The organism is Lysinibacillus sp. FSL P4-0201 (genome assembly GCF_038593425.1).
GTDB lineage: Bacteria > Bacillota > Bacilli > Bacillales_A > Planococcaceae > Lysinibacillus > Lysinibacillus capsici.
Window position 1 is genome coordinate 2,418,298 of sequence record NZ_CP151995.1, and the last position, 57,671, is coordinate 2,475,968.

Annotated in this window: 59 protein-coding genes, 3 pseudogenes and 1 riboswitch (2 of these 63 only partly in view); of the genes and pseudogenes, 19 read left to right on the forward strand and 43 right to left on the reverse strand. The window is 35.8% G+C overall.

Translation table 11 applies throughout. The annotated features are described in order from the left end of the window. The 5 genes and pseudogenes from MKY76_RS12065 to MKY76_RS12085 form a co-directional block, all read right to left on the reverse strand. Positions 1–258, reverse strand: a pseudogene (locus MKY76_RS12065) (alpha/beta hydrolase); it reaches 499 nt to the left of the window's first position. A gap of 133 nt (positions 259–391) precedes the next feature. Then, positions 392–865, reverse strand: a complete 474-nt coding sequence (locus tag MKY76_RS12070; protein ID WP_342556589.1) for an EVE domain-containing protein — start codon at positions 863–865, stop codon at positions 392–394. An 11-nt stretch (positions 866–876) separates the two neighbouring features. Continuing rightward, the gene (locus tag MKY76_RS12075) at positions 877–1,413 is read right to left on the reverse strand and encodes a DinB family protein (protein ID WP_312752970.1); all 537 of its coding nucleotides are present in this window, start codon (positions 1,411–1,413) and stop codon (positions 877–879) included. A 67-nt stretch (positions 1,414–1,480) separates the two neighbouring features. Then, complete coding sequence (locus MKY76_RS12080) at positions 1,481–2,428, reverse strand: YafY family protein (protein ID WP_315058483.1); 948 nt, start codon at positions 2,426–2,428, stop codon at positions 1,481–1,483. A gap of 211 nt (positions 2,429–2,639) precedes the next feature. Then, a pseudogene (locus MKY76_RS12085) lies at positions 2,640–2,932 on the reverse strand (hypothetical protein). 656 nt (positions 2,933–3,588) lie between these two features. Here MKY76_RS12085 and MKY76_RS12090 point away from each other — a divergent pair. Continuing rightward, positions 3,589–3,735, forward strand: coding sequence for a YrzI family small protein (locus tag MKY76_RS12090; RefSeq protein ID WP_081011020.1), 147 nt, complete (start codon positions 3,589–3,591; stop codon positions 3,733–3,735). Between the two features lie 617 nt (positions 3,736–4,352). Here MKY76_RS12090 and MKY76_RS12095 read toward each other — a convergent pair. Next, a complete protein-coding gene (locus MKY76_RS12095) occupies positions 4,353–4,847 on the reverse strand; it encodes an NUDIX domain-containing protein (RefSeq protein ID WP_342556590.1) in 495 nt (164 codons plus the stop codon). A 534-nt stretch (positions 4,848–5,381) separates the two neighbouring features. On the opposite strand from MKY76_RS12095, the gene MKY76_RS12100 reads away from it, so the two are divergent. The 3 genes from MKY76_RS12100 (at position 5,382) to MKY76_RS12110 (ending at position 9,247) form a co-directional block, all read left to right on the forward strand. Continuing rightward, positions 5,382–6,809 carry a serine hydrolase domain-containing protein gene (locus MKY76_RS12100; protein WP_342556591.1) on the forward strand — a complete coding sequence of 476 codons (1,428 nt, stop codon included), beginning with the start codon at positions 5,382–5,384 and terminating at the stop codon, positions 6,807–6,809. A 1,160-nt stretch (positions 6,810–7,969) separates the two neighbouring features. After that, the gene (locus MKY76_RS12105; protein ID WP_257960927.1) at positions 7,970–8,701 is read left to right on the forward strand and encodes an EndoU domain-containing protein; all 732 of its coding nucleotides are present in this window, start codon (positions 7,970–7,972) and stop codon (positions 8,699–8,701) included. 9 nt (positions 8,702–8,710) lie between these two features. Then, positions 8,711–9,247 (forward strand): hypothetical protein, encoded by a 537-nt coding sequence (locus MKY76_RS12110; protein ID WP_257960926.1) that lies wholly within the window; start codon positions 8,711–8,713, stop codon positions 9,245–9,247. Positions 9,248–9,477: 230 nt separating this feature from the next. Here MKY76_RS12110 and MKY76_RS12115 read toward each other — a convergent pair whose 3' ends face one another. The 6 genes and pseudogenes from MKY76_RS12115 to MKY76_RS12140 form a co-directional block, all read right to left on the reverse strand. Beyond that, positions 9,478–11,013, reverse strand: coding sequence for a multicopper oxidase domain-containing protein (locus MKY76_RS12115; protein ID WP_342556592.1), 1,536 nt, complete (start codon positions 11,011–11,013; stop codon positions 9,478–9,480). Between the two features lie 125 nt (positions 11,014–11,138). After that, entirely contained in the window at positions 11,139–11,678 is a 540-nt protein-coding gene (locus MKY76_RS12120) for a VTT domain-containing protein (protein WP_103118175.1), read from the reverse strand. Positions 11,679–11,728: 50 nt separating this feature from the next. Continuing rightward, a complete protein-coding gene (locus MKY76_RS12125; RefSeq protein WP_328011368.1) occupies positions 11,729–12,607 on the reverse strand; it encodes a C39 family peptidase in 879 nt (292 codons plus the stop codon). Positions 12,608–12,849: 242 nt separating this feature from the next. Further along, a pseudogene (locus MKY76_RS12130) lies at positions 12,850–12,969 on the reverse strand (DUF1541 domain-containing protein); the annotation flags it as partial. 94 nt (positions 12,970–13,063) lie between these two features. After that, entirely contained in the window at positions 13,064–13,597 is a 534-nt protein-coding gene (gene resA / locus MKY76_RS12135; RefSeq protein ID WP_313869667.1) for a thiol-disulfide oxidoreductase ResA, read from the reverse strand. A 38-nt stretch (positions 13,598–13,635) separates the two neighbouring features. Then, positions 13,636–14,346 (reverse strand): cytochrome c biogenesis protein CcdA, encoded by a 711-nt coding sequence (locus MKY76_RS12140; RefSeq protein ID WP_048395830.1) that lies wholly within the window; start codon positions 14,344–14,346, stop codon positions 13,636–13,638. Between the two features lie 372 nt (positions 14,347–14,718). On the opposite strand from MKY76_RS12140, the gene MKY76_RS12145 reads away from it, so the two are divergent. Continuing rightward, on the forward strand, positions 14,719–14,994 hold the full coding sequence (locus MKY76_RS12145; RefSeq protein WP_048395961.1) for a YqhV family protein: 276 nt from the start codon (positions 14,719–14,721) through the stop codon (positions 14,992–14,994). A 556-nt stretch (positions 14,995–15,550) separates the two neighbouring features. Here the strand turns inward: MKY76_RS12145 and MKY76_RS12150 are convergent. Continuing rightward, a complete protein-coding gene (locus MKY76_RS12150) occupies positions 15,551–15,871 on the reverse strand; it encodes a metalloregulator ArsR/SmtB family transcription factor (protein ID WP_342556593.1) in 321 nt (106 codons plus the stop codon). A gap of 500 nt (positions 15,872–16,371) precedes the next feature. On the opposite strand from MKY76_RS12150, the gene MKY76_RS12155 reads away from it, so the two are divergent. Beyond that, positions 16,372–16,992, forward strand: a complete 621-nt coding sequence (locus tag MKY76_RS12155; RefSeq protein ID WP_054550206.1) for a class I SAM-dependent methyltransferase — start codon at positions 16,372–16,374, stop codon at positions 16,990–16,992. Positions 16,993–17,188: 196 nt separating this feature from the next. On the opposite strand, the gene MKY76_RS12160 is transcribed toward MKY76_RS12155, so the two are convergent. Continuing rightward, positions 17,189–18,082, reverse strand: coding sequence for a DMT family transporter (locus MKY76_RS12160; protein ID WP_342556594.1), 894 nt, complete (start codon positions 18,080–18,082; stop codon positions 17,189–17,191). Between the two features lie 182 nt (positions 18,083–18,264). On the opposite strand from MKY76_RS12160, the gene MKY76_RS12165 reads away from it, so the two are divergent. Then, entirely contained in the window at positions 18,265–19,134 is an 870-nt protein-coding gene (locus MKY76_RS12165) for a LysR family transcriptional regulator (protein ID WP_342556595.1), read from the forward strand. Between the two features lie 65 nt (positions 19,135–19,199). Here the strand turns inward: MKY76_RS12165 and MKY76_RS12170 are convergent, their stop codons facing one another. Both MKY76_RS12170 and MKY76_RS12175 read right to left on the reverse strand, forming a co-directional pair. Further along, positions 19,200–21,356, reverse strand: coding sequence for an ATP-dependent helicase (locus MKY76_RS12170; RefSeq protein WP_342556596.1), 2,157 nt, complete (start codon positions 21,354–21,356; stop codon positions 19,200–19,202). Positions 21,357–21,580: 224 nt separating this feature from the next. Next, entirely contained in the window at positions 21,581–22,030 is a 450-nt protein-coding gene (locus MKY76_RS12175) for a GNAT family N-acetyltransferase (RefSeq protein ID WP_066036702.1), read from the reverse strand. 455 nt (positions 22,031–22,485) lie between these two features. Between MKY76_RS12175 and MKY76_RS12180 the strand changes: the two genes are divergently transcribed. Then, positions 22,486–22,635 carry a hypothetical protein gene (locus MKY76_RS12180; RefSeq protein ID WP_016992948.1) on the forward strand — a complete coding sequence of 50 codons (150 nt, stop codon included), beginning with the start codon at positions 22,486–22,488 and terminating at the stop codon, positions 22,633–22,635. A gap of 87 nt (positions 22,636–22,722) precedes the next feature. Here MKY76_RS12180 and MKY76_RS12185 read toward each other — a convergent pair whose 3' ends face one another. The 4 genes from MKY76_RS12185 to MKY76_RS12200 all read right to left on the reverse strand — a co-directional run bounded on the left by MKY76_RS12185 (position 22,723) and on the right by MKY76_RS12200 (position 25,508). Next, a complete protein-coding gene (locus tag MKY76_RS12185) occupies positions 22,723–23,541 on the reverse strand; it encodes a radical SAM protein (protein ID WP_066036701.1) in 819 nt (272 codons plus the stop codon). A gap of 30 nt (positions 23,542–23,571) precedes the next feature. After that, the gene (adaB, locus tag MKY76_RS12190) at positions 23,572–24,105 is read right to left on the reverse strand and encodes a methylated-DNA--[protein]-cysteine S-methyltransferase (RefSeq protein ID WP_054550483.1); all 534 of its coding nucleotides are present in this window, start codon (positions 24,103–24,105) and stop codon (positions 23,572–23,574) included. Continuing rightward, entirely contained in the window at positions 24,089–24,709 is a 621-nt protein-coding gene (locus MKY76_RS12195; RefSeq protein WP_342556597.1) for a bifunctional transcriptional activator/DNA repair enzyme AdaA, read from the reverse strand. The genes adaB and MKY76_RS12195 overlap by 17 nt, the downstream gene beginning before the upstream one ends. 85 nt (positions 24,710–24,794) lie before the next feature. Further along, positions 24,795–25,508 carry a 2OG-Fe(II) oxygenase gene (locus tag MKY76_RS12200; RefSeq protein ID WP_259419464.1) on the reverse strand — a complete coding sequence of 238 codons (714 nt, stop codon included), beginning with the start codon at positions 25,506–25,508 and terminating at the stop codon, positions 24,795–24,797. Positions 25,509–25,670: 162 nt separating this feature from the next. Between MKY76_RS12200 and MKY76_RS12205 the strand changes: the two genes are divergently transcribed. After that, positions 25,671–26,582 (forward strand): DNA-3-methyladenine glycosylase, encoded by a 912-nt coding sequence (locus MKY76_RS12205; protein ID WP_342556598.1) that lies wholly within the window; start codon positions 25,671–25,673, stop codon positions 26,580–26,582. Between the two features lie 123 nt (positions 26,583–26,705). Here the strand turns inward: MKY76_RS12205 and MKY76_RS12210 are convergent, their stop codons facing one another. Beyond that, positions 26,706–27,587: a LysR family transcriptional regulator gene (locus MKY76_RS12210; protein WP_342556599.1), complete on the reverse strand. Its 882-nt coding sequence runs from the start codon at positions 27,585–27,587 to the stop codon at positions 26,706–26,708. A gap of 124 nt (positions 27,588–27,711) precedes the next feature. On the opposite strand from MKY76_RS12210, the gene MKY76_RS12215 reads away from it, so the two are divergent. Further along, positions 27,712–28,611: a PhzF family phenazine biosynthesis protein gene (locus tag MKY76_RS12215; protein ID WP_342556600.1), complete on the forward strand. Its 900-nt coding sequence runs from the start codon at positions 27,712–27,714 to the stop codon at positions 28,609–28,611. A gap of 99 nt (positions 28,612–28,710) precedes the next feature. On the opposite strand, the gene MKY76_RS12220 is transcribed toward MKY76_RS12215, so the two are convergent. Continuing rightward, entirely contained in the window at positions 28,711–29,595 is an 885-nt protein-coding gene (locus MKY76_RS12220; protein WP_342556601.1) for a LysR family transcriptional regulator, read from the reverse strand. 104 nt (positions 29,596–29,699) lie between these two features. On the opposite strand from MKY76_RS12220, the gene MKY76_RS12225 reads away from it, so the two are divergent. After that, positions 29,700–30,467: a sulfite exporter TauE/SafE family protein gene (locus MKY76_RS12225; RefSeq protein WP_269898423.1), complete on the forward strand. Its 768-nt coding sequence runs from the start codon at positions 29,700–29,702 to the stop codon at positions 30,465–30,467. Between the two features lie 126 nt (positions 30,468–30,593). Here the strand turns inward: MKY76_RS12225 and MKY76_RS12230 are convergent, their stop codons facing one another. From MKY76_RS12230 to MKY76_RS12270, 9 genes are all read right to left on the reverse strand, one after another. Then, the gene (locus tag MKY76_RS12230; RefSeq protein ID WP_342556602.1) at positions 30,594–31,346 is read right to left on the reverse strand and encodes a 3-oxoacyl-ACP reductase family protein; all 753 of its coding nucleotides are present in this window, start codon (positions 31,344–31,346) and stop codon (positions 30,594–30,596) included. Positions 31,347–31,417: 71 nt separating this feature from the next. Next, positions 31,418–31,714: a hypothetical protein gene (locus MKY76_RS12235; protein WP_048393027.1), complete on the reverse strand. Its 297-nt coding sequence runs from the start codon at positions 31,712–31,714 to the stop codon at positions 31,418–31,420. A gap of 58 nt (positions 31,715–31,772) precedes the next feature. Beyond that, entirely contained in the window at positions 31,773–32,288 is a 516-nt protein-coding gene (locus MKY76_RS12240; RefSeq protein ID WP_342556603.1) for a hypothetical protein, read from the reverse strand. 278 nt (positions 32,289–32,566) lie between these two features. Beyond that, a complete protein-coding gene (locus MKY76_RS12245; protein ID WP_048393031.1) occupies positions 32,567–33,823 on the reverse strand; it encodes a DUF4179 domain-containing protein in 1,257 nt (418 codons plus the stop codon). Next, a complete protein-coding gene (locus MKY76_RS12250) occupies positions 33,820–34,320 on the reverse strand; it encodes a sigma-70 family RNA polymerase sigma factor (protein WP_016993456.1) in 501 nt (166 codons plus the stop codon). Before MKY76_RS12250 ends, MKY76_RS12245 begins: the two co-directional genes overlap by 4 nt. 163 nt (positions 34,321–34,483) lie before the next feature. Then, the gene (locus tag MKY76_RS12255) at positions 34,484–34,846 is read right to left on the reverse strand and encodes a hypothetical protein (protein ID WP_036079224.1); all 363 of its coding nucleotides are present in this window, start codon (positions 34,844–34,846) and stop codon (positions 34,484–34,486) included. Positions 34,847–34,886: 40 nt separating this feature from the next. Next, positions 34,887–36,326 carry a PLP-dependent aminotransferase family protein gene (locus MKY76_RS12260; RefSeq protein WP_048393035.1) on the reverse strand — a complete coding sequence of 480 codons (1,440 nt, stop codon included), beginning with the start codon at positions 36,324–36,326 and terminating at the stop codon, positions 34,887–34,889. 133 nt (positions 36,327–36,459) lie between these two features. Next, entirely contained in the window at positions 36,460–37,749 is a 1,290-nt protein-coding gene (gene hemL / locus MKY76_RS12265; protein WP_342557906.1) for a glutamate-1-semialdehyde 2,1-aminomutase, read from the reverse strand. Positions 37,750–37,775: 26 nt separating this feature from the next. Further along, positions 37,776–39,002, reverse strand: coding sequence for a benzoate/H(+) symporter BenE family transporter (locus MKY76_RS12270; RefSeq protein WP_342556604.1), 1,227 nt, complete (start codon positions 39,000–39,002; stop codon positions 37,776–37,778). A 661-nt stretch (positions 39,003–39,663) separates the two neighbouring features. Here MKY76_RS12270 and MKY76_RS12275 point away from each other — a divergent pair. Next, positions 39,664–39,891 carry a hypothetical protein gene (locus MKY76_RS12275; RefSeq protein WP_342556605.1) on the forward strand — a complete coding sequence of 76 codons (228 nt, stop codon included), beginning with the start codon at positions 39,664–39,666 and terminating at the stop codon, positions 39,889–39,891. Positions 39,892–40,197: 306 nt separating this feature from the next. Next, the gene (locus tag MKY76_RS12280) at positions 40,198–41,157 is read left to right on the forward strand and encodes a DUF2268 domain-containing putative Zn-dependent protease (protein WP_036079239.1); all 960 of its coding nucleotides are present in this window, start codon (positions 40,198–40,200) and stop codon (positions 41,155–41,157) included. A gap of 1,165 nt (positions 41,158–42,322) precedes the next feature. On the opposite strand, the gene MKY76_RS12285 is transcribed toward MKY76_RS12280, so the two are convergent. Next, positions 42,323–43,300: an RNA polymerase sigma factor gene (locus MKY76_RS12285; protein ID WP_342556606.1), complete on the reverse strand. Its 978-nt coding sequence runs from the start codon at positions 43,298–43,300 to the stop codon at positions 42,323–42,325. 395 nt (positions 43,301–43,695) lie between these two features. On the opposite strand from MKY76_RS12285, the gene MKY76_RS12290 reads away from it, so the two are divergent. Continuing rightward, positions 43,696–44,163: a GNAT family N-acetyltransferase gene (locus tag MKY76_RS12290; protein ID WP_016995423.1), complete on the forward strand. Its 468-nt coding sequence runs from the start codon at positions 43,696–43,698 to the stop codon at positions 44,161–44,163. A 292-nt stretch (positions 44,164–44,455) separates the two neighbouring features. Here MKY76_RS12290 and catA read toward each other — a convergent pair whose 3' ends face one another. From catA to MKY76_RS12315, 5 genes are all read right to left on the reverse strand, one after another. After that, a complete protein-coding gene (gene catA / locus MKY76_RS12295) occupies positions 44,456–45,106 on the reverse strand; it encodes a type A chloramphenicol O-acetyltransferase (protein WP_342556607.1) in 651 nt (216 codons plus the stop codon). Positions 45,107–45,555: 449 nt separating this feature from the next. Continuing rightward, positions 45,556–46,098: a pyridoxamine 5'-phosphate oxidase family protein gene (locus MKY76_RS12300; RefSeq protein ID WP_342556608.1), complete on the reverse strand. Its 543-nt coding sequence runs from the start codon at positions 46,096–46,098 to the stop codon at positions 45,556–45,558. A gap of 354 nt (positions 46,099–46,452) precedes the next feature. Then, positions 46,453–47,451, reverse strand: a complete 999-nt coding sequence (locus MKY76_RS12305; RefSeq protein ID WP_342556609.1) for an NADP-dependent oxidoreductase — start codon at positions 47,449–47,451, stop codon at positions 46,453–46,455. Between the two features lie 31 nt (positions 47,452–47,482). Then, complete coding sequence (locus tag MKY76_RS12310) at positions 47,483–47,818, reverse strand: metalloregulator ArsR/SmtB family transcription factor (RefSeq protein ID WP_274769043.1); 336 nt, start codon at positions 47,816–47,818, stop codon at positions 47,483–47,485. 189 nt (positions 47,819–48,007) lie between these two features. After that, entirely contained in the window at positions 48,008–48,604 is a 597-nt protein-coding gene (locus tag MKY76_RS12315) for an SCO family protein (RefSeq protein ID WP_342556610.1), read from the reverse strand. 586 nt (positions 48,605–49,190) lie between these two features. Between MKY76_RS12315 and MKY76_RS12320 the strand changes: the two genes are divergently transcribed. From MKY76_RS12320 to MKY76_RS12340, 5 genes are all read left to right on the forward strand, one after another. Beyond that, entirely contained in the window at positions 49,191–49,526 is a 336-nt protein-coding gene (locus tag MKY76_RS12320; protein ID WP_004227946.1) for a DUF485 domain-containing protein, read from the forward strand. Beyond that, on the forward strand, positions 49,527–51,080 hold the full coding sequence (locus MKY76_RS12325; protein ID WP_016993894.1) for a cation acetate symporter: 1,554 nt from the start codon (positions 49,527–49,529) through the stop codon (positions 51,078–51,080). A 481-nt stretch (positions 51,081–51,561) separates the two neighbouring features. Next, on the forward strand, positions 51,562–51,900 hold the full coding sequence (locus tag MKY76_RS12330; protein ID WP_048393058.1) for a DUF485 domain-containing protein: 339 nt from the start codon (positions 51,562–51,564) through the stop codon (positions 51,898–51,900). Positions 51,901–51,908: 8 nt separating this feature from the next. Beyond that, positions 51,909–53,453: a sodium/solute symporter gene (locus MKY76_RS12335; RefSeq protein ID WP_048393165.1), complete on the forward strand. Its 1,545-nt coding sequence runs from the start codon at positions 51,909–51,911 to the stop codon at positions 53,451–53,453. A 97-nt stretch (positions 53,454–53,550) separates the two neighbouring features. Further along, positions 53,551–53,727, forward strand: coding sequence for a hypothetical protein (locus tag MKY76_RS12340; protein WP_004227938.1), 177 nt, complete (start codon positions 53,551–53,553; stop codon positions 53,725–53,727). A 26-nt stretch (positions 53,728–53,753) separates the two neighbouring features. On the opposite strand, the gene MKY76_RS12345 is transcribed toward MKY76_RS12340, so the two are convergent. The 6 genes from MKY76_RS12345 to parC all read right to left on the reverse strand — a co-directional run. Next, positions 53,754–54,503, reverse strand: a complete 750-nt coding sequence (locus MKY76_RS12345; RefSeq protein WP_066036683.1) for a TatD family hydrolase — start codon at positions 54,501–54,503, stop codon at positions 53,754–53,756. Then, complete coding sequence (locus tag MKY76_RS12350) at positions 54,493–55,242, reverse strand: ABC transporter ATP-binding protein (protein ID WP_054550230.1); 750 nt, start codon at positions 55,240–55,242, stop codon at positions 54,493–54,495. Before MKY76_RS12350 ends, MKY76_RS12345 begins: the two co-directional genes overlap by 11 nt. Beyond that, positions 55,217–55,990: an ABC transporter permease gene (locus MKY76_RS12355; RefSeq protein ID WP_342556611.1), complete on the reverse strand. Its 774-nt coding sequence runs from the start codon at positions 55,988–55,990 to the stop codon at positions 55,217–55,219. Before MKY76_RS12355 ends, MKY76_RS12350 begins: the two co-directional genes overlap by 26 nt. After that, positions 55,990–56,280, reverse strand: coding sequence for a thiamine-binding protein (locus tag MKY76_RS12360; protein WP_004227928.1), 291 nt, complete (start codon positions 56,278–56,280; stop codon positions 55,990–55,992). The genes MKY76_RS12355 and MKY76_RS12360 overlap by 1 nt, the downstream gene beginning before the upstream one ends. Position 56,281: 1 nt before the next feature. Next, positions 56,282–57,277 (reverse strand): ABC transporter substrate-binding protein, encoded by a 996-nt coding sequence (locus MKY76_RS12365; RefSeq protein ID WP_103118202.1) that lies wholly within the window; start codon positions 57,275–57,277, stop codon positions 56,282–56,284. Positions 57,278–57,430: 153 nt separating this feature from the next. Then, a riboswitch (TPP riboswitch) is annotated at positions 57,431–57,541 on the reverse strand. Between the two features lie 108 nt (positions 57,542–57,649). Then, on the reverse strand, positions 57,650–57,671 hold the end of the coding sequence (gene parC, locus MKY76_RS12370) for a DNA topoisomerase IV subunit A (RefSeq protein WP_342556612.1). The gene runs 2,417 nt beyond the window's last position; only the last 22 of its 2,439 coding nucleotides appear in the window; its start codon lies beyond the right edge, outside the window; the stop codon is at positions 57,650–57,652.

Below are 57,671 nucleotides of genomic sequence, written 5' to 3' on the forward strand. Positions count from 1 at the left end.
TTGCACCAATTCGGAGAGCTCCTCAACAAGATCACAGCAAGTTCGCGAGACAGCTACGTCCTGACTCCTGCCAATACTTGCCCTGTCATAGGACAAGGTAGATGTTTCATCCGATATTCGGTCTTGTACTTTTTTCCATGTTTCATGGCTATCGCCTAACCTTGCAATAAAGATTACGCTGGGTGTATTTTTACGATATTTATTGAACAGTATACGCCTATCATAAACATTGATTAACTTTTTATGTTGTATCGTCACTTTTAATCACCTAATTAAATTATAAGCTTTACATTATTCTTTCTACAATATAAATAAAGGACTTTTTATGTAACGCAGTAATAATTTGCTAAAGTCCTCCGTTAGTTTAAGTGAAACTGTTCACAACTTGTAATCAGTGTTTTAGGAACTCGGATAACGCCTGTTCCTCACCATCTAACATCGAAGTAACGATTGTCATAAAATCTTCATCTCCAATTTCAAAATGACCTCGACGGAATGGTAACCCCCAATTGCGATTTCCACGCGTAAAAGTGAGCTGGTTTAACAACAATGCAATCTTAACTTCTCGACAAGGAATATAACGCATATCTCTGCGAAATGGCACAAACGACTCCGACACTTGATGTTTGTAAGCACCGTTATCCGTAACCTGACCAATAGCAGTAAATGCTTGAACGGGCTTCCCTTTGGACATGTCTGTGCGAGGGGAATAGTATATCAGCCAATCACCTGGAGACATTTTACGCAAAGGTACTGCCTTACCGTGACATAACTGTGCAAAACCACCTTCTATGGCTAAATTCACATGAGAAGCGGATACAACGCCAATCCAATATCTGCTTTTCTGACTTGTTATATTCGACATGATGCATCCCCCTACTCTTCAAATACTAAACTTTTCAACCGATCCAGTTGTAAAAAATGATGTCTGTAATGCATTTCAATCAACATAAACCATTCCTGCGCGTTTAAAGCACCGAACGCCGGATGAAGTATCTTGTTACTTACAGGCACTTGAAGTAGAACTGATTCCGTATTCCTCATCCGTTCCACTACACTGTGAAGTCCTTCTACCAAATGCTCCATGCTCTCTGGTGGTTGCGGAGTATAGTTTGGCGAAGCAGGGACCTTAATACGAACAGCAGGAAATTGTTCTAGTTTAAAAACAATCTTACCCTGCTCAGTTTTTTCCTTCGTTGGGTTGAATGTCGATTCGCTACCAGCTAAACATTGCTCGACATTATGTAGATGCATGAAAGCTGATTGAATTAAATGTACATACATCTGTCCTATGGACCAATCTTCTTCATTCAGCTTTCTATGTATTTTATCCATATTGAGTTTTGTCAGTTCTGCCAAATATCTTTCTACTGTAAGTTCAAATGACTTCAATACTTCCTTTGTACTTTTCATCCTTCAAGCAGCTCCTCTTCATCTTGGTATAGTCACAGTATAAAAGAACACTACTGACAGGTGTATGTCAGTAGTGTTCTAGAATTTTTTTCGCTACTTCCCGAATCTTGAAGCGTAAAGACTTCGGCTCAATCACCTCGATATCTCCGCCCCAGCCAAGTAAATGCTGTAATAGTTCCTCTGGATACCGAACACGAAATTGAAAGATTACCTCCTCATTCCGCTCCTCAATGGATTCAATATAAAAATTAACTGCCTCAATGATTTTGTCGGCAATTTCGGGGTTTGCCCTCATTATTATTCTTTCATCTCGATTGTCAGGTGGCCGATAGCTACTTAGGTCAAAATCATTTGGTAGAAGAAATTGATCTTCCAACACAGAAAGGTCGGACATCCGGGACAAACGGAAATGTCGCATTTCTTGCCTCATATCACAGTATGCTAGTAAAACCCAATTTTCATGGACAAGTGTTAATCCATATGGAGAGACCACACGTTTATTTTTCCGATTCCCATCTGTTCCTGGCATTTTTTTAATATACATAAAACTGATTTTGCACTGTTTCAAAATTGCATCGCGAACTTGATTAAGATACGTTTTTACCCGCTCTTCAGTTGACTGCTCACCTATATGAAGCAGTCGCATTGTTTCCCGAACAAGCCTTGACTCATTACGAACTGACTCCGACAAAGTAGCCTCGATTTTGCGTTTAGCGGACCTTGCATTAATACCATAATCTGTATCCAACCTTTGCTCGATAAAATCAGCTCCCATGAGCAGGGAGACGGCCTCTTCTGCTGTGAACCTAACCGGGGGTAGAAAATATCCTTCCATTAAGGAATAACCCTGACCAGGGGCGCCTAAAATGGGAACCCCAGCCTCACTTAGTGCTTGAATATCCCTATATATCGTACGTACACTTGTCTCAAATTGAGAAGCTAAATCTTCTGCTCTCAATGTTTTGCTTCGCTGTAATTCAAGCGTGATCGCAAGCTGCCTCTCCGTTTTATTCATTTTTTTCCTCCACAATTTCAGCATTCTATTACAATACTTGCCCAATAATTGAATAACAGCAAGCAATATTGAAGCTGTATTCCTAAAAATGAGCTGCCTATGCAACTCCGTGTTCTTCAAGCAAAGCACCCGTTTTAGCTTAAATATTTTCTTTCATATGTTTGGGGTTAATCAGATTTAATAACCTCCCATAACGCCGTTTTTTTCTATCCTATTTCAAAAGTGTTACTGCCTCTTCAAAACATGCTCTTTGGATAATGATATATCTTTTGTAGGAACTTTAACACCAAATGAAAATTCTTTTAATACATAAACGACTTGTCCCCAAAGGAAATTCCCAACTCCATCTTCTACTGGTAGTGAAGAACTAGAATCTAATGCAATATATGGATAATCTCTTGTAAAGCCAGCCTCTTCAAATGCTTCTCGTTTAGTAGGAGTCTCACCCTCTTCTCCACCACCAGCTAATCCCTACCAATATCCATAATCACTTCTCTTAAAAATTGCATATTCAACCCGTGAATGTAAACACCGAGTGCGCTATGTGCTGGCCAAAGCATCTTTTTCTTCGACCTATAGGCTTTTTCTACAGACTTTTTACGCATTCCACACTAGCTTTGTTGCAGAATTCTCTACTTGTAATTCCGCAAGTGCTAGCAATAACCGAATGGCCACCACCCAAAACTGTAATTTTCTTTCGTATTCGTATTTATAGTTGGGATACCATACTCTATGATCTGCTAATGCTTATTCATTTTGTAATTATAACCCTGTAGAAATTGCTGGATTTGGATTCCCCCCATGTCTCGTAGCATCATAACAGCTCACACTTCAATAATTAGGAAAGCTTTGTAAAAGATGTTTACAAACAACTTAAATTTAGATATACTTACAAAGTAAACAAAAAATTCTTAAGGAGGTCGAATAAAATGATCGTTATCGTTAAATTGATGTCATTGGTAGCTACAACTTCATTAGAAATGAAAATCACACATTCGACCGCATCGGAATGGATCGCTTAAGGTTTTTTTTGTAAATAAGCATACCCATACCGCAGGGAGAAGTGTGCCCCTGCGGTATTTTTGTGCCTTTTTTCGCCGTAGAGGAGTCTCTCTACGGTTTTTTTCATTTTTCATGACAATATAAGGAGGTGATAATAAATGATATTAAACTTTTTTGCGCTCACGATAACTATTACAAAACGTAAGGTCTCTCTTGAGAAAGCACTTCATGATGAATATGTGAAAAAAATCTTTGAAGAGAACCGAAAAAAAATTGACGATTATATTCGTATTCGTCAATATTAATCTTGTTAATTAAAAAACATGAAAGGTGGTAATTGAAATGTTTTATATGATCAAAAGACGTCATGCAGTTTTATGGCTGGAGAAAGACACAACCACCAGATGAAGTAATATAAAGTGATAATATAGCTAATTTTATAATCTCAGTTGAGCTAACCCGTTCTAATCTAGGACGGGTTGCTGCTTCAGGAGATATTTCGCACTTTTATTAAGCGATATGTTATGCAACTTGATGTAGTTTAAGAAAATGCGCAATTTACAAACTTGAAAGTAACTTTTTGTTTAGTCTTTTTCAATTAAATTTCCCGATTGTGGGACTACTTTAACTGCTCAAAAACTCCAATCGCAATGTTAATTAAGTTAAAAAGAAACTTATAAACTAACTATTCCAGACTACACAGTGATAATCCTTCTTGCTTAGAAAATCATTAAATCCTTATTACATTAACCTTCCCAGTTAGTTAAATACATTACTTTTCCAACTAACCTAATTTTCACATAATTCCTTTAAAAGCGATATTCAATTAAATAGCCCTTAAACTGAAAAATGAGCTTTCCTTTTTCCAGGAAAGAGTCCGATTGTTGAAGATCGTTGTTATTAAATTAAAGCACACGTTAGTTTAAGAAGAACAAAAGGTTAACGCATCGTCTAAGATTAATTTTGAAAGTTTATGGTCATTAATTACAAATGGTATTTCAGAGGGCTCTACCCAAATTCGAGCAGATGATTCATGTTCTCGGAGAAAAGGTAAGCATTCGGTAACATCCATTCTAAAAAATGCCTGATAAGCAATCAATGGATATTTTCCACTTGAATCAAAGGATAGATTTTCTTTATGGCTTACTTCAATTGAACCTATGTATTTAATTGTTCCCTTTACATACCCCTCTTCATATGTTTCGCGTAGTATAGCTTCTTCTACTTTCTCCCCAATCTCTACGTGTCCACCTGGATAATTAAACCCTCGATTTTTTATTTGTGATAATAACACTTTCCCATCTCTAAAGCACACTGCATGAACACTCGTCACTATTAAAGATTCTGTTAATTTCATTCGAGGCATCCAAGTTAGCTTCACATTATTTCCACCCCAGTCTACAAAAATCGTCTGCATATATCTATCCCATCTCCTGTTAAATGCAATTTATCACCTAATATTAACTTTCTACACTGTTTCAAAAATCCCTCTTATTCAACAAACCGGAAATAGATTTTAAAAGTGGCAAATATACGATTTTTATGTTGCATCAATTGTAGAATATATTACGAGTAACCATTCTTATGCCAATAGAATATATTTGGAATTTGCATATTGGTCCGTTTAAAAGAATGAGGCTTCTGACTCTTATTCGAGTTCTCGTCATCTAGTAAATTTAAAAGTCTTATCAGCAAAGCCTCCCTGATGATAGTAGATTTCTTGATTATTTTACAACTTTTAAAACAAGCGCTGATCCTTATTACAGAATGCACACTTTTGTTGAAGATCGTTTTTCTTATTGAACTAACGTATCTGTTCGTTAAAGGTAACTCTTCACATTTTACTTAATATTATAAAGGTGTATAGAAAGATAAGTTATAATTTAGTTTAGTAGTTGTAAAAGTAGGTTATTTATATTATTCTCTTATAATTTTTCAAAAAGGAGAGTTTATGAAAAAGATTATTGTTGTTGTATTAATGATATTTATATTATTCTTAGGATCCACAACACAAGGTTATGCACTGTCAGATTCGAAATCTGCGGCAATACAAGCGTTGCTAGATGATGCCTCTCGTATATCAGGTGTACCGGGAATTTCAATCTCAATAATTGTCGATGATGAAGTGTTCTACTTTTCTTCAGGGTATGCTGACCGTGAAAAGGGGTTGACTGCAAGTGAAAATACACTCTATGAGTTAGCTTCTGTCAGTAAAGCTTTTACTGGTATGGGTATTATGCTGTTGGAAGAGCAAGGGCTGCTCTCAATGACTGACCCTGTGCAAAAATATTTACCTTGGTTTACGTTAAAGTATCAAGGAAAACCTGTTGATACGCAAAGCCTTACACTAAATAACTTTCTTCACCATACCAGTGGTCTAACAAATATTAGGCATACTCAAAATATTCCTCAAGGCAATACACCGGATATGTTGCAAAAGACTGTGGAAATGCTCGTAGATGCTGAATTGGCGTTCCCTCCTGGTGAACAGTATAACTATGGAACCGTTAATTATGACGTATTGGGTTTGGTTATTGAGATTGTGTCGCAACAAAGCTATGAAGACTTTATGAAGGAACAAGTATTTCAGCCGTTAGGTCTTTACCAGACGTATGTTTATAAAGAAGATGCCCAAGCCACTGGACAGTTGGCACAAGGCTACCGTTCTTCCTTTTTTATGACAACTCCATTTAAAGCTCCGGATTATGCTGGGAACAAACCCGCAGGCTACATCATTTCTAATACAAAAGATATGGCACGTTGGATGGGCATACAGATGGGTATTGTGCAGGACATACCAGAAATATTTCACACGGTTATCGAAAAATCACATAGGGGTGATATGTCTGTCTCGGCTGTCAACGATATGTATTATGCGGCAGGCTGGTCGGTAAACGCCGACCAAACAATTATCGAACATACTGGGGGCAATCCAAATTTCCGAACCGAAGTAGCCATACTGCTAAATGACAGAACAGCCATCTGCTTGCTGAGCAACGGCGCAAATACCAATATAAACTTGGTACTAAAAGTTAAAGATATATTAGACGGCAATCTAACTCAGTCATATGAAATAAGTGGCACACAGCTTTTGGATATCATTTTGTCGTCTATCACTATTATTCTTTGCCTATTGGCTGTTCTGCTATTTCTCTTAGGATTACGAAAAAAGAAAATGAATAAGAGACAGCCAATGACAAAAAAGAGAATAATCATAACAGTTATTTTCCTGATGGCTACAATTGTCCTTGGTATACTGTGCTATGCTATCGATTGGTCAACAATACTTATTTGGCAAACATATAGTATTCTTACAGCGTTGATTTCGTCAGCATTATTAACAGCCAGCATTACATGGTTTGTATACACTCACCGATAAAATACCTCGCTCCCAAGATAATCATAATGTTAAGTAATAAAATATAAAATTATCGGTATGCTTAATTTGAAAAACATAAGACACTTAGGTGTCTTTTTTAATATCATCGGCAATTTTCCCAGTCAAACCTAATTACTATTGCTCCCACTAACCTGCTCTGTTCGTGGAATAAAAACAACTATATTATTTTTACAAAAGCGTCATTAGGTAACATTTCTTAAAAGACTGTTATTCAACAAGCTGGCCCGTTTGTTGAACAAAAAAATTTTGCATATCAACACCAGGTCGTAGTGGGCTAACGGCTATTCTTAAATATAAAAACAAATTATCTTCTCTTTACTCAAAAAGAACTCTGTGAAATAGCTTAGTACTGCTTTTAACGGGCGTTTTCATTAATAATTGGAGAGTCCCTTTTTTAGTTCGCTAAAGAGAAATAATAGAAATACTATAGATTAGAGCAAAATGTGTAGACCATCCATTTAATTGCTAAAATAACATATTAAAAGTAAGCCATAAGTATCTAATAAGCACCCTTCGCTAGAATAAAAACAAGAATTTTCCAAAAATGATAATAGAAGCCTCTTTTTTATAGGGTGGTTAATGATGTTTTTGTTCATTTTAAAAAAGTCTTTTGAGATCTTGATGTTATGAAACGTAGCACGACTATTGGTAGTACCACCTATTTCTATGGGCGTTAGTTCCCCTACAGGAGTTAGTGGCCTGTCTTCCCTACTTGGGATAAGTATATCTCTTAGAGTTGTAATAGCATCTAGAGAAGAATATTTGTATGCAAAGTCCATCGCGGATGCTTACTTGTGTACCCTATTCCTCTCTTAAAGCTAGTCTGTTATATTTAATAACTAAACTCTCAATCATATGGGATAGTCGAGATCATTTAACATTAATTTTTGAGCAACATTTGATTCAAGAAGTGCGAGTTCGAAACCTCCCCCTGATAAAACGTGACAGGCAATTCATATAAATTAATAACAATAATTTTGTATACTAAAAAAAGTAATAGACTTTTTTAACCAGCTATATGTATATCTATTGAAAAACAATACTTATTTGTGATATTTTGTAATTGCTCGAGTGTAATTTAATTTGTTATAACAAATTATAAACAGGAAGATACTTAGTTTATTAGGAGGAAATTAACAATGAAAAAAATCACTTATTTATTAATTTCTTACTTATGTTTTTCACTAGTACTTACCCCCATGAGCGGTAGTATAGCTTTGGCATACAGTTCAACAAATGATGAAGATAAAATAAACAACGCTACTCATAACGAAGAATTTGATTGGAATTCTGTTAAATGGGAAGAAACTAATTTTGAAAATACAAATGATGATTTCCCTATTTATTTTGAAGAAGAAGACGAAAACTCTGAAATTGTAGACCTTGAACCTGGAGAAGTCTATGATGGTCAGTACAATATTATTAATGAAGAAGACTTACCAGAAGTACAACCATATTTATGGAATTTAATAGCAAGAGTTGTTTTATCAGGTGGTCAATATGTAGTTAAATTTGGTACAAAAATCTTTAAAAAACAACCTGCTACTGCAGCAGAAATTGAAACTGCAACGTTTAAGTCTGCTACTGTAAGCATTGGGAATGGAAATACGGTCCTTTTACAAAGAAGTAGTATGGTACATGTTTTACAAAATCACCACCCACTTTATTGGACAGGATCAACTGGAAAAACTCTTTTTAATCCTAATATCAGCACTCCACAACTAAGATCACAAATAATCCAAATAATTAACCAAAATAGAGATAAAATTAGTGCAAACGGCTATGGAACGATAAATGTAACGATTGAGGGACAAGCTTATAGATTAGTAGTATCTAATAATCGAGTTACTACATTCTATCCTGTCGAATAGGTTAAATAGATGATTAAAATAGATACCTTTATTGCTATAGACTTAAAAAACCACTTTTCAGAAAACATAAATCAGCTTCAAAATGAATTTATTAACATTAAAAATAAGGACTCTCTACAGATTATCGAAAAAAATCTAAATCAAAGTAAAGGTCATTTTTTAAATGGAGCTGTGATTGTAGAAATAGATTACGTTCAAATTACTTCGTTGTTTGACTGGGACGATTTAAATTTATTATGGACAGGTTTTTTAACGATGATTATTGATTACTTAAATGATGGATTTGGAAAAACTAATTTATCTAAGAATAACATTGAATGGACCTTAGAAAAAATTATAAATAAACGAAATAATTTAGTGGTTTTTTCTTCAAAAAATAGTATGAAAAGTCGGTTAAAAGGAGTTTGTGAAGAAAATGAATTCATTAATGAAGTAGTTGTAAGTGCACATGATTATCTTACTCTAAGAGAAAAGGATACTCGAACTCAGAATCTAAATGAAATGGTTGAAAAATACAATCAGCTTAAGCAATTGATTAAAGAATAAAAATATGACAGATGCTTGAAGTTGTACAATTAGCTACTATTAGTTTTCAGACTAATGGTAGCTTATTTAATTGTTAAGTTACAAAAAGGTCGTATCCTAGAAGTCTTTAAAGCAACAGAAAGCATTTAAATGGCTCGAAATGGCTTTATCTGGTGTTTTAAGTAGTTTAAAATCCACTCTTGAATGACATCTAAAAAACCTCCAAATATATGGAGGTTTTTAAACTATTTTTATTTTACTTCAACTTGACCCATCATCCCATTTTCTTCATGTTCAAGGACATGGCAATGGAACATGTAAATGCCCTTATTATTGAACTTCACTGCTAATTTAACTGTTTGACCAGCTTCAACTGAAACAGTATCCTTCCACCCTTTTAAATTTAAAGGAGGTTCTTTCCCATCAATCGACACGATTTTAAATTGAGTGCCATGTATGTGGAAAGGATGTGTCATGCCACCCATCATATCAGGTTTATTATAAATTTCCCAAATTTCAGTATCTCCCTGTTTTTGAGTGAAATCAATGCGATTCATATCAAACTGTGAACCATTGATTGAAACCATTGTGCCCATACCAAAAAGTTCAAGTTTCTTTGTAACTGGTAAGGTTTTTTCCTCTTCCGTAACACCAAAATCATTTAATTTTTGTGCAATGTTACTTGTACTTGCAGCTTTTTGGTCAATTTTAAATGGTAAAAGAGTAATTCCTTCTTCATTTATTAATGCTATATCAGTTTTGTCATCCATCTTTGAAAAATCCACTATTACCTCTGCTCGCTCACCTGGTGTTAAGGTAATTTCTTTCATATCAGTTGGTTGATTTAAGAAACCTCCATCAGTAGCAATTTGTTGGAATGTAGCTCCATTATTCAATTTAAACGTATAATTACGGGCATTAGAACCGTTTAATAATCGAAGTCTTATTTTTTCTTTACCGACAGTAAGTTTAGGATTCAAAGTACCATTAATTAATAAAGTATCTCCTATTGTACCATCCTCATTAAGGACTGCTTGATAATTTAATTGCTTTTCTTCAGTAAATTGTCTATCTTGGAATACTAACGGAAAATCATTCACACCATACTCATTCGGTAAATTGATTTTTTGCGAATTTTCATCATCAATATAAATTAAGCCAGCTAAACCTTTATATACTTGCTCTGCTGTAGCACCTTCTGGATGTGGATGGAACCACAGCGTAGATGCTCCTTGATTAACTGTAAAATTTACATCTTCTGTTACACCTGGCTCTAAGACTTGGTGTGGACCTCCATCACCATTTCCGGGGATTTCTAATCCATGCCAGTGAAATGTTGTTGGTTCAGATAAGTCATTTTTAGTTCTAAACGTTACCGTTTGATCTTTATGAATACGAATGACTGGCCCTAAAAAGGAACCATTATATCCATATGTCTCTGTTTTAGTTCCCTTAAAGATTTCTGTCGTTCCTTGTTGGGCAGTAATATCAACAATTCCATTTTTAGGTTCAATAATAGGTGGAAGCGCAAGCTCATTTTCCCCAGTTGAATTATTTAATGCTAATGGATTGTTATGACTCGCATGACCATTTTCCGTGCTACTATCTTTATTATCCATACCCTCCATGTTTTTCATTTCTTCATCACTCATATTGGAATGGTCCATACCAGACATAGTAGAATGGTCCATATTTGAATTATTATTAGATTCCGAATTACCCGCACTACATCCCCCAATTATAATAGCGCCTACCAATAATGAAGCAATCAAAAGTTTAGATTTCATTATGTTTCCTCCTTTTATTCTTTACATAGGCACTATAACAAAGAAGTATGGAGAAATTATGGATTTGTAATTAAATGAGACAAGTATTAACCACTCTATCTAAGAAAACTTTGATATGACTTTTTTTACTTCTTAACTTTCCAAATCAAAATGATAATTGACATTAATAAGATACTTATTACAATTTTCCCTATTAAATTTACTTGCATAAAACCATATACGGCTCCTGCTTCAAAGATTAAGGCTGGTATTTTTCCAATAGTACTAGCAAGCGCAAATGTGCCTAAAGATACCTTAGAAAATGCACTAGTAAAAGTCACAAGACCTGATGACATAAAAGGCAAAATCCTTAAACTGACAATTATCCAAAATGCATCAGACCCTTCCAACTCCTTTAATTTTAAAAGTTTAGGATGTAATACGAACGGTCTTTTCCATTTATTGATTCCTTTTCTATATAAAATAAAGCTAATAACTGCACCAAGTGATTCACCGATAATAGAAATCAACAAACCGTTGAATACGCCAAAAAACACAAGGTTAGTAGCTGTAACAAAAACACTTGGTAGTACACCTATAATACTAACCAAAGTATTTATCATTAAACTAACCAAAATTGCAAATAATCCAGATTGTTCAAGTAATTGAAGTAATTTTTCTTCCATGATCAAACGCTATCTTTTTTAACCTATTACTTGCATATAATGAACTATTGTTAATAAACAACAACTGCCTGTTCGCCTAATGCTTCATAGCTATTAAAAAATGCTCCCTTATCCAATGTTATCAATCCCTTACGTGGATCCATTACTTCCACAGTCGTATTTCCCACAGATAATAGTACCATTGTATGTAAATTTTGATACATTTGATGGTACTCACCTGTTTCTTCCATAATCCATCCCCCTTTAACCTTTGGTGGTGAGAGGTCCAATGTTACCCATATAATAACTGGTATTCCCTGTCTAATATAATTTGTTATTTCTTTTATTGTACTTCCACTACTATTTTTTGCATGTAAATCTAACTTTCTCTCGGTGATAAAATTATTAGCTGCTTTGACAATTGGTTCTGCAAAAACATATGTACCCGTTTCTAGATTGCTTGGCTCGCCGCCATATGCTTGATTAGGATTTGGCCCATACTTTTTTTTCATTTTGTATTCAAACGATTGTTTAGGTAAATAATTTTGATCCATTTCTAATTTAGATGTTTCTGCACCATAGTAATTAAGTACTGCTGTAAGAGTAGTTATTTCACACCCATTTGGTAATTCAGGATTTTGTAGAATTACAGGAACTCCAAATCCTTTATTATGATTTACTGCATATGTTTGCACTAATATGGATTGTGTAGATGACGTATACGTAAATTTTTTCTCTGTTAAATACATTCCTGTTGTAAAATTGTTTGGATTCCCTACTTTTACTGTATAGGTTTCATTCGGTTGCAAATTATTAAATTGAGCCTCACCTTTATTCAAACTAATTGTTGAATCTATTTCTTTCCCTTCTTCATTAAGTAAGACCACATATAGATCATTAAGTGGATCTCCACTAAAAAATTCAACGGTTAACACTGTTATGGTATTCAAGTTTGTATTTTCTTTTGTACAACCCTCTAAAATAACTGCTAATAATCCTAAAGTGAAAATAATTCCCCACTTTCTAATGCCCCATACCTCCTCCCGTTATTATTACATGATTCAAAATGAATATAACGAATAATTATGGAGAAATTATGGATTAAAATTAAAATGGATTTTTAGAATTTCTACATAAAAAAAGATGTTCCATTTGTCAAAATTGATTTGACTCGTCGAACATCTCTGAGTATTTAATTTTTACGGAGTAGATCATCACTTTCCGTTAGCCATTTATGAATTGATACTTTTAAACCAGGAGTAGAAGTGTAGTCAACCATATACACAGTTGTTTCTTCTGTGGAATTGATTCTTCTTTCATCTCCTTCATTTTGTCTTCGCTGCACATGCAATGTAACAATTTTTGAATTACCCAAAATTGACTTTAGTGATATTAAGAATCATTATTTAGTCTGGTAGAATTAGTTCCATATAATTCTTTATATCTTGTTCTTTCATTTCTCCAGTGATTATTTTTTCTATTTTCCCCTCAGAATTAATAAGAATAGTCGTTGGTAATGGATTGATATTATATGCTTCCATTACACTTTTATTTTTATCTATTAAAACCGGAAAAGTTAGACCTTTTCGGTCAATATAATTTTGAACCACGAAGTCGGATTCTGCTATATTTATAGCTAATACCTGTATACCCTTTTCTTTATAATCATTATAATATCTATCTATAATTGGAAATTCTCTTTCGCAAGGTTTGCACCAAGTACCCCAAAAGTTTAAAAAGACGCCTTGTCCTTTGTATTCCTCCAAATTATGTTTCTCACCATGCATATCAACTAGAGTAAAATTTGGAGCATCGTCCCCTATTTTTAATACTTCATTTTTATCTTGCGTTAAAGTTGAATAGACTGTGAAGAATATTGCCCCAAATAATATAATTAATATAATTGAACGCATAAGAAATCTTCTCTTTTTTTTATCCATAATGAAGTTAGGCTCCTTCCTTTCTTATATATGTAAAACTAGAAACCAGTAAATCCTCCAAAAATCGGTGTTAAAAACGCAATAATTTTAGTCATCATATCAAAGTATAATAAAACCCCCATCACAATCATTATTGCACCACCTATTTTCATAAACAGTCCATTTTTTCTTTGAAGAAACTTCATTTTTCCGATAAATAAAGACATTATTAGGAAAGGTATAGAGAAACCTAGCACATAAAATAGCATGTACAACATGCCCTTCCCAGGATCAGACACGCCTAAAGCTATTACTCCTGCAAGAATTGGTCCAGTACAAGGTGTCCATCCAGCTGCAAAACCCATACCAATAAGTACCGAACCAAAATATCCTTTGGGCCTTTTTTTAAAATGAATCTTTTTTTCAGATTGTAAAATATCGATTTTAAAAAAACCTAGAATAACTAATCCAAAAAAGACCATGATAATTGCTCCAATTTGTCTTAGGAACTCTTTATACTGAATAAAAATCTGTCCGATAAAAGAAGTTGAAAAACCTAGTGCCATAAAAATAATAGAAAAACCAAGTAAAAAAAGCAGGGTATGTATCAGAGATTTTCGCCTCAAAATCCCTTTTTCTTCTTTCAGTTCATTAAAGGATATTCCTGTTACATAAGATAGAAAAGCTGGATACAATGGTAATGAACAAGGTGATAAAAATGATAATAATCCAGCACCAAATGCAAGAAGTAAATTTAATTGCTCTAACAAATACGCTCACTCAACCTTTCTATAGTCCATTTGAAAATAAAGTATAGACTATAAATATGGAGAATATATGCATATGCAGCGTGATATAAGAATTAGAATTTTATTGATAGCTTTCAAATTGAACATTAATCTAAATAGGGATTAAAAATAAAAAATGAGCCGTGTTTCAACTATAGAAACACAGCTCATTTTTTATGCTAATTCCAAACATTGAAAAAATCTTTAATTATATTCCTAGTCTAAGGATTAAAGCATAATCTAACAAGAATATTAGACACGAATCATACATATATTGATTTTAGTATTTCATTAAAACAAAAATCTATTATTCTATTCATGATGGAATTATATTAAATTTTCTATAAAGATAGGATGATGACAATTATTGAAAAGTCGGTTCTTGCTATGGTTATTTTACGTGTATTGTCTGGGAGTATTGAAGTAAGTGCTGGATTGTTGATGCTAAAGTTAAATAATCTAGAAAAAGCATTTTATATTAATACAATGCTTGCTTTGGTTGGTCCAACAGTTTTAATCGTAACGACAGCAATTGCATTATTTGGACTAGCAGATAAAATACCTGTGACAAGAATTGTTTGCTTATTTACGGGTATAACACTTATTATTATTAGCTCACATATTAAGTAAAAATAAAACATTACTAAAATTTACCAAAATCACACAAGTGTCAGAATATGAGTTTGACGAAAAAATAATCTTCACAACCTTTTGGATCCAAGTTATCTTCTGTATCGAACTTATTTTATAGCATGGTTCCATTCATAATCTTTGTTAAACTCTTTTATGAATCACCTAACATGTTCATTAAATTACTGTAGCGTGTGACGACGCTGCTTTTTTTTATGTATAATTAGCCTTTATTTGCACAAATTTATATTGAGTGTATCGCACGCACTTATACGGTGGTGGCGTTGGTTGACCGTCACGACCTCCCTCAATAAGGGTTACATTATCTCAGTAACCCTTTTATAAATTCTATTCAGATCAGGTAGTTTTCTACTTTGGACTAACCTTAATTAAACCTTTACGACCACTAACCCTATTGGTAAAGATGTTCCTCTATCTTTGATTTTTTCTGTACCAGCTCATTCATATAGTTAAGGAACACCTATTTCCTCATAATTTCAAATCTCCTGCATCCTTCCCTATATATTATGGAATCTGCTTTTATTTATATATATCTTTAATCTACATGGTTTGCACAGCACGCAACATCAGAATGAACATCTTCTAAAACCGTATCAAACATTTCAAGAAGTTCGCGAATACGCTCATTTCTCAAACTATAGTAGCAATATTTTCCTTCATTACGACCAACAATAATGCCACACCCTTTTAAACAGGCTAAGTGTTGAGAGATATTAGACTGATTCCCCTTTAATTCCTCGACGATTTGAGATACTATCTTCTCTTTCTCTTTGATACACTCTAAAATTTGAAGTCTTACCTTGTTTGAAAATCCATGAATTAGTTTAATTTTTAAGTCAATATTTTTTTCTGTCACAAAATCTCCTCCAATTCATATTAGACTTAGCTAATATGTTTTGATATGATCATATTCGATATCACTAATATGTGTGTCAAACATACTAGCACTACCTAATATGTCTGTCAAAAATTTTAAAAAATATGGGTCTCTCTTCAGCTAATAAACGTAGGCATCCACAAGTTAGATTTTTTACTGTCTGAAAAGGAATATTAGATTAAATTTGGGACAGGTTTCACAACTGGCTGGATACTTGTAATAATGGTTTTAGGGCTAACAAACCCTGATAAAGGCTTATTATACATACTTATTAATGTACTTGGTTTTTCAATTTCCTTTCTTAAGCTGTCTCAAATTACGTTTCTTCCAAAAAGAAGCCATTTATGATTATTGATTTTAATGGGATTTTATTATATTTTGACATGATGACAAAGATTATTGCGTGGGTCACTCCTATTTTCGGAGGGGACACAGGATTTTAGAAGTTCATACGCTCTGTAGAAAGGTTGGATGTAGCATTGAATAATACGTGGAACAAAATTATCTATAAAATTGGCTCTTCCTTTTACGATAAACTTTTTAATACAGGTACTTTTTTAAAGACTAGAAAGAGGATTTTTCAAGAAGTACCTTTTCAGCGTAAACAAAAAATCCTCTATGTAGGTATTGGTACTGGGGCTGATTTAGAATTAATCAACTATGTTGATTATGATATAACTGCCATTGATTATTCTCCTGATATGCTAGCAAAAGCTCAACATAAATTCGAGCACTCTTCTATCAATTTTTTAGAAATGGATGCTCAAAAAATGTCTTTTGCAGATGAATCATTTGACTATATTGTAGCTAGTTTAATACTTTCTGTGGTTCCTAATGAAAATAAATGCTTTGAAGAGATGATAAGAGTTTTAAAGAAGGATGGTAGAATTCTTATCTTTGATAAATTTGCTCCTAAAAATCAAAAATTAACGCTAACAAAGAAATTGGTAAGGCCATTTATAAGTATGTTAGGAACAGATATTGGTAGAAGTTTTGAGGAGTTGTTTAAACAAAATGATCAAAGGCTCAGAATTATAAGAGATGAATCTGTTATGTTAAAGGGTATGTATAGATATATTGAAGTTCTTAAACTCTCTTAGCTAATCATTAAGGGCATAGCTGCACTAGCAGTTAACGTTTTGGAGAAACTCATCAAGAAGCACAAGCATCTTATCAAGAGTTTAAAAAACAACAATTAGCCAACTTGAATTTGGCTGATTGTTGTCTTAGTAATTGAACAACTCTATAAATGTTAAATACCATGTAATATCGATTTAAGTCTCCCGTGATAAATTGTTACTCTATTTGTTTTTTCATGAGTTGTTTTGAAGAGTTAAAAGATCGAATTTCGCTAACAAATGTAGAACCTAATAAAAATACCCCTCCGATAATTTGCACTAGGGTCATTTGCTCTTGCAATATCATTGCAGAAATCAATATTGCTACAAAAGGATCGACATAGCTTAGCATCGCAATACTCTGCCCTTTCAATTTTTCCATTCCCGAGAAAAACAACCAAAATCCAATCCCTGTATTAACGATACCTAAAATTAAAATAAAAGGAATAGATGCGCGTGATAATTCAAAAATCCCCAAGCCTTCTGTCAAAAAAACATACGGCAGCAGTAATAATGCAGTCGTTCCAAGTTGAATAATGGTCAGCTCTAGCTTGTCCATCTCTTTAATAAATTTGTTTAAAAGTAACAATGCCGCATAAAACGCAGCTGCCATCAATCCAAAGGTAAGTCCAAGGAAATCATCTGATTCCGTTGCACTCACCCCTTCTCCTACAATCATTATCATACCGATAATTGCTATGACAATGCATATTATTTTTTTTATGGATAATTGTTCCCTAAGTACAACAGGTGAAAGAATCATTACAAATACTGGTGCAAAGTAATATCCTAGTGTGGCATTGGCAAGTGATGTGTGGTCGTAGGATTGATAGAGAAAAATCCAGTTTCCTCCCAATGCAACGCCTGAGAGAAACAAAAATAAAGCATTCGATTTCACTAAATTCCAGGATATTTTTTTCTTCATTATGGAGAAGATGGAGAATAAAAATAAGCATCCTAGTAAACTACTTAGTAAAGCTCTTTCACTCGCCGCTAAATCAATGTAACGCACAACTAAACCGATTGTGCCAAAAATAATCATTGATACGATAAATTGAAATTTAGATTTCATGGCCTACTCCCCTAACCTACCGCAATTTAATAGGAACTATTAGGTGTTTTTTCCGTCCTTTCCTTCCACTCCCTTTCAACTTGCTTTTGTAATGGGAATAGCATAGCATACTTATATGTATTACAAAATTGAATGTTTGTCATGCTATACATAACAAAATAGCATGCAAGGGGGATAGCGTTATGAATATCCAAAAATATATGGCCTTTGTCAAAGCAGTAGAATATGGGAGCTTTACAAGAGCTGCCGATGCATTAAACTATACACAGTCTGGTATCAGCCGTATGATCAACGATTTAGAAATAGAATGGGGAATTTCCCTTTTTGAACGAGGTCGTGCCGGAATCAGTTTAACATCCGATGGCTTAAAGTTACTGCCCCAATTACAGCGTATATGTAATGAGCATGAAATGTTAATGATGCAGATCGAAGACTTACATGATATCCAATCAGGAATCATCCGAATTGGTACATTTTCTAGTGTAGCAACACATTGGCTACCTCATATGATCAAATTCTTTAAGCAGGATTATCCAGGGATTGATTTCGAGTTACTCTTAGGAGATTACACCGAAATCGAAAGCTGGATTATCGAAGGTAGGGTCGACTTTGGATTTTTACGACTACCAACAAAAGCTAAAATGGAAACAATCTTTGTAGAACAAGACCGTTTGTTGGTAGTTATTCATCAGGATCATCCTCTTTCTGATTGCGATAAATTTCCTATAAGTGAACTATTGACCAGTCCATTCATGCTTTTAGAAAAAGGCGCAAAAGCTGAAATCTCCGAAATTTTTGAAAAACACAATATCTCGCCGCACATTTCTTTTACAACATGGGACGACTATGCCATTATGTCAATGGTGGAAAACGGGTTGGGAATCAGTATATTACCTGAACTGATTTTAGTACGCATTCCTTACCAAATTATCGCGAAAGAGCTTGAGATCCCTGCTTTTCGAACTATTGGAATTGCGATGAGAGAGCAACAATCGCTGTCACTTGCAGCAAAGAGATTTATAGAATATTTATCCTATAGAAAGAGAAAATAAGAAGTTTAGCTATTATTTTGCACTACTATAAAAAGCGTATTCGAAAAAATCTCGAATACGCTGCATTAATCTTCCACCGCTTCTAAATAGCCTTGCTGTAAACATGTATCCGTCATAAACTGCTTTATCCCTGCATCAAATGACAATTTGATCGTGCTACTTGTGACCTCCAAAATTTTCCCCTCTCCAAACATCACATGCTTCACCTTTGAGCCAACGATTAACGCTGACTCCGTTGTAATTGTCTGATCATTACGGTATTGCTTCAATGCTTTTCTCGGACTTTTCGACGCTTTCTTTGGTAATTCCTGAGGAGAAACGATTTGCTTTAACGCCTTCATAAATATTGATGGCACCACACTTGCTTTAAAGCGCTTGCTGTACGAAATTAATTCCAAATGGCAAATTGCACGTGTGATACCGACATAAAAGAGCCTTGTTTCTTCCTCTATTGCTTCTTCCGTCTCAGTAGGTAAAATCCCATCAATTAAGTCAATCAAATACACACGATCAAATTCCAAGCCTTTTGAACTGTGTAAGGTTGTTAATGTAATGGCATTCATTTCATTTTTCAGATGAGATGTACGTGCTAAATTTTCAAGGTACTTCAAACGACCAGCAAATTCAGTCATCGTCGACGTATGGCGAGCAATTAGTCCAAGTACATCCACAATATCTAGTAAATTTTCATAATTAAAACCGAGGTCCTCGCTCATTTTCTTTAAGGCACGCTCATAACCAAAGTCATAACGGATATGCTCTAGCATGGCTGTTGGTGTTGTTTGATCAAATTGAATGCTATCATACGTTTTGCGAATTCGCTTAATATATTCAGGCTGATAATCCTTTAATTCCACATGCTCTAGCAATAGTGTGAATACACAGCCATCCTCCGGTACTTTCTGCAGTGCCTTTAATTGCGTTGGTGTAATATAAGCATTCATTTTTCTGTAAACTTTTTCAAATATCGAGATATTTTTTGTATTGTATGCTAGACGCATGAAGTTCATTATATCCTCCACAACCCAATGCGTAAAAAAGCGAATGGTGGAATCTTTCATATAGAAAGGCAAGCCCGCTCTGTCTAACGCGTCCATAAGAGGAATGGCTGACGTATTATTTCGATATAAAACAGCCGTTGAGCCACGCTTAGACAAGCTTTTTAACTGATTCACTACATATTTGGCCTGTAAGCTGTAATTCTCTAGGATTTTAAACGAGATTGGCTCTGCTACAGGATTCTGCGTAAACATCTGTTTGTTATATCGTTTTTTATTTCGCTGAATGAAAAGGTTGGCTGGCTCTACAATCGAGGCAGATGAACGATAATTTTGTGTCATTAGTAAAACACGTGCCTCTGGATAAATCTTTTGGAAATTCAACAAATAATCTGGCTCTGCACCGCGCCAGCTATAAATGGCCTGATCCTCATCGGCAACGACGCATAAATTTTGATGGACAGCGACAAGCTTCTCGATGATCGCATGTTGAACAGGCGATGTATCCTGACTTTCATCCGTTAAATAAAAATCGTATCGACGTTGATATTGCGCCAACACCTCTCGATTTTTCGTAAAAATATCATTCGCCATTAACAGCATATCGTCAAAATCAATGAGCAATCGGTCACTAGCTGTACGCTTATATTCCTCATAATGCTGTAAAATCTCGACTTTTCTTGGCACCTTTACTTCTGCAATTGCCCATTCCTGTTCTGGCAGCATTTTATTTTTGATGAACGTTATGTACGTCAGTAGCTCGTCTAACTGATCTTCCGTAATTTTGGAGCCATTTAATTGTTCAAAAATCTCACGAAGCACTCGTTTTTTTGACATTACACCAGGCCCGTCCGCTTCTTCGATAATCCCGTACGAAATGCCCTGACGTTCAAGTGTCTGCCGCACAACTTGAAATGCTAAACTATGAATCGTCGAGAAATCAACTGGTGGCAAATGCGGAAAAAACTTTGCAAAACGTGCCTTCATATCATTTGCTGATGCCTTACTAAACGTAACAGCCTTTATGCGAGCATGCTTGACACCAAGCGCCTCGATCATATAGCCAATACGCATAATAATCGTCGTCGTTTTTCCTGAACCAGGAGATGCCAATAGTAGCAGCGGTCCATTCGTTTGCAATACGGCCTGCTTTTGCACATCATTTAGATAAACGCCAAGTGAACGCTCCTTTTCTTCAAAAAATGCTTTTTGCGCTCCATTCATATCATTTACTCCGTTCTAAAAAAATCTATTTTCTATTATACCAGATGATACTGATTAACTTCTTAAGAGCATTAAAAGCAACTAAGCTCGACTACTACTCATTCGAGTGATCTTAGCTGTTAAGGAAATTGTTTGCCTCTTCATCATTTTTAGATCTTATCAAAAACAAAAAAGCGTATATACAAAATGTACAACGCTTTTTAGTAGCTCGTTAGTGAAATTTTTTATTTGGCTATCCATTCATATTGAATATCAGCTAAATTTTCTTCATTTTCATGTCCTCTCCCTATGATTTTAAATCCATGTTTTTCATAAAATCGTTGGGCATTTTCATTAACCTCAAATGTGTATAAAGTTAATCGCCCTTTTGATTGTGCTTTTACTTTATCTAGTAATGTATGACCTATGCCCATCCCTTGATAGTCAATATGAATATATAGTTGGCTTATTTCTTCTTCGTTATAGGCAATCATGCCAACTACTTTTTCATCCATTAACGCTAAATCGATGTGAAACTGCTCAGCTAATAGATGATTTAAGAAATATACATGACTTTCAAAGGTATGAATTTCTTTTTGACCAATCGCCTGTTCCTTACTATCTCGCCACATAGTAACTGTTTGTTCAGCGTATTGGGGGGTATATTGCGTAATAATTATTTTGTGTTGGTTCACTACGATGCCTCCTTAAGCATAATGTAAAAAATAGATCTTATGAAAAATACTTGGTTGGATTCCTAAATCCTGATTGCATACGACTTTAGCAATGCAATATACTTTAAATCAAATATTTTACATTCAAGACTAAACCTATGTAGTTTGTATTTCCTCACATCTTCTGGAAAAATATAAGACATTCCTGTATGCTTCAATTTTTAATCGACTACAATAATTATTTTCTCGTCTTGTCAATGTCGTAATTCAAACAGCGTGATAGCCCTTTTATAAACCACCTGCTATCATTATCAATTACTTCCTACCCTAGTTTTAACCGTAGATTTAAATTTGGATAATTTTCATTCATACTATACTCCTTAATAAAGTAAAGCACATTACTTGAAGAATTAAATGTAAGTTCTACGGATAAAAAAACATCTTCCACTCACACTAATGGTGGAGGTGAGATGAAAATGGGAAATAATAAACATAAAAATAATAAAACGCAAGACAACAAAAAACAGCAGAATCAAAATCAAAATGCTAACAATGAGCGTAAAAACAGAGAAGAGTTTGCTGAAGAAGTAGATTTCAGTCAAATTCAAAATGAAAACAAACGTTAATCATACTATCATGTGAAGAAACCCTAATACTCACTTCAGTAAAGATGGGTATTGGGGCTATTTTTATAATCCATCTATTACAGCATTTTACGGCTCAAACCCAGCCTGACTTATATAAACATGATTTTCTGGAAAGATTTCAATAAATCGGTTGTATATTTTTTTTATTACATCTGGTCCATACCATTCTTCTAAACCAAGTTGGTCATATTTTTTCTCAATCTCAAGTTTTCTTGTGCGTTTTCCACCACTGCCATCTCCCATGAAGTAGTCATCTATACATATCCGATCGACGAGTTGCTTCAATTTCAAAGGAAAATATTCTCCACTTGGTAAAATGGGCGCGATAGCAACTTGGGTCGGTATGTCCGCAGCTGCTAATTTTTCCAATGTCTTAAAACGCGCTTGGATTGGAGGTGCCATTGGCGTAAAATGTTTACGTATCGTTTCCGAATCTGTCTCAATTGTCATACTTACCCGCACTTTTTCTTTAAATTGTCGCAGCAAATCAATATCTCGACTCACAAGTGGACTTCTCGTCTGGACAAATAAGAAATCAGGGGGATCCTCTAGCATAACTTCTAGTAAAGATCGCGTCACTTTTTCCTTATGCTCTATTGGCTGATACGGGTCTGTACTTGAGGACATAAAAATGGTTACAGGCCCTTTGGCTTTGGCACGATGAAGCTCCTTTTTTAATACATTCGCCGCACCGTTTTTAACATCGACCCAACTACCCCATTCTCCTTCTCGAAAAAGAGATACAGGCATTTGACGTACATAGCAATAAGAACATCCAAATGAACAGCCTGTATAAGGATTGAGCGAATGCGTATAGCCAGAAAGAAAGCCAGTTCCTTTATTCAAAATGGTTTTTGGATACTTATAGAATAATTCGCTTTTCATACGAAACCTCCATTCCATGTAAAGCAAGTATTACGCATTGCTAGATGAACCTCGCTTTTCAAGTTCCAAGAGCAATTTCTTCATTGCTAATCCGCCCCGATAGCCTGTTAAAGAGCCATTCTTTCCTGTTACACGATGGCACGGTACAGTAAGTAACACTGGATTAGCCCCAATAGCCGCTCCAACAGCACGAACAGCTGCTGGTTTATTGATAGCATGGGCAATGTCTGAATAGGATTTCGTCTGCCCATAAGGAATTTCACAAAGTGCTTGCCAGACTGCTAGCTGAAATGGCGTACCTACGTACTCAAATGGGATAGTAAAGGTTTGCCTCTTTCCTGCTAGATACTGAATGATTTCATTGACATAGGGTTCAAGCTTTTCCTCATCTTCAACAAAAGGACTTCCTGGAAAGCGTTTCTTCGCCCATTCAAACATTTCCTCGATTGGTTTGTTCTGTGAACCAACAAACACAAGGCCCTTGGAGGTAGCAGCAATATAAAAATGCCAATCCTCAAACTTGAGTAAAGACCAAAAAAGGGTTGGTTTATTTTTTATTTCCATCATTCATTTCCTCCATTTTTCTCATTTGACGAAATTGCGCTGGGGTCTGACCTGTTTTCTTTTTAAATAAAGTAATAAAATAGGGTGCATTCGCCATACCCACACATATGGCAATATCGCCTATTGCTTTATTCGTCTCAATCAAATACTTTTTAGCCGCGTGTACGCGAACTTGTTGTATATACTCAACGGGCGTCATGCCTTTAATTTTTTTAAATGTTCGATGCATATGATAGGGGCTCCCATGACAAATCATTGCTAATGATTCGAGCGTTAATTTTTCAGCGAAATTTTGATCAATGTATGCTGTGATAATATCAACCCACTCGCTATCAGGCAAATTTTCATTAGTAGGCTTGCAACGTTTACAAGGGCGAAAATTTGCGTGGAGTGCTTGTTCTGCTGTTGCAAAAATACATACATTCTCTTTTTTCGGAACGCGAGACTTACAGGATGGTTTACAGAATATCCCTGTTGACCTGACAGCATAAAAAAATTGATTGTTGTACGCTGTATCATTCGTGATAATGGCTTGCCATTTTTCATCTGTCATCATTTCTACATTATTTAAAATATCATTTTCATCATTCATAGGATCCAGCATTTATCTCACCTCTCCTTACAATATACTCCCTTAAAATTCACAATGTACAATTCTAGATATGGAATAGCAAGATATTGAAGTTTTTTTATTTAGAATCGTGAAAAATGATGCCAAGACCGTATCGTTCTCCAGCAGTAATCGTACTTACTCCATGACGAACCGTATGTTTATAATATCCCCTTTTCCCTAGAACAGGTCTATGGTTTGTAGGAAAGATGAGCGCACTGCCTTGATCTAACGTAATGACATGTCCCCTACTCTGAGCACGTGGAATTTGTTCCACTAGGAGGGATTCTCCACCAAAAAAGTCTTGTTCGCGTTGATTTAATACAAATACTACTTGAAACGGGAAAAACACATCGCCATATAAATCTTGATGCAAACAATTAAAGCCACCTGTTTCATACTTTAAGAGTAACGGTGTCGGTCTAGTTTGTTCAAATTCTTCACAAGTGTTCAAAAAATCTTGAAGCTGAGCTGGAAACTGCGCTGTTTTCTTTAAATAACCTAACCATCGATTAGCTGTTTTGGCCAATTCTTGATAAAAGGACTCTCTTAAACTTTCGATAATTTCAGGCAATGGATAGGAAAAATATTTGTATTCCCCCTCCCCAAAGCGATACCTGGTCATATTAATGGTCGTTCTATATGGCTCTTCCGTACTATACAACCCTATTAAGAATTCACATTCCTCTTTTGTTAAAATTACTGGAAGCTTTGCAAATCCTTGCTTATCTAGTTCATGTTGAATGGAATCCCACTCCAAGCTGCCAACACGTGTTTGAATATCTTGGACCATTTTTATTCCCTCCTTAGCCTTCTTAATAACTAACACTATAACCTCATCAATAGAAAAAAATAAGGCGTTTAGAATGGAATAGCAAGATAACAAAATGAGTAAAGCTACTTTTATGATAAAGTAAACTAACAAACTGTGTATGCTGAAAAGGAGAATGAAAAAGTGATATGGCATGACGTTGACGATGTGATGATCATTAACTTACCAGCAAATTTTGATATGAATGCAAATCTAGGCTATTTAACAAGAGAAAAAAATGAATGCCTGTATGAAATAGAGAACAATATCATCACAAAAGTGATAGCCATTGGAGAAATGCTGTCTTTAGTACAGATAAGCGTAATCGATAATCAACAAATGGTTGTTCAATTCCTAAATGGTTCTAGGCCTATTGAAAAGAGGGAGCGGGAAAAAATTGCAACATATATACTTGAATGGTTTGATCTTGATAACGATTTAACGCCATTTTATGAAATGGCAAATACAGATCCATTACTTCAAATACCTGCCCAAAAATTCTATGGATTACGAGTTATCGGCATTCCCGATTTATTTGAAGCGTTATGCTGGGGCGTTTTAGGGCAACAAATCAACCTTGCCTTTGCCTACTCTTTAAAGAGACAATTTGTAGAAAGCTTTGGCGATTCTATCGAATGGAATGGTAAAAAGTATTGGGTATTCCCTCCATACGAACGAATTGCACAGTTAGAACCTACTGACCTAGCAGCTATTAAAATGACGGTTAAAAAAAGTGAATATATCATTGGCATTGCAAGATTAATGGCATGCGGAGAATTATCGAAGGAACAATTAATGAAAATGAATTTTAAAGAGGCAGAAAAAAGCTTAATCAAAATACGAGGAATCGGACCTTGGACAGCCAATTACGTGCTAATGCGCTGCCTAGGGTTTCAGACGGCTTTTCCAATCGATGATGTAGGTCTGATTAATTCAATAAAAACATTACGTAATATGAACCAAAAGCCTACGAAAGAGGAAATTTTAGCGCTCTCGATACCATGGAAAAACTGGGAATCCTACGCTACCTTCTATTTATGGCGTGTTCTTTACTAAATATCATCACCTTGATTTGAGCATGTTTTGAAAAAATGAACCAAAACATGCTCTTACGTAGGTATGTTTTATGCTTCTACAAAAGCACAATGATGATGAACAATCGCAATGGACACAGAATTCTTATAGCTGTAATTCTTTAATACAATCCATGGTTGTTTTTATAAACTCTTTGACAGCGGGAAGGGGTTGCTTCTTTGAGCGAGTAATGATGCTTATTTCTCGGAAAGGTTCGGGTAAGAGAGGTTTTACAATGGTACCTGCTAAATTATAGGGTAAAGCTAGTTCTGGTATGATTGTAATGCCTAATCCTTCACGTACCATTGCAATGATTGTTTGATTTTCTTCCACATTAAACTCTATGTTTGGGGATACCTCTTGTTCCTGTAAAAACTTCTTAACACTCACTTCACATCCTAGCTGAGGCATAATAAAAGCCTCCCCTTGAAGTTCTTCCGCTTTTACTTGTTCATTTATGGCAAGATGATGATGAATCGGTACGATTGCTACTAATCTATCTCTTACTATGGTGGTAGCCTCAAAATGATCCATAGGGTTACTTAAAGATGTAAAACCTATATCCACTTTCCCCTCTTCTACCCAACGTGTAATTTGGTCATAGCTCCCCTCATAAAAATTTATTTCAATTCCCTTAAACTCTCCTTTAAACCGTGATATGATCGTTGGCAACACTTTTGAAGCGAAACTTGAAAAGCTGCCAATATTTATTTTTCCGTTTTGTATTCCTAAAATAGATGCGGATTCTTGTTTAATGCTTTCTGCTTCGGATAAGATATTTCTCATATTGTTGATGATACGTTCTCCACTATCTGTTAACGAGATGCCGTTTCTTCCTCTATTCAAAAGTTTAATACCGAGTTCTGACTCTAATGAAGCGATATTATGGCTTATGCCCGATTGTGTCATCGCCAATATTTCTCCTGCTTTTGTGAAATTCCCAATATCGACTACTTTGACGAATATTTCTATTTGCAAAAGGTTCACAAGATAACCTCCGTATAAGATTTAACTTTCCATTCGACTTCCTCATGTTTAAGATTAAAAACATGAATTTTACTTATCAATTCTATCATACTACAATAATCTTAGAATGAAGGAGGAGATAGCAATGAAAAAAGTGGTAGAGTTTTTTTATGTGGATGCATTCACCACAGAAACGTTTGGAGGAAATCCGGCTGGTGTCATACCTCATGCTGAAAATTTAACAGATGAGGAAATGCTAAACATAGCCAATGAATTAAACCTTTCGGAAACGGCCTTTCTTTTACCATCAACAAATGACAATGCAGATTATCAAATAAAATATTTTACTCCTACAAAAGAAGTTGACTTTTGCGGTCACGCTACGTTAGGTACAGCATGGTTAATGGCTAGTAAGTACAATTGGATTGATAAGGACGAGAAAATAATCTTTGAATCAAACATTGGACTAATTCCTGTAAAATGGATTACGGAAAACAATCACTTAAAGAGCGTGTCCATGACTCAAGTACGTCCCCATATAAAAAATATAGACATTACCCCTGAAGTCGTTGCGGACCTTGTGGGTATAGATGAAACGGACATTGATGATCGATACCCGATAAAAATAGCGAACACAGGGGTCCCACATCTTATGGTTCCCGTTAAAACACGTCAAGCAATTGATCAAGCAGAACCTAAATTAAATGAGCTTAAAAAGATGAACAATCATTTTAACATATCAACCACTCACCTATTTACCTTTGACACAAATGGGGAATTTGATATTTATACAAGAGATTTTTGCCCAAATATAGGGATCGATGAAGATCCAGTTACAGGGGCAGCAAACGGTGCATTAGGTGGTTATTTATATCTAGAAAATATACTAGCTCCACAAGAAAAACATCAATTAGTAATTGGGCAAGGCCATACGATTAATAGACCTGGAACTCTTTATGTCACGATCACACCTGATGGGGAGAACGCTGTTATTGAAGTAGCGGGAGCAGCAGTTGTTTCAATAGAAGGAAAAATACTTTTATAATACTATTTTTCTGAATTTTCTGTGGTAATTAATAATAAAATCAACTTCTCTAAATTCTTCACTTAAATTTAGAGAAGTCTTATTTATGCCAAGTAGTGGTTAGTTTAATGCATTTAAATGCGTTTTTAAGTATTGCAAAAATGGTTGCTCCATGAGATCGGTTTTTCGAGAACAAATAAATAAACTTTGCTGAATAGCTGCCTGCTCAACATACACTTGAGCAAGTTTCCCGTTTATTATACTTTCAGCCACACTATAGGACGGAGCTAAAGTCATGCCGTACCCCGCTTCCACTACTTTTATGGATTCGTGTAAGCCCTGCATTTGAAGCCCTAATTTAGGTAATGGCGCATTAAATGTGTAAAAAATGGACTCCAATAAATCGAGTGTCGAGCTACCACGTTCCCGATAAATAAAGTCCTCGTTCGATAATTCATAGATGGAGACAGTTTGATTTGCTAGAGGATGTGAAGGATGGACTATAAACCAAAACGGGATATCCAATAACTTTTCAAATTGTAAATCTTCATGACCAATTTTACTTTGAACGACAAAGCCAAAATCTACTTCATAATTCAGAACTTGCTCCTCCACAGATTGAACATTGCCTAACGATACAAAAAATTCAATTTGAGGATGCGCAAGCTTGTATTTAGCTATGATAGGCGGAAGTATATAATTAATAGGGATGTAAGAGGACGCAATATGTATTTTGTCTTCCTTTGCTAAAAACTTACCAAGCTTCTCATCGATTTGTGCTTCTAAGTAAAATAAACGCATGCCTTGCTCGTATAAAAACTTCCCCTCTGGCGTTAATTGAATTCCACGCCCTTTACCTTCAATCAATTTTGCCCCTATTTCATTCTCTAATTTTCGAATTTGTATGGTAACAGCAGGTTGACTTAGTAGCATACTATTCGCCGCTGCAGTAATTCCCCCAAGCTTGGCTACATTCGTAAAGATCCTCAATGCATGTAAATTCATTCCATTCCAACCTTTCTATCCATAAATAATATTTATGAATAAGCAATAATTATATATTTGTTTTATGTATAGTTTACCAGTAATTTAAGTATTGAGGTGATTGAATGGAAATTTTACTACATGAATGGTTAACAGTAAAAGGAGTTATTTTATTTACAATTGGTTTACTCGCAGCCATAATAGGCGTTCTTTTTGGTGCAGCAGGCTTTATTTTGATGCCTTCATTGTTGCTCGTCGGCATTCCAATTCATACAACCGTTGCTGTTAATAAATTTGCGACAGGCTTATCAGCCCTATCAAATGTTGTTTCATTTGTCATAAAAGGACATTTATCTGTAAAAAAGTATTTTTCTTTCATGTTTGTTGCTAGTATAGGTGGAGTATTTGGGGCATTATTCGCAATCCTCTTATCGGAACAAATCATGAATGTCGTCGCTTGTATAAGCTTAATTTTTGCATTTCTGATTGTCCTTTGCAGTAATAAATGGATTGTCAAAGATGTAAAAGAAACAGAGGAACAACCCTTGAACAAGCTTATTCCATTTGCAATTTCCATATATGACGGTGGTTTTGGACCAGGCTCAGCTCTAATGAATATAACCTATTTCTTGAAAAAACAATACCATTATTTAAAAGCAGTCGAGTTAACGAGAATGCTCTCGTTATCAAGCTGTACAGGTGCTTTTCTCTTTTATTACTTTACTGGCATTGTTAATTGGGGAATTGCTATCCCTGTTTCACTTGGCTCTATTGCTGGCTCTTTCTTTGGTTTAAAGATCGTTCCGTATATCCAAACAAAATGGATTCAAATTATTTTACCAATCATTTTTTTGTTCTTAATTGTTCAAGTAGTGTCGGATTTAATAAAATAAGCGAAACAAGTCCTACCTTTTTTGCCCCCAAATTTAAGGTCATCTAAGGTGGAGCTTGTTTAGAATCCGAAATTTACGACTGTTAGTATAATAGACGAAAGCAATAATAATTTGCCTATTTTTTATTTATCTACCGCCACTCACATGTATAATTTCTCCAAGGATGTAATTTGAGGCATCAGAAGAAAGGAAGGCAATTACTTCTGCTATCTCTTTAGGCGCTGCAGCTCGTTTAATTGGTACAGAGGAAGCCATTCGTTCAAGCCGATTGTCGCCAGGAGCAAATTTATCGTGAAAGGGTGTCTCTACCATTCCAGGCGCTACCCCGTTCACGATAATTCCATATTCAATTAATTCTCTGGACATACCAATCGTCATTGTATTGATAGCTCCCTTAGCAGATGCGTAATGAATACTTTCCCCTGCCCCACCAATACGTGCAGCTGCAGAAGAGACATTAATAATTTTTCCGCATTTCTTCGGAATCATATGTCTTAATACAGCTTGAGAGCATAAGAGCACACTATTGACATTTAGCTTGAATGTTTCTTCCCATAGCTCTTCACTCATCTCCATAAAAGTACTTTGACGGATGCCGCCTCCAGCGTTATTCACTAAAACATCAATCGTGCCGAATGTAGAAATAGCCTGCTCAATCATTGCGTTCACTTCTTCTTTATTCACAATATTAGCTTGAATAGCAATGGCGTCTCCACCTTGTTCTTGAATTCGTTGGACAGCTTCGTTGGCACCTTCCACATTTGTATGATAATTGATAATTACTTTAGCCCCGTGTTTTGCCACTAGCTCAGCCGTGGCAAATCCAATCCCAGAGCTTGCACCTGTGATAAGAATAACCTTTCCTGACAAGTTATGCATAGCGTCCCCCCTAACGTTTTTAATAGTAATTCGTTCATAAACAACTAATGCTCACGCACCACGATAGTTAATTATATGGTTCTACTACTAGTATATTTTTTTATGATCGTAACTAAAATCGCCAGAATAAATACAATCAAACTATTAATGAGTAAATAATAGGCAATGTTCAATCCATAGAATAATGCAAAGGGATCACGAATAATAATTAGTGCTAATACACTTCCTAGTCCACCAAATACACCTGCCAGTAGTAAAATGATAAAAGCAGCATTATATAGATTTTTCTTTTTTTTGTAGAATACAAACCCAATCACATTTGCAACAACAATTAAAAAGCCTATCAGTATGAAGAAAAAACCTTCCATTCAACTCCCTCTTTTCAAAACGATTTTGTCATGGGATAACTATTTCTTCCCCCTTGAATTAAAGTGGTCCACCCTCAAAACCAATAGGCCAACCATTTTCTTTAAATTTCACTTTATACTGAAACTCAAAGTGACCCTCATAAATAAAATCTAAACTAAAGCCTGAAAAGATATAACTATCAAAGTTAGCCATATTTCCAAAGCTTATTGTGGATAAATAATAACTGTTTATTTCTTGATTAGGAAAAAACTTATGTAAATACGCCAATGCGCAGCTTATATGTAAATGGAGTTCATCGAAAATTCTTTCTGCTAGTTCGATTATTCTCACCTCAGGATTTTCATTATTTCCTTGGATAATAATCTCTACATCCTCCCATTCCCCAATATTCATGCTGTATAACCACTGTTCCTGAATAAGATACTTTTCTTTATTGTATACAGGGGGATTGACTAGGTTTAATTCTTTGATGTCATCTTTAGTCAACGGTTTTGCAAGAATAAGCTTATTCTGCAAAATGTCTTTGATATTAGAGACCGTATATTTTGATTTGTTTAATTCTAAAGAGTCCATTTTCCACCTCCGTTTAAAGTAAGTTTACTTAAATTATACCATCATGGCTCTACAACCATTGTAAGTTCAAAAAGAAAAAAGAGCTAGCTATGTAACTAATTCTAGAAAAGATAACCGCTTCGAATCTAAACATATCGTTACCTCTGTTATAACTAAATCAAGTGCCTCTTTAATCTATCATCTATCAAGTTGTTCAGAAAAGAAGCCCCCAACCCTTGCAGTCAAAATAGCAAAACAGCTATTCAAAAAGGTACGTCTTTTTGAACAGCTGCTGCATTTTATTGCAATGGAATGTTTACTTCAATATTTTCACCAATCGGATTAGGGTAATAGTTTAAATATAGCTTAGCTTTTCCATTATATTCTTCAAATTGTGATGTCTCCACTACATACTGCTCGTCCCTTGAAATAGTCAAACTTTTGAATTCTAATGGCGTGCCATCTTCTTTTATGGCGTCAGAGAGCATTAATAATTTGCCTTCATTATTTTTTTTCATCTTAACTGCTACACTTTGCTGCACTATTGAAATGTCCCCCTTAAAATAAGTAGGCTTCGTGATTATCTCTTTTGTGCCAAAATCAACTTCGATAAAATCCTCACCCTTTGGCACAGCTTGAACGGCGCCAATCATAACCGTCAATGACGCTGGATCATCGAAATAATTACTTTGCAAATAGAGCGTAAATTTGCCATCGCGAATATTCCCGTCTGTTGAAATGTCATTTCTAATACTTTCTCTACGTTCACCGCTTTCTGTCATGATGGCAACATCATCTAGCGCTAATAGTTGCATTGTATTATCTTTGGCTACCTCAATATCGAGTGCCACCTTTAATGGCGAACGGCGAATTTGTGTAATCGTAAATTTCTGCCCATTGACATCGATCGTACGATTTGCAGTAAAAATTTTCTCCTTTGCGATCTCGTTTTTCAGTGAAAACGGTAAAGATATTACAATGTTACCTTTCTCTTCATCCTGAAAGTGAAAAACTGCTTTAAAATCCTTGGAAGTATAGGCGATAGGCTTTAAAAAACTATATTTCACGGATGAAGAGATGTATGTTTGATTGCTAGCATTCATGGTAAACGTACAGCCGCATTCAATCTCCTCAGCTCCTTGAAACAATTGAACTTTCTCTAAGTTTAATTTTGAAATATCAAATGAGGCATCAGCGTCATAGAACAGGACAAATCCTAAATTGTCGGCAATCACGCCCTGCAATGTAAGTGCTAGACCTTTTCTAGATTGCGTCACATTGATTTCTTCATAGTATTCATGATCTACAATATCTTTTATTCCTTTATCTATTGCAATCGCTGTGACAATTGCTTGAAAGCCGGGTATTTTGGCAACTTGGCTAGCAATCGTTGGCGAGACGCGAATTGAAAAGAGAAGGCTTAGGCAAAGCATGGAGATGCATGCAACCGAAACAATGCGCTTCTTTCTTCTTTTTTCTCGTTGAACCTTTCGAAACATGTCCATGCGAACTTGTTGCAGTTTCTCCTTTGGAACGTCAATTAATGGTTTACTCATAGCCAGTCCTCCTTCTCTCTAGCAAAGCTTCTAAGCTTCTTTAAAATGTGATGAAGCTTCGATTTCACAGTACCCTCAGGAATTTGATTGAGCTCAGCAATTTCTTTATTTTTTAATTGCTGGAAATACTTCATATAGACGATTTGCTGCTCTGACAAAGATAAATGTTCCAATAATCTCTCCATATCTGAATAAATGACCCATTCAGATAAATGGTGTTCCTCAATTTGAACAGTTGGCGGACGTTTTCGTAAATGGTCTTTACAGCAATTGATTAAGACGCGCACAAGCCATGTTCTGGCATATTCGTGCTGTTGAACGGTATGCATTTTTTTGAGTGCCTTGTAAACAAGCTCCTGCATCACGTCCATAGCATCTTGCTCATTTTTCATATATGTAAAGGCCATGCGATATAAAATATCCTCATCCATTTCAATCAGTGAAAGTATCGCTTCTTGATCTCCACGTATAGCACGCTGCTCTAATTCAAATTTCATCCTTTTTCGCCTCCTTCTCTCATTAGACTCAACATTGTTGCATTTCGTTCAAAATTTTTGAAACTTTTCAGGGAACTGTCATTCATCTCCCCATTAATAATAAGAAGCGATTGCTCTAATTGAACAATCGCCTCTTCCCCTTACCTGTATGTATTGGTAAACATTAAACACCATAATGAATCATCCATTTATCTTGTTTTATTGCTTCAGCTATTTTTTTGATTAATTCTTCAAGTTCTGCAGATTGGTACTCGACATTGGCTTCACTCACCATATTTAAAAATTGTTTATGAGAGCTTGGTGGTATCAAGGTTATCCCCCAATAGGCGAGACTTTTAAATGGCCTATTTGTGTTGTGTGCAAAAGTTTCGAGGTGATGTATTTTTTTGCCAAAATCCTTAGAAAGCAGTTCATCAAAGAGGTCACCATCTACACCGATGCAATTGTATTTTTCAGGTTCATAAGCAGCATATTCCTTGTCTTTTTCTATACAAGCAATGATTCCAAACTCATGAATGTATGGCATAGTATCGCAACCCCCAATTCCCTTATTGCCCAGCTAATGATTATGTTTCTTGCAAGAGAATCTTTGCAAGACGAAAAATGCCTTCCTCAATGGCTTGCTCATCAATTTTAGCAAAGCCTAGTACCCATCCTTTTCGAGTATTTTCTAAGCAATACTTGCTCAGTGGATAAACACGTATCCCATTTTCGAGTGCGAGGTTCGTCATTGCTTCTTCATCAAACGATTCTTCCGCCTCAAGAAGCATATGCAAACCCGTTTCAATGCCACTTAGCTTGAAACGCTCGGCTAGTCCTGTCGCCATGATTGCCTTTGTCATCGCTTCATGTCTACGTCGATAGACATTTCTGGCTCTTCTCATATGACGCATAAAATGACCGTGCTCAATAAAATGAGCAAGCGTTAATTGCTCCATAATGGGAAGATGCCGATAGGTTAATTGTTGTACTTGCGCAAGCTGGCGAATGGCATCTTTTGGGCCGATAACAGCCGATATTCGTATGCCAGGAGCAACCATTTTAGAAAAACTCATCATATATAATGTGTTGTGAGGTTGTTGGCTAAACAAGGTAGGAAGCGGGCCACCTCGATACCTGAACTCACCATCATAATCATCTTCTACAATCCAGAATTGATTTTTCGCGGATTTTTGCAGCAATTGTTGTTTGCGTGGCTCAGACATTATGACACCAACCGCACATTGGTGAGAAGGTGTAACAAAAATAAGCTTGGTTTGTGGATCAATCTGCTCTACTTGTACGCCATACTCATCCACGGGTACAGCAACAACATTCATACGCCGATATTTCATGGTCATCCAGGCTGCAGGAAAGCCTGGATCTTCCACAGAAACCGTTTCTCCTTCCTTAAGAAGGGCTTGGGCAATCAGATCGATGCTATGCTGTGCGCCAGAGGTTAAGATGATTTGGTCAATCTCTACATGTACACCTCTTTCAAATGTCAGGTAACGTTGAATCTGTTCACGGAGCGGTGTGAAACCGTAGGCATCGCCATAGCCCCAATTGGTCAGATCTGTTTCTGCTGAAGCCTGTAAAAACGATTGTCGCCAAGTTTTTCGGAAATGCTCGTCCAAATACGGCTCATGGGGACAAAAATCGATTGCGACGTTTCCATTTTCTTTGCCTCTAAACCAACTGTTTAATTCATCAACTGCCACGTTTAATAAAGGTAATGTTGGCGTAGATGGTCCTTGAGGAATCACCTCTTCTGCCAAGTTGGTTTTAAACCCCCATTCACTTACTCTTGTTCCTCCACGCCAATTTGTCACAGTATACCCTCGACTAAATAATTCCTCATAAACAATTTGTATGGTTGAGCGTGAAACACCTACTAATAAGGCGAGTTCTCGGGATGGAGGAAGTAACTCCCCTGGTGGCCATTTGCCTGTTGTAATATGATGAATAGCTTGGTCAAGTAACTGTTGCCATATAGGATTTTTATCGTCTCGGTTAACTTGTAACATTCAATTCACTTCCAGTTAGAATAGGGATTGTTAAAATATGAGAAAATTAATAGTTTTGTACAGTCAATAAGTATTATACTATCAAATCGATCATTTTATAGATATAGGATGTTTGTAGTCCACTTTGCATCATCTAATTACACGACATCCTTTTAAAGGCTACATCCGCAGCATGAATCGTTCTATCAATATCATGTATGGAATGAGCAGTCGAGATAAATATGCTTTCATATTGAGAAGGAGGTAGAAGTATACCCTGTTTAAGCATTTCTTTATAAAAACGGCGAAACATCTCAGCATCTATTTTTTGAGCATCATCAAAATTTTGTAAGGGATGATCGATGAATGCGTAGCCAATCATTGTCCCAGCTTTCGTTGTTTTAAGTGGAATATGATTGTTATGAGCTACTTTTGATAAGCCTTGAATAAGCCGCTCTGCTAACGTTTCGATATACGTATAACTGTTATGATTTAATTTATTGATTGTGGTATACCCTGCTACCATAGCGATTGGATTACCCGATAAGGTTCCAGCCTGATAAATACTACCTTCAGGTGCAATGTGATTCATGATTTCTTTTTTTCCACCATATGCTCCAACAGGCATCCCTCCACCAATGATCTTTCCTAAACATGTTAAGTCTGGTTTTATGTTATAAAGCCCTTGAGCAGAGTGGTAATCTATACGAAAACCAGTCATGACCTCATCGAGTATAAATAGTCCACCATACTTTGTAGTGAAAGAACGTATTGCTTGAAGAAATTCAGGGTTAGCTGGTATTCCCGCCATATTGCCTGCAAACGGTTCTACGATGACTGCTGCTATTTGTGAGCCATATTTATCAAAGATCTTTTTCAGGACTTCGATATTATTATAAGGTATGGAGATTGTATGCTTAGTGATCTCTTTTGGTACACCCAGACTATCAGGAAGGCTGAAGGTAGCAATTCCTGAGCCTGCCTTTACTAATAGATGATCACTGTGCCCATGATAGTTTCCATCAAATTTCACAATCATGTCTTTGCCAGTAAAGCCTCTAGCTAGTCTAATGGCGCTCATTGTCGCTTCTGTACCCGAATTAACCATTCGAATCTTCTCTATGGAAGGTATGCGAGTAGCTATTAATGTTGCTAGCTTATTTTCTTGTAAAGTTGGCAATCCAAAACTTGTCCCCCTCTTGATGGCTTCAAGAAGTGCATCTGAAACTTCCTTATCTGCATGTCCATGAATTAATGGCCCCCAAGATAGAACATAATCTATATAGCGATTGCCATCAATATCATATATGTTTGAGCCTTTCCCGTGACTCATAAAAATTGGCTCCATCCCAACTGATTGAAATGCTCTCACTGGGCTATTTACCCCACCAGGCATAAGTTTTTTTGCTATTTCGAAGGCTTCTATTGATTTTGTCGTATCGATGTTAAAAACCACCTTTCGTAGTGATATTATCTTTGTCTAATTTGTTGTCCCTCATTTATGCTTTGCTGTTTTCTGAGCAATGGACCATTCATTAATAAATGTGCGCCCAAACCAGCTACAAGCCCCCAAAATGCCCCGCCAACTCCAAGTAAAGTAACATTTGCGGCTGTTGCCAAAAAAGTAATGAGTGCTGTTTCGCGTCCAATAGGATTTGTTAAAGCATTGGCAAGGCTACTACCAATTGTGCCTAGCAACGCTAATCCCGCTAATGTTGCAATGAACGTAGCTGGGAGAATTAAAAACAATGCAGCCAATGTTACCCCAAAAATTCCGACAATTATATAAAAAATGCCACAAACAATACCTGCAATATAACGTTTTCTTGAATCCTCATGAGCGTCCTTCCCCGTACAGATGGCTGCTGTAATTGCTGCTATGTTAAAAGCATGCGATCCAAAGGGTGCTGTCAGGAGTGATCCCAATCCTGTTACAACCAAAATCGGATTGGCACTCGTTTTAAATCCATCATTTCGCAACACTAACATGCCTGGCATGTACTGTCCTGTTAAGGTAATAATAAAAAGCGGCAAAGCGACACCCAATAATGCATGTAGAGAAAACGTTGGCGTAACAAATACAGGAGACGCGAAGGCCAACTCGATATGGCTGAAATCTACCTGCCCCATACTTATTAAATAAATCAAGCCAATGACTAGAATACCGACAATTGCATAGCGAGATGTAAACCTTCTTAGTACGATATACGTAGTAAACAGGACGATGACAAGTAAAGGTTCCACTTTCGCACCACCAAAGGCTGAAATACCAAATTGTAATAAAATACCTGCCAGTAGACCTGAAGCAATACCTGGAGGAATAAGTTGGACAAAACGTTCGAACATGCCTGATAAACCTAACAAAACAAATGCTATTGCAGAAATAATATAAGCTCCAATGGCTTCAGCATATGGGGTAACAGCTAAAGCCGAAACAAGAAACGCCACGCCTGGTGTTGACCAAGCTGTAATAATGGGTTCATGATATCGGTAACTTAGCCAGATACCCGTTACCCCCACACCAATGGAAATCGACCATATCCATGAGGCAGTCATTTCTGGGCTTAGACCAGCAACCTTGGCAGCCTGAAACACCAAGATAAAAGTGCCCCCATAGTTAACTAAGACAGATATAAAAGCAGCGATGGTGGGCGACAGGAAATCACGCACATTCAGTGAAACGGATGTTGAGTTCATACACTTTCCTTCCTTTCTACAAATTATTTTAATCACTTCTTCATACTAGGAATTCAGCATGTATTCGCGTCCTTTAAGGACTGTTTCCTTCCTTTGTGGAATGTCGTTTTCCTATTGTCATTAGCCCTCTTTATGTAATGTGTCATTCCATAAAATTTCAATTTGCTTGATTCCAAGTAACGCTTTACTTGCCGCTATCTAATAAAATGTCAATCTACCTGAACTAAACAGAAGTAGCACTCTCCCTCCTTGCTAATAAATGAACGGTCTTAGCATAACGTAATACGGATTGATAAAAAACATCCAAAACTGCGAATTTGAGCAGTCCATAAAATTAGGTATAATAAAATAACCACTATCCCTATAGTGTAGTTTTATAAAAATGACTAATCGTTAAAAACAAAGATTGATCATTCATATTAAGTTTGATAAAAATCCTGTGTTGAAATGCAGGATTTTTTTGTCAACAAACGGGCCATTTAATAGAATAAAATACAATAATTATTGGACGCGAAGATTGTGAAGATTACTTAAACTAATGGTGCAGGTTAGTTGAAGTACCATCTCCTTTTTATATTGGAACTTTCATCTAAATACAAACGTTAAACTTATAAATTCTCTACTGTTATTAATAGTTTTGTGAAATAGAAAGGGGACTTTTATGAAATCCAATCTTTTGGTGTGGGTATTTTTTCTTCCTTTATTCTTATTTTTCAGTTTAATGCTATATATTGAAGTTTCAATTTATTCAGCTTTGCCTCCAGAACTAGGTGGAAGGGGTTTTTGGATGGAATTTAAAAATGCTTGGTATCGTTCAATTTGGTTTTATGCAATAGTATTGTTATTTTCCTTCTTGCTTTATTTGAAGTTTTTACATAAAGGAAAATAAAGAATTAATAAACTTTTGCTGTTGAACTAACGGGATGCTTTAGTTTAGCAAGAATTATGCTTATAATCTTCCACAATCGGGCGCGATTCTGGAACAAGAATCAGCGCTTTTTTTAATTAAAGGGCCAGATTATTGATAAACCTTTTCAATAAAATTGGACATTATTGTTGAATTATTGAGTAAAAGATTTTGAAGCTTTTCACTTAAACTAACGGGGCAGTTTAGTTCAAGAATTGATAGACGAAATGGGACTAAAATATGGTAATATTATTTACAAATAGTCTTTTTTACATAAGGGGGATTTTTTTGAAAAAATATCTAAAAATTGTTGTTGTTTTTATTCTAATAATTTCATGTCTAACCCTTACTTCTTGTACAAAAACAGAAAAAGAGCAAAAAATACTTGACAAAGAAATGGTGTTCTCATTTGAGCACCCTCAAACCAAACAAAAATACAAAATCATTTATGCCAATCAACTGTTTTATCCGTATATTGAAAAGGTCAAAGATAATCCGAATCTTTCAACCTCGGAAACCTTAGAACTGTATAATAATGAGATTATTCAACCCATATATCAAGATTGTTTTGAAAATGGAGAATACCTTCATATGGCAGAAAACCTTCTTAATACGATTCCTAATGGGTTAACAGAAATAGAAGTGGTAAGTGAAAAAATGGAGACTCGTAAAGCAGAAATCAATCAACTTATACAAGAATCCCTTTTGAAATCAGCTGACCTCCTACCCTCTCAAAGTGATGTAGCAGTTTGTGTATTCCCTTCCTCTACCAATAATAGGGGGGCATTCGCAGTAGGGGCGGGCAAAATTATTATCCCACTTAATCTAAATGGTTTGGGGGATGCTTTAAAGTCAATCGTTGCCCACGAATACCATCACAGTGTTTGGGCGGAAAAGCATGCCAATGGGGACAGGTTTTCTGTTTTGGATAATATGGTTTTTGAAGGAAAAGCGGTCATGTTTGAAAAATCTGTATATCCTGACTACGACTATACTCCGATTTACTTGACTTACAACAAGGTTTTGTGGTCTAAAGTTAAACCTGATTTAAAAAATTATGACAGTAATCGTAGTTTAGAAATTTTAAATGGCGGAAAAGGGTTGCCGATATCTTACGGCTATAGTGAAGGCTACAAGATGGTTAAATCCTATCTTGACTTAAATCCTGATAAAACTCCAGAGGAATGGACTGCCTTAAGTGCAAAAGAAATTTTTGAAAAAGGAAACTATCTTGAAAACTATAAATAACAAATCTATGAATGAATTGACATATATTATAGGGGTAAATATATATTAAGAATTAGTTAAAAATAATTGAGTTGCGTATGCAGCTCTTTTTTTCTTATTGAACTAACCAGGTGCTTTAGTTCAAAAACGATCTTCAACAATCGGGCACTTTTCTGAAATTAGGAAAGCGTCTTTCTTCATGAAAAGGGCCAGATTGTTGAATAACAATTAGGTCACCAAAGGACGCTTTGGGAGCTTTTTTGTTAATGGTATAATATATTTAAAATTCCTTTATTAGGGTTGTTTGTGCGAGAACTATACTGTCAATAGATTGTCTTGGAGGAGAAGTGATTTTAAATGAATAGACGAAAATTGTATTGGGTATTACTTGTTCCTAGTGTTCTTATATATATTGTAACTTTAATTTTATTGCCTGAAAGTAAAAAGAATTATTCTGTATTTATAATTCTCTTATTTTGGATTGTTTATTATGGTGTTATTAAAATAAATGATTTGAAAAACAAACGAAGAAAATTATAGGGCATTTAATTGAAAAACCGATCTTCAACAATCGGGCGCAATTCTTTAATTAAGAATGCGTCTTTTTTCATGAAAGGGCCATATAGTTTGTAACATACTTTTGTCCCTATAGATACATCCTCATTGATTATTCAATACCTTTTTATAACGAAAGGTGTTTTTATTTATCTCGTTTTTAGTTAATCCTAGCTGAATATTGATTACAACAAATGCACCTATTCTGATGGTTTGTTGAACAGTCAAATTAAAGAGGAAATTCCTCAATTAGATGTAGATGTATTGTATTTAGCGGTCGTGGAAAGCTTTTTGAGGCAAAGCTTACGATACATAAACACAAGCAGAGCAAACAAAAATCGTTCGTTTAGATGCGTTAAGCGTTGAAAAGCAATTATCTTTTCGAAAACAACAACCAAAGAAATAGTAAAGCGTATTTTGAATTAATCAAAACACGCTTTTTTTATACTCAAATGAATTATTCTTTTATTATCATGTGCCTTCAAGTAGCGTTACCTTTAGATGACTTACAGTTAAAACACCAAGAAGTTGTGTACTGTCGCTACGAAAAGACTTACATAAAACATTTGTCACTGCCGTTTCACTTACGTTACATAAAACATTTGCTGAAAGAAGTTATACTGCAAACGATTTACTGTAAAACAATAGTTTTCGCTCGATCCTCATTGACAGTATAAAGGAAGAAGTTTAATGTAATATCTTTTTCTTTTATATTTTTAAATGTTTCTACTTGTTTGTGTGTTCTTAACACTCCGTCATTAGAACGAGTTTCAGCAAAGATTCTTTTGCCATTCTCATAAATAACATTTTGTGTAATACCTCCAAATTGCTCGTTCTTACTTTCTGATTCAACAATTAAATCATTACCTTTCGTATAGTAGGTAATATCAATTGGATACCCGTTTAATTCTGCATTTAGAGTCTTTGGAACTTCAGAAATATTTCTTAGCTCTACTTTGTCTTGCTTTCCAGCTTCATAAGAAATCTTCGCATCATTTAAAGTAAGAGAAATTTCTTTATTCGTAATATCCTTTATCAGCCCCATTGTTTCAAAAGAAATATAATCTTTAAAATTATTTCCCGATAATTCCTGCTCACATAACAAATTTTCATCTATTTGGATAAACTCTTTCGTTAATTTTTTACCTTTAAAAAGCCTCGATTTAACCGTTCCCTCAGGGATTTTTAGAATTTCAGCGATTTCTCTATCTTTACAGTCATGCACATATTTCAATATCATTACCTTTCGTATACGAATAGGCAATTTGTTCATTAAGTCGACTAACTCACTTTTATTTTCATTGAGCTGTATTGTACGCTCAATATTTTGGGATTTGTCAACTCGCATCAATGATAGGAATTCAAAATTTTCTTTTAATAGCAGTCTTTTCATTTTCTTTAAGTAATTTCGAGACATATTCATAGAAATACTAAGTAACCAAGATTTTTGATTTTGTATAGATTGGAAATCTTCACTCAAAGCTTTTGCAAATACATCCTGACAAAGGTCCTCTGCATCGTATTTATTTTGAAGCATGTAATAGCAAGCTCTGAAGACGTCCTTATAATATGTTTGAAACAAGACCCTTTCATCGCTAATTTGTTCCATATTCCCACCTCCTTTTCCGTTTTCTACACAAGTAACAATTTAGCATTATAAATAGTTCATTTTTTCAAATGGATCATCTGCCTTCGAATTTGATGGAGAAAGCACCTTATCTATTCAAAAACACTTATTTTAATTATAAATCTTCTTTAACTAACGGCGTGCTTACTTTAACAAGCAAAAGACAAATCACCGACTTGATATTCAGCAATCGGGCGCGATTCTGTAATAAGAATCAGTGCTCGTTATCATTAAAGGGCCAGATTGTGGAGTAATACTACACAAATAAATTAGTATGAATGTTAAAATATAGATATATTTGTAGAAAGTTCACATAAATTTACTGAACAGTTCAGTGTATCAATTTTTTTACAAGTCATTCAAAATAGGAGATTAAAATGGATATTGTCTTAAAGAAAATGTCAGAAAAAGAATTTACAATTTATTTAGAAGATAAGGTAGAGAGATATAGCAAAGTTCAATCAGAATATGTCCATGAGGTAAGTAGCGAAGATCCGCTTTCAAAAGCACGTAAACAGTTATATAATCTACTTCCTCAAGGAATAGAAACCTCTAATCATCATTTATATAATATATATGAAGATGATTCGTTAATTGGATTTGTTTGGTTAAAGGTTGAAAAGGAAAAGAAAAGTGCATTTCTTTATGAGATTTTTATTTTTGAAGAATACAGAGGTAAAGGTTTCGGGACTAGAGTGATGAAAAATGTTGAGGAGTGGTTAGAACGGGAAGAAATTTATTACTTCAAACTTCATGTTTTTGGAAGTAATGAAGGGGCTAGGAAACTATATGAGGAACTCGGATTTGAAATAGCGGGAATAAATATGCTCAAAACTATCAACTGACATTTAGTAATTTGTTATATTGAAGTAACGAGGGCTTTAGTTGAATCACAACCTTCTACAATCGGGCGCAATTCTTATAAAAGGATTTGTGTCTTTTTAGTTAACATCTTTAAAAGCGGTTTTGCATACTTGAAAGAAATTGTTCAGTAACTTGAGTGGACATAGGAGGAAAGCATATAGACAATAATCTGATACAAGGAATACAAAATAAGGCACATATACTACCTTGTTTTAGGTGCAGGATAGTAAAAAACACCAACTAAAAGAAATTAGTCAGTGTTTCGTGTTTAATTTATACAAGAAACTCTAGTTTATTTTCTACAAGAGTCTGAAATCTATCCATAAATAGTGCTGCATGGTAACCATCGCAGACAGAATGATGAACGTGCAAGGATAAAGGTAAATAAATATTATTAGTTTTATTGATAAACCTACCTGCAGTGATTATCGGCAAACAATAATTTGGGCTATTATTCACGTTTAAGTTAAAACCAGTAAAAGAAGTCCATGGAATCATAGAAATATTGACGACATTTTCAGGGATCGGTGTTTTAGGAAAAAGCTTTCCTTTACCATTGAACTTCTCAGTATCGGAAATATAGTTCTCATAAAACTTTTTAAAACCTTCATCTGTATTTGTATAAATGGCTGAAAATAACTCTGATTGCTTATCAAAGATAGTATACATTGGGACTACCTTATCCCAGTATCCAAACTCTCCAGCAGAATTAAAGTTCATTCTAAAATGTTTATGTGAATTTGCTACATGAGTGATTAAAAAGATGAGTACAGGATAGAATTTATATCCCTTATCTTTTGTAATTTTATAAAGTTCGGTAATATCAATAGTTCTGGTGATGCTAAAGCTCGTTTGTTGATTTAAAAAATGATTGAAAATTTCTTTTCGTTCCCAATTATTAATATCAATTTTATTGAATCTCATCTTATAAAGCCTCCTAAAATTTAAAATCTAGATAATTTTAGGAAGCTAATTTGACTGCTTTTTTCATAAGATCATTCCTTTTATTTTATATAAGTCAATCTTAACATATAATTACGGTTTCGATTAATTTAGATTTGCATAGCGAGCTTACTGCTAATCCAAAAACTACTGAACAATATGAGGACATCATGCAATAGCTTATTCTTCAATAATAGGGCGCAATTGTGGAACAACATAGCTGAAAAATGATCAAACTTTTTTATAAAAATCTCATGCTTATCTAAAGAGAGTAACTCCATTTTGATCAATTTTTCAAAATGGAGTTTTTGATGTTGCTATTAAATAAGATTAGAGCTATTTGTTAATCCATCTTTATTCCAAAGCTACATATCTGACTAGAGTTAGCGGTGCTTGCAGTGATTTGATGTACTAATTTCTGAAAACCAATACTATGTATGTGGGATTTTCTCAATATTGAACATCTCCCCTAAGGCAATTGGATTTTCTTTCGCGGTAATATGTTGAGGATCAATACGGTAAACTTGAACAGGCCCTCCGAAAATGGCTGATCGATATTTGTCCACGTGTTGCTGGGATAAGGGGCGATTATAGTAACCAGGTACATATTTATTTATCATTTCTTGCAACATATGTGTCGCTTCATTCAAATCGAAAATAGGCTGAGCCTTGCCAAAAAGCATGACACTCATATAAGCCGTGTCCGTCTTTGCAGGTACTGGATTTGTAATGGTTCCATATTCATCACAAACCGTAAAGCAAACCTCTGGATTCTCTTCCATCACTTGATTTCGTCTCCCGCCAGTGGCTCCATGGAAATAAAGCACTCCATTTGTCCACACAAAATTAAGGGGGACAACATACGGCAAATGACCATCAACCATACCCAAATGCCCAATGCGAGCTTGCTGCAAAAATGCATCAATTTTGTTCTTGTCCAACACTTCTCTTACTTTATAACGTACCTTATCCATTGTTATCACTCCTACTTGTAGTATGATGTGATTTTATCAACCTTTGGATTGAATAAAAACGTCCATAACAACAGCAATTAAGCAATCCATTTTCCACTTAAAACAAAGACAAAACCACCGTTCGAACAAATAATGCTCAAACGATGGTGCTATTTTTTAGGAGATAGGTAATTATAAGCTTATTGGCTGACTAACTTTGCTATATTTGCCTTCAAAGAACGCAAGTGGTGAACCATCGCTCATTTCAATATTGGACTACATCTATCCTACAAAAGCAGAAGCCTCTTATTTTATTTGAGGTTTGTGGTTATTACGTACTTTTCACTTAAACTTTGCTAAAATACAACATAAAGGCTATTTCATTTTTACGATGATCTTCCCCTTTGCTCTACCTGACTCCGCATATTCCATCGCCTTTTGAGCATCTTCAAATGAAAAAGTTCTTTCAATGACTGGTTTGATTTTACCAGCTTCAATTAAATCGGCGATTATGCGTAATTGCTCGCCACTTGGTTTCATAAATAAGAAGGAATATTGGGCATGATATTTCTTTTCAAGTGAGGTCAGTTTATGACTGGCTGCTGAAAATAACAATGTTTTGTAAAATCCTGAACCATATTCTTTGGCGAAACGAGCATTTGGCCTGCCTGATACGGATACAATTTTTCCACCATTCTTGATAATCTCGAAAGATTTTTCTAAGGTCTTTCCTCCAAGCGTATCAAAGACGGCATCATAATTTTTCAGTATAGCTTCAAAGCTTTCTTTCTTATAATTAATCACTTTATCTGCACCCAAAGATGTAACTAAGTTTGCACCAGCTTCGCTAGCTGTTGTTGCCACTGTGGCGCCCATTACCTTTGCTAGTTGAATAGCAAAGGTACCTACACCACCAGAACCAGCATGAATTAAAATCTTTTGACCTTTTTGTAATTGCATGATGTCATGTAAAGCTTGGTATGACGTTAAGCCAACCAGTGAGATTGATGCGGCTTCCTCAAAGCTCAAATTTTTAGGTTTTAGGGCTATGTCATCTTCATGAATCGAGATATATTCCGCAAAAGTACCAATTTTACTTTTCCTTGGACGTGCATAAATTTCATCTCCTACTTTAAATCGCGTCACTTTTTCACCAACCTTTACGACGACCCCTGAAAAATCATTTCCAAGGATCAGTGGCATTTTATATTGGATTAACAGCTTCACTTTCCCATCACGGATTTTAAAATCAATTGGATTAATACTTGCTGCATGGATTTCAGCAAGCACCTCATATTCATTTATTTCAGGTGTAGGCACTTCTGCCAAGCGCATTGGGGCTTTGCCATATTGATCGATCACCATTGCTCTCATTGTTTTTTCCTCCAGATAATCTATTATATTGTCAATAAAATTCCGTTAACAACGTCTCAATATCCCAAACAAGATTTTTTAACGAACCTAGTTTTGTCCGTATATCTATATAGTAAAAGTTTTTTGTACCTTCTTTGCGCATTAAAATAACACCAGCATCTCGCAAAATTTTAAGATGATGTGACACAGCTGGTCGAGAAAGATGTGTTTGTTCTGTGATTTCACCTACACGCAATCCCGTTTGACAATCTGTGCCCATTAATACCATTAGAATGGCTTGTCTGGTTTCATCACCAATTGCTAATAGTACCTTTTGAGAATTTATAAAGTCGTCCTTAATCAAGTTAAGCTGGTCCTGTTTATTCATTTAAATCCCTCCTCTTACTAATCAGTTGAATAGTTTAAGTTAATGAACCATTGCTGCATATAACGATATAATATTGCCGTATTCGCTGCAATATTGGGAAAGTAAATCGAGACGAATGATTTTTAAAGGCGTACATCTTACTTTCCCCTCTTTCCATAAAAAAACACAGAAGTCACATGGACTTCTGTGTTATTTGCTCTCCTTAATAAGAGCCTTCATATCTCCAACGATTGTTTCAACTGGTACGTTTGTCGCGCCATCATAGTCTTTTACAACTGTGCCGTCTGCGTTTACTAAATAATAGCTCGACATATGTATGACTTGGTCTGAGTTAGGATCGTTTTTAACTAATGAATTAAATGATTTACGTGCAAATTGTTCAATGAATTGTTGTTGATAGCCAGTTAGTAGCTGCCATTTGCTTTCATCTACAACATTATACGTATTTAAGTAATTTGTTAAAACATCAGGCTTATCCACTTCTGGATCGACGCTAAATGCCACAATTTGATAATCTTCAAGGCCTTCATCCTGTAGTGCTTGTTGAACTTCTGTCATATTAAATGTCATGGGTGGACAGATTGTCGTACAGTTTGTAAAAATAAACATGGCTAGCCAAGGCTTACCTTTAAGATCATCTAGGGTCACTTGTTCATTTTTTTGATTCGTTACTGTGAAATCTTGAACCTCGAGATTTAATGTTGGTTCAAACTTGTAACTACCGCAAGCAGCTAGAATGCTACTAAATGCTAGAACTAAAACTAGCAATATACTTTTCTTTGTCATTAGTGGTGCCCACTTCCCTTCATTTCATCACCTTATTTTATTCATTATAGAAGCTAAACACAAGATAATGGACTTACACCCAGATGGCTATTTGTATAACATGTGAACATTAACTGATTCTGGAATTCCTCCTCACTAATTCTTCCAAATGACACATCCTTTTTAAAAATTTTTTCATAGCTTTTTTTTTATCATTTTCGTTATTTCCCAAAACCTCAGATAATTGTTATATAACAAATTTTTTCTACTTAACAAGCTCCCATGGAATTTAATAGCAGAATAATAAAATACAGAAAATTCTCTTTTATGTTTGTATTTTCTCCTACATTCATTTTTATCAACAACAAACTATTTTAACAATATTATTTCATCAGAAAACTGCACGCTCTTTTAAACAGAATTTTTCTAATAAATCCTTATTATTTCTATGTTATTTCCACAAAACAGAAGTGACTAAAAATTATAAAAACTCAAAATTTAGTATTGCATTATAGGATTCTCCCCCATAAAATAAGTGAATATAACGACGAACGAAAAAGAAATATGTCGTTTAAAACAGAAATATATAACTTTAGGGGGAATAATAATGGCGAATGTTTCAAGCAAAAAACAGGCCCAATCAATTGATTATCATGCAATTGAAGCAATGGAATCGTTTAATAGCTTTGTAAAAAAGAAAAATACCTTTCTTTTCTCGATTACAGCAGTGTTTTTAATTCTTTATATCCTGCTTCCGATTCTTGCTTTCCAGCCTGTACTACAACAAAAATTCTTCGGAAATATTACGGGTGTATGGGTTTATTCTGCAGGATTATTTATCATGACCATTGTGCTTTGTACAGTATATGTAAAAAAAGCTGCTTCATTCGATAAAGCTGCAGCCGCTGTTCTTGCAGAGTATCAGGCGAAAGGTGGAAAATAAATGAACATCGTATCCATAGGTTTCTTTTTAGCTATTGTTGGCTTAACACTTGTTGTTACCTATATTGCAGCAAAGCGTACATCTTCTGCGGCTGATTTTTACACTGCTGGTGGTGGTTTAAAGGGGTGGCAAAACGGCTTTGCGATTGCTGGTGACTATTTATCTGCGGCAGCCTTTCTTGGGGTGTCTGGTGCAATTGCCTTAACTGGCTTTGATGGTTTCTTCTTCTCTGTAGGCTATGTAGTAGCGAATTTAGTGCTGCTTTATGTCATTGCTGAGCCAATGCGAAACTTAGGCCGCTACACGTTAGCAGATATGTTAACGGCTCGTTTTAATGAAAAGCGAATTCGTGGTGTGGCAGCGTCTGGTACCATTATTATCGTAATTCTTTATATGATTGCACAGCTAGTTGGTGCTGGTGCATTGATTAAGCTATTATTCGGTATTGAGTATTGGATTGCCGTTTTAATTGTCGGTGTTATGATGACAACTTATGTATTGTTTGGTGGTATGACAGCGACTTCTTGGGTGCAAATCATTAAAGCAAGTCTATTATTATTCGGAACAGGTTTATTAGCGGTTTTAGTGTTAATGAAATTTGACTTCTCTCTTATGAAGATGTTCGACACAATTGCAGTAGATCATGGCGAAAAGTTCCTTGTACCTGGAATTAAGTATACAAGCACAATCGACTCCGTTTCGATGATGATGGCTTTAGTTTTAGGAACATCTGGTTTACCACATATTTTAATGCGTTTCTTTACAGTAAAGGATGCAAAGACAGCACGTGCCTCTATTTCTTGGACAACTTGGATTACAGCTATTTTCTTTTCATTAACAATTTTCTTAGGGTTCGGTGCATTAAACTTTGTAGGTTTAGATCAAATTCTTGCTGAAAGTAAGGCTGGTAATACAGCTGCTCCGCTTCTTGCGCATTACTTAGGTGGAGATGTATTGATGGCATTTATCGGCGCAGTGGCATTTGCGACTATTTTAGCCGTTGTTTCTGGTTTAGTACTAACAGGGGCTTCAGCCATTTCTCATGATATTTATGGAGAAATCATTAAGGGCGGTAAATTAACAGAGAAGCAACAGGTAGTAGCAGCTCGTACAGGCTCTATCTCAATTGCGATCGTGTCTATAATTCTCGCTCTGTTTGCACAAAGCTTAAACGTTTCATTCCTAGTATCATTCGCCTTTTGTATCGGTGCGTCAGCAAACCTACCTGTAATCCTTTATACAATCTATTGGAAGAAATTTAATTCTACAGGTGCTGTAACTGCGATGGTAACGGGGTTAGTATCATGTTTAATTTTAGGAGCAATGGGACCAAATGTGTGGAGCCCTGTTGAAGGTGCGGCTATCTTTGTTGGACAACCACTTGTGCCACTTGCTGTTCCAGCGATTATTACGATTCCATTAGGCTTTATTGCTGGATACTTAGGTACTGTTCTTTCATCTAACAAAGTGCCACAGGAAGAAGCAGAACGTATTTATAAAGAAATTCGTGTGAAAGCAAATACAGGCGTGTCTGTCTCTGATATTTCACATTAATATTTATACACCTCCTGCATAATGAATCTCAATTCAAAAAATGCAAAAAAATAGGCAAAAAATTCGATTTTTGGTCGAGTTTTTCGCCTTTTTTGTTATTCAATATCTACCAATTTATTTATCGAACAATATTATTTCACTTCCAAAAAACAGAAAAAATCCAATTTTCACTAGGTAAATAGTGTTTATTTTTAATTGAAAAAACAAGATTTTTTTGTAAATTTACCCTTCATTTTTTGTTAAGAATCTAGATTTCTCTTCACTTCATTTATTTATCTGAATTTTCTAAAACCCTTTATATTCTTGGCTTTGCGCCATTTTTTCTCTCTTAGGAGTATTTTCTGAAAAATTTTTTTTACATAATTTTTCTGAAATGTATTGCAATTTTGTGAACTGTTACATAAAATGAAAATGTGAATTCACTAAACTAGCAAAATCAAGTCTTGAGGTAGAAAAAATATACACAAAATGGGGAATGTTAATGGCGAACAATCAAGCAAAAAAAGGTATCGTGATTGACTATGATTCAATTGCAAATCAAGAATCATTTAAGTCTCTTGTACGAAGAAAGAACTCTTTTCTTTGGTCAATGACTGCCATATTTTTATCGGCATACATGTTGTTACCAATTCTGACATCGTACACGACAATTCTACACCAAAAGGCATTTGGGGAAATTACTTGGGTGTGGATCTATGCAGCAGGTCTTTTCATCATGACATGGGGGTTATGTCATTTATATGTAGCAAAGGCAAACAGCTTCGATAGAGAAGCAAAAGCGATTATCGCTGAATACGAGAACGGAGGTGGCCGCCGATGAGTAACGGAATGAGTCTTACAGCCATATTCTTCTTCGTAGCCATTGTTGGTTTAACATTAGTTATTACATGGTGGGCATCTAAACGTACATCTTCAGCAAGTGATTTCTATACTGCTGGTGGTGGCTTAACAGGCTGGCAAAATGGACTAGCTATCGCTGGTGACTACTTATCAGCAGCATCCTTCTTGGGTATCGCTGGTGCTGTAGCATTATTTGGATTTGATGGATTCTTCTTCTCTATTGGTTATTTAGTAGCTTACTTAGTGGTATTATATATCGTTGCTGAGCCATTACGTAACCTTGGGAAATTTACATTAGCTGACATGATTACAGCGCGTTTTGATAACGCCAAAGTCCGTGGAACAGCTGCTTTAAGCACTATTACAATTGTTTTATTCTACATGATTGCACAACTAGTTGGTGCAGGAGCACTTATTCAATTACTTTTAGGAATCGACTATTGGATCGCCGTATTAATCGTAGGATTCATGATGACTACTTACGTACTATTCGGTGGTATGACAGCAACATCTTGGGTACAAATTATTAAAGCTTGTCTTTTAATGTTGGGTACAGTTATTATTTCGTTCTTAGTATTAAAAGAGTTCGGCTTCAGTATCTCTACAATGTTTAAAGAAATGACAACGGTTACTGACAGTGGAGCTGCTTATTTAAACCCAGGTCTTAAATATACAAATGGACTTGATACAATCTCTATGTTAATTGCGTTAGTATTAGGTACTGCGGGTCTTCCACATATCTTAATGCGTTTCTTCACAGTAAAAGACGCGAAAACAGCTCGTTCATCTGTTATTTGGGCTACTTGGATCGTAGGTATCTTCTACGTTCTAACAATTTTCTTAGGCTTCGGTGCAGCAGCATTCGTTGGGAAAGAAGATATTATCGCAGCAAACGCTGCTGGTAACATGGCTGCCCCACTTCTTGCAGAAGCACTTGGTGGCGACATTCTATTCTCATTCGTTTGTGCAGTAGCATTCGCAACAATTTTAGCGGTAGTAGCAGGTCTTGTACTTTCTGGTGCATCTGCCCTATCTCATGATATTTATGGACAAATTATCAAAAAGGGTAAAATTACAGAAAAAGAGCAAGTTCTTGCAGCTCGTATCGGTTCGATTACAATCGCTGTTATTTCTATCCTATTAGCACTTGGTGCACAAACATTAAACGTTGCATTCTTAGTATCTTTAGCATTCTGTATCGCAGGATCTGCTAACCTTCCAGTTATCATCTACACAATTTATTGGAAACGCTTTAATACAGCGGGTGCTGTTACTGCGATGTTAACAGGTTTAATCTCTGCGTTAGTATTAGTTGCTATGTCTCCAAACGTTTGGAATCCAGTTGAAGGTAAGGCAATTTTCGTTGGTGATCCTTTAATTATGTTAACGAACCCAGCCTTAATCTCTGTACCACTTGGTTTCCTTGGTGGTTTCATCGGCACATTACTTTCTAAAGAAACAGATGATGCGAAGTATCGTGAAGTTGACGTTAAAGCAAACACAGGTATTTCTGTACAGGACGTATCTCACTAATACACTCGACAGCCTCGTAAGTATCTTGCTTACGAGGTTTTACTTTTTCTTCCCTATTCGCTACTATAGAATTAAAAATGAATTGGAGGCGATGCTCATGTCACAATCTAAAGCTAAAAAGAAACGGATGCACATTAAACGCACAGTTGGTAAAGATGTTGAAAAAAATCGACAATCTATCTCTTTTAGTACACATGAACGTCTAACGAAAACAAAAAACGAAAAATTAGAGCATGATTATACGAAATATAAAAAGCAGTATAAGGACGAATAACTCGTACCCTATACTGCTTTTTCTTATTAAAGCCGATAAAATGTTTTCGTGTTTTGCGTAATAATTTTGGCCACTACCTGTGTTGATAGCCCTTTGATGGAGGCAATCACCTCAATCGTTGAGTGCATCATCCAGGGAGATGTACGCTTCTTCGTAAACGGTCCCTCAAACGGCCAAGGACCATCCGTTTCTACCATCATTAGTTCAATGGGATAAGCATGAATTAGCTGTTGAATTTCCTCTTCGTACAAGCAATCTGGCGTAATGGAAATAAAATAACCTCGCTCTATCATGCGCTTCACAATAGCTTCATCCCCTTTAAACCAATGAAAATGGGCTTCGTGAAGCTGATGCTTTTCCAGCAAATCACACACAATATGGGCGTCCTCATATACTGCGTGTAACACAATCGGCTTGTCCAGCTCCTTCGCCAATACAACAAAACGCTCTAATAGCGCCACATAGGGACGTTCATCAATCGCTTGCTCTTGTTTTAAATAATAAGGTAGACCCACCTCACCAATAGCAACCATATCATTCTGATGCGAACGAATCCAATCAAATAAAGCTGTCTCATCATTTGGACTTAGTAAAGGCTGTTCAGGATGAAAGCCAAAAGCAGCCTTTACTTGCTGATAGCTATTCGATAAACGCAACGTTCTTTCACAAGAGGAAAGTTGCATACTAACCGCGATTACAGCTTTCACTTCTTCTAATAAGGAAGGAATTTCCTCATCGGTGTACTGATCCAAATGAATATGCGCATCAATCAACATACATATCACCCTTTTCCTCCTGTAAATACATAAACAATTGTTGCTTTAACGCTGTGAATGCTGCAGAATGTCGAATTTCCTCTTTCCGAGGTCTTTCAAACGGCACGATGATTTCCTTTTTAACGGTAGCAGGACGTTTGGTTAAAACAAGTATGCGATCTGCTAAAAAGAGAGCTTCCTCAATACTATGTGTAACAAATAGAATGGATTTGCGGTACTCCTCCCAGATAGATAAAAGCCATGCTTGCATTTCCAGTCGAGTAAATTCATCCAACGCAGAAAATGGTTCGTCTAAGCATAAAATCGGCTTATCACTGACCATTGCTCGAATAAAGGACACACGCTGCTGCATGCCTCCAGACAGTTCGTTCGGGTAGGCATGGATAAAAGAGGCAAGACCAACCTTTTCTAACCATTCCTTGGCACGTTCAACATTTGATTTATGTTGTAATTCCTCTACAAGCGTGACATTTTCTACTATTGTACGCCAGGGTAATAGACATGGCTGCTGTGGCATATAGCCAATCGTTCCTTTTTTTTGTTGGATATCCTCTCCATTCAATAAAATGGCTCCTTGATCAATTGGCGAAACACCACCAATTAATTGAAAAAGTGTACTTTTACCACTGCCTGAAGGACCCACGATGGCCACAAACTCTCCATCCTTGACGTCAAAAGAAAGTTGATCAAGGACTTTGAGCGCATCGAAGGATTTAGCGATGTTTTGAATGCTGAGCATGATAGCCTCTTCCCTTCACCATGAATTTTTCAATTAAACGAATACCACTAAACAATAGTAAGCTCAAGAGAACAATCGCAAAAATTGCCACAAATACGCGATCCGTACGGAAGGAGGACTGGGCTAGGGTCATGTAAACACCAATACCCCTTTTTGCACCAAGCCACTCCGCAATCACAGCCCCCATCACACTATATGTAGCCGCAATTTTAATGCCTGAAAAAATAGCAGGATAGGCATAAGGCCATTCCAGCTTCCAAAAGGTTTGTGCCCTTGTAGCACCAACCATGGCAAAATAATGCTTTAATTCTGGAGCTGTTTGTCTAAATCCATCCATCGCTGCAATGACAATCGGGAAAAAGCACACAAGACAGATAATGATAAGCTTCGGTAATAAGCCAAAGCCAAACCAAATAATAAGGAGCGGTGCCAAGACTAGAATAGGAACATTCTGCGACATAATAAGAATTGGATAAAACAGTTCTCGAATAAATGTAAATCGATGCAACACTATTGCCACCGTTAGCCCACAAGCGATGCCAATGGCCAATCCTAGTAGAGCTAATTGTACCGTAGCGAATGCATGTGGTAGAAAGGTTTGATACGACTGGATGGCTTCCGACAAAATACTACTTGGTGCGGGTACTAACCAATGAGGAACTTCAGCAAACCGCACGATTAGTTCCCATATGAACAAGAGGAAGGCGATAAAAATTATCGTCCTTCCCTTCTGTAATGCACGTTTCATTACTGATATTTCTCCGTTAATGTATCCATCGTAATACCTGTTGGCTGATATAAAATTTTCACTTGTGTAATGACATTAATGGCACCAAGTTCGATCATCTTCTCATTCATTTTTTCAATGATTTGGAGCAATGTTGAAAGCTCACCCTCCATCGTTGTTTCCAATGGATGTACCTCATATTTCACCCCAGAAGCATCGATCACCGCAATTGCTGCATCGACATATGGTATAACATCTTCATATTTCTCTGTCTTCGGAATGATTTGTACACTGATTAATGAATTTGCCATCTTATTTGGCCTCCTTTTTAGGTAAGAAATCATTAGTAAAGGCTTTTTTCGCATCAAATTCGCCCTCTAGTACTTGATTGCTAGACATCCATTTCGCGTAATTTTCCCACACAGAAAGCTTTTGCTCTCCCCATTGCTTGGCATCATCCTGATATTTATCAGCCAGCCATTCCTGACTTTTATGCACTAATGCTTTATCTAAATCAGGTGCCGCTTCGATTAAAATATCAGCCGCTTCACTTGGGTTTTCAATTGCGTATTCATAGCCCTTCGATGCAGCTGCCACAAAGGCTTTGACTACATCCGGGTTGTCCTGTATCATTTTTTCATTTGTAGCTAAAACTGGCGTATAATAATCCAATTGATCACTATAATCTGTAAGATATAGCATATTAATCTTTTCCCCACGCAGCTCAGCCTCAATCCCAGTCCATGCATAATAAATCCAAGCAAAATCTATATCTTTTTCCATCATTGTGAAGAAATCTAAATCCCCTGCATTGACGATATCTAGCTTATTAATATCTGCCTTTTCTTTTTGCATGAGTGATTGTAAAACGGCTTGCTCTAATGGTGCGCCCCAACCACCATAGGTTTTACCTTCAAAATCCTTTGGCGATGTAATGCCCTTTGAAGCAATAGAAGCAAAGCCAGATGTATTATGCTGTATAATTGCTGCGATGGAGACCAGCGGCACATCCTGTACTCGTGCCTGTGTTATGCCTTCCTGATAGCTCACGCCAAAATCCGCCTTTCCAGAAGCAACAAGCTGATCTGCGCCCGCCTCACCAGGCATAATAATATCAACATCTAAACCCTGTTCCTCAAAATAACCGAGTTTTTTGGCAACATATAGTCCTGTATGATTTGTATTCGGCGTCCAATCCAGTACCACAGACACCTTTTTCAGCTTGTCTGCAGCCTGCTTGTCATCCTTGTCACTACAGCCTACTAATGTCAATAGTGCTGCCAATAAAATAAAAAACCATTTTTTCATGCGAAAGCCTCCCAGTTTGTAATATGAAAGTGTTCATGAATGAATGTTGTCACCAGAAGAAAGCGTATACAATGTTGGCAAGCTGTTGCTTGAAAACATAAAAAAACGCCTAGGATTCCTCCCAGACGTATTGCAATCAATCTTCAAAACTTTGCTTTTTGAATAGATGTTCCCTACGCTGGTACGAGCCAAATCAGGTTCAAAGGGTCAGCGTCTACCGGACACAATCTCAGCTAGCAATTACTAGCCCCCCTACATTCTTTCGCTATGAACTTTTCGATGATTATTATACCCATAGTTTCACTTAAATGACAAGGTGCTATTTTTGAATAGAGCTTAAAGCCCAGCGCTCCTAAGAGGCTGGGCATGCTTTTAGCTTGGTTTCTGTTCTTTT

What these genes read in the sequence shown, in the direction of transcription:
- MKY76_RS12285 (WP_342556606.1), bottom strand. Translation starts at nt 43,300, where the DNA reads ATGGAACAAATTAGCGATGAAAGGGTCTTGTTTCAAACATATTATAAG.
- catA (WP_342556607.1), bottom strand. Translation starts at nt 45,106, where the DNA reads ATGAGATTCAATAAAATTGATATTAATAATTGGGAACGAAAAGAAATT.
- MKY76_RS12080 (WP_315058483.1), bottom strand. Translation starts at nt 2,428, where the DNA reads ATGAATAAAACGGAGAGGCAGCTTGCGATCACGCTTGAATTACAGCGA.
- MKY76_RS12360 (WP_004227928.1), bottom strand. Translation starts at nt 56,280, where the DNA reads ATGGCAAATTCATTAATCAGTGTACAAATCATTCCGAAGACAGAGAAA.
- MKY76_RS12180 (WP_016992948.1), top strand. Translation starts at nt 22,486, where the DNA reads ATGGGAAATAATAAACATAAAAATAATAAAACGCAAGACAACAAAAAA.
- MKY76_RS12320 (WP_004227946.1), top strand. Translation starts at nt 49,191, where the DNA reads ATGGCGAATGTTTCAAGCAAAAAACAGGCCCAATCAATTGATTATCAT.
- MKY76_RS12315 (WP_342556610.1), bottom strand. Translation starts at nt 48,604, where the DNA reads ATGACAAAGAAAAGTATATTGCTAGTTTTAGTTCTAGCATTTAGTAGC.
- MKY76_RS12090 (WP_081011020.1), top strand. Translation starts at nt 3,589, where the DNA reads ATGATATTAAACTTTTTTGCGCTCACGATAACTATTACAAAACGTAAG.
- resA (WP_313869667.1), bottom strand. Translation starts at nt 13,597, where the DNA reads ATGGATAAAAAAAAGAGAAGATTTCTTATGCGTTCAATTATATTAATT.
- MKY76_RS12240 (WP_342556603.1), bottom strand. Translation starts at nt 32,288, where the DNA reads ATGGACTCTTTAGAATTAAACAAATCAAAATATACGGTCTCTAATATC.
- MKY76_RS12095 (WP_342556590.1), bottom strand. Translation starts at nt 4,847, where the DNA reads ATGCAGACGATTTTTGTAGACTGGGGTGGAAATAATGTGAAGCTAACT.
- MKY76_RS12230 (WP_342556602.1), bottom strand. Translation starts at nt 31,346, where the DNA reads ATGCATAACTTGTCAGGAAAGGTTATTCTTATCACAGGTGCAAGCTCT.
- MKY76_RS12185 (WP_066036701.1), bottom strand. Translation starts at nt 23,541, where the DNA reads ATGAAAAGCGAATTATTCTATAAGTATCCAAAAACCATTTTGAATAAA.
- MKY76_RS12305 (WP_342556609.1), bottom strand. Translation starts at nt 47,451, where the DNA reads ATGAGAGCAATGGTGATCGATCAATATGGCAAAGCCCCAATGCGCTTG.
- MKY76_RS12170 (WP_342556596.1), bottom strand. Translation starts at nt 21,356, where the DNA reads ATGAATGGAGCGCAAAAAGCATTTTTTGAAGAAAAGGAGCGTTCACTT.
- MKY76_RS12115 (WP_342556592.1), bottom strand. Translation starts at nt 11,013, where the DNA reads ATGAAATCTAAACTTTTGATTGCTTCATTATTGGTAGGCGCTATTATA.
- MKY76_RS12350 (WP_054550230.1), bottom strand. Translation starts at nt 55,242, where the DNA reads ATGCTCAGCATTCAAAACATCGCTAAATCCTTCGATGCGCTCAAAGTC.
- MKY76_RS12215 (WP_342556600.1), top strand. Translation starts at nt 27,712, where the DNA reads ATGAAAAAAGTGGTAGAGTTTTTTTATGTGGATGCATTCACCACAGAA.
- MKY76_RS12165 (WP_342556595.1), top strand. Translation starts at nt 18,265, where the DNA reads ATGAATATCCAAAAATATATGGCCTTTGTCAAAGCAGTAGAATATGGG.
- MKY76_RS12260 (WP_048393035.1), bottom strand. Translation starts at nt 36,326, where the DNA reads ATGTTACAAGTTAACCGAGACGATAAAAATCCTATATGGCAACAGTTA.
- MKY76_RS12310 (WP_274769043.1), bottom strand. Translation starts at nt 47,818, where the DNA reads ATGAATAAACAGGACCAGCTTAACTTGATTAAGGACGACTTTATAAAT.
- MKY76_RS12275 (WP_342556605.1), top strand. Translation starts at nt 39,664, where the DNA reads ATGAAATCCAATCTTTTGGTGTGGGTATTTTTTCTTCCTTTATTCTTA.
- MKY76_RS12235 (WP_048393027.1), bottom strand. Translation starts at nt 31,714, where the DNA reads ATGGAAGGTTTTTTCTTCATACTGATAGGCTTTTTAATTGTTGTTGCA.
- MKY76_RS12120 (WP_103118175.1), bottom strand. Translation starts at nt 11,678, where the DNA reads ATGGAAGAAAAATTACTTCAATTACTTGAACAATCTGGATTATTTGCA.
- MKY76_RS12225 (WP_269898423.1), top strand. Translation starts at nt 29,700, where the DNA reads ATGGAAATTTTACTACATGAATGGTTAACAGTAAAAGGAGTTATTTTA.
- MKY76_RS12330 (WP_048393058.1), top strand. Translation starts at nt 51,562, where the DNA reads ATGGCGAACAATCAAGCAAAAAAAGGTATCGTGATTGACTATGATTCA.
- MKY76_RS12290 (WP_016995423.1), top strand. Translation starts at nt 43,696, where the DNA reads ATGGATATTGTCTTAAAGAAAATGTCAGAAAAAGAATTTACAATTTAT.
- MKY76_RS12110 (WP_257960926.1), top strand. Translation starts at nt 8,711, where the DNA reads ATGATTAAAATAGATACCTTTATTGCTATAGACTTAAAAAACCACTTT.
- MKY76_RS12245 (WP_048393031.1), bottom strand. Translation starts at nt 33,823, where the DNA reads ATGAGTAAACCATTAATTGACGTTCCAAAGGAGAAACTGCAACAAGTT.
- MKY76_RS12300 (WP_342556608.1), bottom strand. Translation starts at nt 46,098, where the DNA reads ATGGATAAGGTACGTTATAAAGTAAGAGAAGTGTTGGACAAGAACAAA.
- MKY76_RS12195 (WP_342556597.1), bottom strand. Translation starts at nt 24,709, where the DNA reads ATGCTGGATCCTATGAATGATGAAAATGATATTTTAAATAATGTAGAA.
- MKY76_RS12100 (WP_342556591.1), top strand. Translation starts at nt 5,382, where the DNA reads ATGAAAAAGATTATTGTTGTTGTATTAATGATATTTATATTATTCTTA.
- MKY76_RS12270 (WP_342556604.1), bottom strand. Translation starts at nt 39,002, where the DNA reads ATGAACTCAACATCCGTTTCACTGAATGTGCGTGATTTCCTGTCGCCC.
- MKY76_RS12105 (WP_257960927.1), top strand. Translation starts at nt 7,970, where the DNA reads ATGAAAAAAATCACTTATTTATTAATTTCTTACTTATGTTTTTCACTA.
- MKY76_RS12160 (WP_342556594.1), bottom strand. Translation starts at nt 18,082, where the DNA reads ATGAAATCTAAATTTCAATTTATCGTATCAATGATTATTTTTGGCACA.
- MKY76_RS12255 (WP_036079224.1), bottom strand. Translation starts at nt 34,846, where the DNA reads ATGCCATACATTCATGAGTTTGGAATCATTGCTTGTATAGAAAAAGAC.
- MKY76_RS12250 (WP_016993456.1), bottom strand. Translation starts at nt 34,320, where the DNA reads ATGAAATTTGAATTAGAGCAGCGTGCTATACGTGGAGATCAAGAAGCG.
- MKY76_RS12345 (WP_066036683.1), bottom strand. Translation starts at nt 54,503, where the DNA reads ATGTTGATTGATGCGCATATTCATTTGGATCAGTACACCGATGAGGAA.
- MKY76_RS12335 (WP_048393165.1), top strand. Translation starts at nt 51,909, where the DNA reads ATGAGTCTTACAGCCATATTCTTCTTCGTAGCCATTGTTGGTTTAACA.
- MKY76_RS12220 (WP_342556601.1), bottom strand. Translation starts at nt 29,595, where the DNA reads ATGAATTTACATGCATTGAGGATCTTTACGAATGTAGCCAAGCTTGGG.
- MKY76_RS12365 (WP_103118202.1), bottom strand. Translation starts at nt 57,277, where the DNA reads ATGAAAAAATGGTTTTTTATTTTATTGGCAGCACTATTGACATTAGTA.
- MKY76_RS12325 (WP_016993894.1), top strand. Translation starts at nt 49,527, where the DNA reads ATGAACATCGTATCCATAGGTTTCTTTTTAGCTATTGTTGGCTTAACA.
- MKY76_RS12200 (WP_259419464.1), bottom strand. Translation starts at nt 25,508, where the DNA reads ATGGTCCAAGATATTCAAACACGTGTTGGCAGCTTGGAGTGGGATTCC.
- MKY76_RS12070 (WP_342556589.1), bottom strand. Translation starts at nt 865, where the DNA reads ATGTCGAATATAACAAGTCAGAAAAGCAGATATTGGATTGGCGTTGTA.
- adaB (WP_054550483.1), bottom strand. Translation starts at nt 24,105, where the DNA reads ATGGAAATAAAAAATAAACCAACCCTTTTTTGGTCTTTACTCAAGTTT.
- MKY76_RS12145 (WP_048395961.1), top strand. Translation starts at nt 14,719, where the DNA reads ATGATGACAATTATTGAAAAGTCGGTTCTTGCTATGGTTATTTTACGT.
- MKY76_RS12075 (WP_312752970.1), bottom strand. Translation starts at nt 1,413, where the DNA reads ATGAAAAGTACAAAGGAAGTATTGAAGTCATTTGAACTTACAGTAGAA.
- MKY76_RS12340 (WP_004227938.1), top strand. Translation starts at nt 53,551, where the DNA reads ATGTCACAATCTAAAGCTAAAAAGAAACGGATGCACATTAAACGCACA.
- MKY76_RS12355 (WP_342556611.1), bottom strand. Translation starts at nt 55,990, where the DNA reads ATGAAACGTGCATTACAGAAGGGAAGGACGATAATTTTTATCGCCTTC.